This window comes from Streptomyces sp. NPDC037421, from assembly GCF_055602105.1.
On the sequence record NZ_JBVJWV010000023.1, the window covers coordinates 77,965 to 125,669 of the forward strand.

37 protein-coding genes and 1 other RNA gene are annotated in these 47,705 nt (G+C 73.0%); 13 read left to right on the top strand and 25 right to left on the bottom strand.

The genetic code is table 11. The annotated features are described in order from the left end of the window. Positions 1–180: 180 nt before the first annotated feature. From ACZ7IF_RS27625 to ACZ7IF_RS27640, 4 genes are all read right to left on the bottom strand, one after another. Positions 181–462, bottom strand: coding sequence for an HU family DNA-binding protein (locus tag ACZ7IF_RS27625; RefSeq protein ID WP_007264399.1), 282 nt, complete (start codon positions 460–462; stop codon positions 181–183). Between the two features lie 307 nt (positions 463–769). Further along, positions 770–2,203, bottom strand: coding sequence for an NAD-dependent malic enzyme (locus ACZ7IF_RS27630; RefSeq protein WP_470976487.1), 1,434 nt, complete (start codon positions 2,201–2,203; stop codon positions 770–772). A 566-nt stretch (positions 2,204–2,769) separates the two neighbouring features. Beyond that, positions 2,770–5,076, bottom strand: coding sequence for a HelD family protein (locus ACZ7IF_RS27635; protein WP_470976490.1), 2,307 nt, complete (start codon positions 5,074–5,076; stop codon positions 2,770–2,772). Positions 5,077–5,684: 608 nt separating this feature from the next. Beyond that, complete coding sequence (locus ACZ7IF_RS27640; RefSeq protein ID WP_470976493.1) at positions 5,685–7,028, bottom strand: hypothetical protein; 1,344 nt, start codon at positions 7,026–7,028, stop codon at positions 5,685–5,687. A 144-nt stretch (positions 7,029–7,172) separates the two neighbouring features. Here ACZ7IF_RS27640 and ACZ7IF_RS27645 point away from each other — a divergent pair, with 144 nt between their 5' ends. Next, positions 7,173–7,376, top strand: a complete 204-nt coding sequence (locus ACZ7IF_RS27645) for a hypothetical protein (protein WP_470976496.1) — start codon at positions 7,173–7,175, stop codon at positions 7,374–7,376. A gap of 1 nt (position 7,377) precedes the next feature. Here ACZ7IF_RS27645 and ACZ7IF_RS27650 read toward each other — a convergent pair whose 3' ends face one another. Beyond that, positions 7,378–7,908, bottom strand: coding sequence for a GNAT family N-acetyltransferase (locus ACZ7IF_RS27650; protein WP_470976499.1), 531 nt, complete (start codon positions 7,906–7,908; stop codon positions 7,378–7,380). A 226-nt stretch (positions 7,909–8,134) separates the two neighbouring features. On the opposite strand from ACZ7IF_RS27650, the gene ACZ7IF_RS27655 reads away from it, so the two are divergent. Next, entirely contained in the window at positions 8,135–8,485 is a 351-nt protein-coding gene (locus ACZ7IF_RS27655; protein WP_470976502.1) for a hypothetical protein, read from the top strand. Positions 8,486–8,994: 509 nt separating this feature from the next. On the opposite strand, the gene ACZ7IF_RS27660 is transcribed toward ACZ7IF_RS27655, so the two are convergent. From ACZ7IF_RS27660 to ACZ7IF_RS27680, 5 genes are all read right to left on the bottom strand, one after another. Next, positions 8,995–9,582, bottom strand: coding sequence for a CGNR zinc finger domain-containing protein (locus ACZ7IF_RS27660; RefSeq protein WP_470976505.1), 588 nt, complete (start codon positions 9,580–9,582; stop codon positions 8,995–8,997). 105 nt (positions 9,583–9,687) lie between these two features. Further along, entirely contained in the window at positions 9,688–10,236 is a 549-nt protein-coding gene (locus tag ACZ7IF_RS27665) for a GNAT family N-acetyltransferase (protein WP_470976508.1), read from the bottom strand. Positions 10,237–10,245: 9 nt separating this feature from the next. Next, positions 10,246–11,397 carry a uroporphyrinogen-III synthase gene (locus ACZ7IF_RS27670; protein ID WP_470976511.1) on the bottom strand — a complete coding sequence of 384 codons (1,152 nt, stop codon included), beginning with the start codon at positions 11,395–11,397 and terminating at the stop codon, positions 10,246–10,248. Between the two features lie 188 nt (positions 11,398–11,585). After that, on the bottom strand, positions 11,586–12,965 hold the full coding sequence (locus ACZ7IF_RS27675) for a nitrate/nitrite transporter (protein WP_470976513.1): 1,380 nt from the start codon (positions 12,963–12,965) through the stop codon (positions 11,586–11,588). A 104-nt stretch (positions 12,966–13,069) separates the two neighbouring features. Further along, the gene (locus ACZ7IF_RS27680) at positions 13,070–14,038 is read right to left on the bottom strand and encodes a LysR family transcriptional regulator (protein ID WP_470976516.1); all 969 of its coding nucleotides are present in this window, start codon (positions 14,036–14,038) and stop codon (positions 13,070–13,072) included. A gap of 84 nt (positions 14,039–14,122) precedes the next feature. On the opposite strand from ACZ7IF_RS27680, the gene ACZ7IF_RS27685 reads away from it, so the two are divergent. Next, positions 14,123–15,397 carry an MFS transporter gene (locus ACZ7IF_RS27685; protein ID WP_470976519.1) on the top strand — a complete coding sequence of 425 codons (1,275 nt, stop codon included), beginning with the start codon at positions 14,123–14,125 and terminating at the stop codon, positions 15,395–15,397. A gap of 93 nt (positions 15,398–15,490) precedes the next feature. Further along, the gene (locus ACZ7IF_RS27690) at positions 15,491–16,618 is read left to right on the top strand and encodes an SH3 domain-containing protein (protein WP_470976521.1); all 1,128 of its coding nucleotides are present in this window, start codon (positions 15,491–15,493) and stop codon (positions 16,616–16,618) included. A gap of 118 nt (positions 16,619–16,736) precedes the next feature. Here ACZ7IF_RS27690 and ACZ7IF_RS27695 read toward each other — a convergent pair whose 3' ends face one another. The 7 genes from ACZ7IF_RS27695 to ftsE all read right to left on the bottom strand — a co-directional run bounded on the left by ACZ7IF_RS27695 (position 16,737) and on the right by ftsE (position 21,402). Beyond that, positions 16,737–17,000 (bottom strand): hypothetical protein, encoded by a 264-nt coding sequence (locus tag ACZ7IF_RS27695; RefSeq protein WP_470976523.1) that lies wholly within the window; start codon positions 16,998–17,000, stop codon positions 16,737–16,739. After that, on the bottom strand, positions 16,997–17,344 hold the full coding sequence (locus tag ACZ7IF_RS27700) for a DUF6247 family protein (protein ID WP_470976525.1): 348 nt from the start codon (positions 17,342–17,344) through the stop codon (positions 16,997–16,999). The genes ACZ7IF_RS27695 and ACZ7IF_RS27700 overlap by 4 nt, the downstream gene beginning before the upstream one ends. Positions 17,345–17,454: 110 nt before the next feature. Beyond that, positions 17,455–17,843, bottom strand: a transfer-messenger RNA (tmRNA) gene (gene ssrA / locus ACZ7IF_RS27705). 100 nt (positions 17,844–17,943) lie between these two features. Further along, entirely contained in the window at positions 17,944–18,429 is a 486-nt protein-coding gene (gene smpB, locus ACZ7IF_RS27710) for an SsrA-binding protein SmpB (RefSeq protein WP_470976527.1), read from the bottom strand. Positions 18,430–18,447: 18 nt separating this feature from the next. Continuing rightward, a complete protein-coding gene (locus ACZ7IF_RS27715; protein ID WP_470976529.1) occupies positions 18,448–19,638 on the bottom strand; it encodes a S41 family peptidase in 1,191 nt (396 codons plus the stop codon). Positions 19,639–19,705: 67 nt separating this feature from the next. After that, positions 19,706–20,695, bottom strand: a complete 990-nt coding sequence (ftsX, locus tag ACZ7IF_RS27720) for a permease-like cell division protein FtsX (RefSeq protein WP_470976532.1) — start codon at positions 20,693–20,695, stop codon at positions 19,706–19,708. A gap of 17 nt (positions 20,696–20,712) precedes the next feature. Further along, positions 20,713–21,402, bottom strand: a complete 690-nt coding sequence (gene ftsE / locus ACZ7IF_RS27725; RefSeq protein WP_007264414.1) for a cell division ATP-binding protein FtsE — start codon at positions 21,400–21,402, stop codon at positions 20,713–20,715. Between the two features lie 229 nt (positions 21,403–21,631). Between ftsE and ACZ7IF_RS27730 the strand changes: the two genes are divergently transcribed. Further along, on the top strand, positions 21,632–21,820 hold the full coding sequence (locus tag ACZ7IF_RS27730) for a hypothetical protein (protein WP_007264415.1): 189 nt from the start codon (positions 21,632–21,634) through the stop codon (positions 21,818–21,820). Between the two features lie 119 nt (positions 21,821–21,939). On the opposite strand, the gene prfB is transcribed toward ACZ7IF_RS27730, so the two are convergent. Continuing rightward, entirely contained in the window at positions 21,940–23,049 is a 1,110-nt protein-coding gene (gene prfB / locus ACZ7IF_RS27735) for a peptide chain release factor 2 (RefSeq protein WP_470976535.1), read from the bottom strand. A 312-nt stretch (positions 23,050–23,361) separates the two neighbouring features. On the opposite strand from prfB, the gene ACZ7IF_RS27740 reads away from it, so the two are divergent. Next, positions 23,362–24,408, top strand: a complete 1,047-nt coding sequence (locus tag ACZ7IF_RS27740) for an isopenicillin N synthase family dioxygenase (RefSeq protein WP_470976538.1) — start codon at positions 23,362–23,364, stop codon at positions 24,406–24,408. Positions 24,409–24,450: 42 nt separating this feature from the next. Here ACZ7IF_RS27740 and ACZ7IF_RS27745 read toward each other — a convergent pair whose 3' ends face one another. Both ACZ7IF_RS27745 and ACZ7IF_RS27750 read right to left on the bottom strand, forming a co-directional pair. Then, positions 24,451–25,716: a serine/threonine-protein kinase gene (locus tag ACZ7IF_RS27745; protein ID WP_470976541.1), complete on the bottom strand. Its 1,266-nt coding sequence runs from the start codon at positions 25,714–25,716 to the stop codon at positions 24,451–24,453. 186 nt (positions 25,717–25,902) lie between these two features. Further along, complete coding sequence (locus ACZ7IF_RS27750) at positions 25,903–27,690, bottom strand: serine/threonine-protein kinase (RefSeq protein WP_470976544.1); 1,788 nt, start codon at positions 27,688–27,690, stop codon at positions 25,903–25,905. Between the two features lie 450 nt (positions 27,691–28,140). On the opposite strand from ACZ7IF_RS27750, the gene ACZ7IF_RS27755 reads away from it, so the two are divergent. The 5 genes from ACZ7IF_RS27755 to ACZ7IF_RS27775 all read left to right on the top strand — a co-directional run bounded on the left by ACZ7IF_RS27755 (position 28,141) and on the right by ACZ7IF_RS27775 (position 37,159). Continuing rightward, on the top strand, positions 28,141–31,098 hold the full coding sequence (locus ACZ7IF_RS27755) for an FtsK/SpoIIIE domain-containing protein (protein WP_470976548.1): 2,958 nt from the start codon (positions 28,141–28,143) through the stop codon (positions 31,096–31,098). A 104-nt stretch (positions 31,099–31,202) separates the two neighbouring features. Beyond that, a complete protein-coding gene (locus ACZ7IF_RS27760; RefSeq protein WP_470976551.1) occupies positions 31,203–32,585 on the top strand; it encodes an ABC transporter substrate-binding protein in 1,383 nt (460 codons plus the stop codon). 4 nt (positions 32,586–32,589) lie between these two features. Then, positions 32,590–33,909 carry a carbohydrate ABC transporter permease gene (locus ACZ7IF_RS27765; protein ID WP_470976553.1) on the top strand — a complete coding sequence of 440 codons (1,320 nt, stop codon included), beginning with the start codon at positions 32,590–32,592 and terminating at the stop codon, positions 33,907–33,909. Further along, entirely contained in the window at positions 33,906–34,769 is an 864-nt protein-coding gene (locus ACZ7IF_RS27770; RefSeq protein ID WP_470976556.1) for a carbohydrate ABC transporter permease, read from the top strand. Before ACZ7IF_RS27765 ends, ACZ7IF_RS27770 begins: the two co-directional genes overlap by 4 nt. A gap of 134 nt (positions 34,770–34,903) precedes the next feature. Beyond that, positions 34,904–37,159, top strand: coding sequence for a bifunctional glycosyltransferase/CDP-glycerol:glycerophosphate glycerophosphotransferase (locus ACZ7IF_RS27775; RefSeq protein WP_470976560.1), 2,256 nt, complete (start codon positions 34,904–34,906; stop codon positions 37,157–37,159). 39 nt (positions 37,160–37,198) lie between these two features. On the opposite strand, the gene ACZ7IF_RS27780 is transcribed toward ACZ7IF_RS27775, so the two are convergent. Continuing rightward, positions 37,199–37,825: a TetR/AcrR family transcriptional regulator gene (locus ACZ7IF_RS27780; protein ID WP_470976563.1), complete on the bottom strand. Its 627-nt coding sequence runs from the start codon at positions 37,823–37,825 to the stop codon at positions 37,199–37,201. Between the two features lie 160 nt (positions 37,826–37,985). Between ACZ7IF_RS27780 and ACZ7IF_RS27785 the strand changes: the two genes are divergently transcribed. Next, complete coding sequence (locus ACZ7IF_RS27785) at positions 37,986–38,885, top strand: ABC transporter permease (RefSeq protein WP_470976566.1); 900 nt, start codon at positions 37,986–37,988, stop codon at positions 38,883–38,885. Next, positions 38,878–39,663: an ABC transporter ATP-binding protein gene (locus ACZ7IF_RS27790; protein WP_470976569.1), complete on the top strand. Its 786-nt coding sequence runs from the start codon at positions 38,878–38,880 to the stop codon at positions 39,661–39,663. Before ACZ7IF_RS27785 ends, ACZ7IF_RS27790 begins: the two co-directional genes overlap by 8 nt. A gap of 122 nt (positions 39,664–39,785) precedes the next feature. Here ACZ7IF_RS27790 and ACZ7IF_RS27795 read toward each other — a convergent pair whose 3' ends face one another. The 4 genes from ACZ7IF_RS27795 to ACZ7IF_RS27810 form a co-directional block, all read right to left on the bottom strand. Continuing rightward, a complete protein-coding gene (locus ACZ7IF_RS27795; protein ID WP_470976572.1) occupies positions 39,786–44,786 on the bottom strand; it encodes an NAD-glutamate dehydrogenase in 5,001 nt (1,666 codons plus the stop codon). Between the two features lie 365 nt (positions 44,787–45,151). Further along, positions 45,152–45,820, bottom strand: a complete 669-nt coding sequence (locus ACZ7IF_RS27800) for an HAD family hydrolase (protein ID WP_470976575.1) — start codon at positions 45,818–45,820, stop codon at positions 45,152–45,154. Then, positions 45,817–46,317 (bottom strand): DUF6912 family protein, encoded by a 501-nt coding sequence (locus tag ACZ7IF_RS27805; protein ID WP_470976578.1) that lies wholly within the window; start codon positions 46,315–46,317, stop codon positions 45,817–45,819. The genes ACZ7IF_RS27800 and ACZ7IF_RS27805 overlap by 4 nt, the downstream gene beginning before the upstream one ends. A gap of 62 nt (positions 46,318–46,379) precedes the next feature. Continuing rightward, entirely contained in the window at positions 46,380–46,829 is a 450-nt protein-coding gene (locus ACZ7IF_RS27810; RefSeq protein WP_470976580.1) for an Rv3235 family protein, read from the bottom strand. Between the last annotated feature and the right edge of the window lie 876 nt (positions 46,830–47,705).

The following is a 47,705-nucleotide window of genomic DNA, read 5'->3' on the forward strand; positions in this document are numbered from 1 at the left end:
CCAGGCGTATGGTTTTTTCTCCCCTCCCCGCGTGTCCTCCGGCGTGCCCCCTGCCGCGCCCTGGCGGGGGGCGGGGGCCGGCGGGGCGTCCCCCCCCCCCCCCTCCCCCCCCCCCCCTCGGCCGTTCTACGTACCACTGCCGTCCCGAGGGCCTGTGCGGCCCTCGGCACAAGGGCGGTACTACTTGCCCTTGGCGGCTTCCTTGAGCTTGGAGCCCGCGGAGACCTTCACGCTGTAGCCGGCCGGGATCTGGATGGGGTCGCCGGTCTGCGGGTTGCGCGCGGTGCGAGCGGCACGGTGGGTGCGCTCGAAGGTCAGGAAGCCGGGGATGGTGACCTTCTCGTCGCCCTTGGCGACGATCTCGCCGACGGTCTCGGCGAGCGCGGCCAGAACGGCGTCGGCGTCCTTGCGGGTCACCTCGGCGCGCTCGGACAGAGCGGCCACCAGCTCACTGCGGTTCATGTTGTACTCCCGTGTTCAACTTGCCTTAGAGGCGTGAGATCGAAGCCGATGCTGCCAGGGCCCTAGGACAGTCCCCGGACCCGGGTCTGAACGTCAGACCCTCTCGCCCGGTTACGCATCCTGCCCCCACCAGCGGCGGGAAAGCCAATCCGGCACCCGCCAGGGTCACACGAAAAGCGCCACAGTCACGCCTCGGTGACGCTCCGTCCGCACCAGGGGCTCCGGTGGATGCGGACCGCGGGCCACGCGGGCATCCCCGCAACCCTATGGGCGCCCCGCCGGGCCCGCATCCCGCGACGCGCCGGGATCAGGCCGTGGGCCCCGTCACAGCGGGGGCCTGGGCGGCCTGTGCGGCCTTGCGGACGGCGCCCGCGACGGCTCCGGCGACCTTGTCGTTGAAGACGGACGGGATGATGTAGTTCGCGTTCAGCTCGTCCTGGCCGACGACGTCGGCGAGGGCGGCCGCGGCGGCCAGCATCATGTCGGTGTTCACGGTGCGCGACTGGGCGTCCAGCAGGCCGCGGAAGACGCCCGGGAAGACCAGCACGTTGTTGATCTGGTTCGGGAAGTCCGAGCGGCCGGTGGCCACGACGGCTGCGGTCTGGCGGGCGACGGCCGGGTCGACCTCCGGGTCCGGGTTCGCGAGCGCGAACACGATGGCGCCCTCGGCCATGGCCGCGACGTCCTCGCCCGAGAGCACGTTCGGGGCGGAGACGCCGATGAAGACGTCGGCGCCGACCACGGCCTCCTTGAGGGTGCCGGTGTAGCCCTCGGGGTTGGTGTTGTCGGCGATCCAGCGCAGCGGGGAGTCCGGTGCGGCGTCGACCAGGTCGGGGCGGCCGGCGTGCACGACGCCGTGGATGTCGGCGCTGACGGCGTTCTTGACGCCCGCGGCGAGGAGCAGCTTGAGGATGGCGGTGCCGGCCGCGCCGGCGCCCGACATGACCACCTTGACGTCCTCAACTGCCTTGCCCACCACGCGAAGTGCGTTGGTCAGGGCGGCGAGGACGACGATGGCGGTGCCGTGCTGGTCGTCGTGGAAGACGGGGATGTCGAGGGCCTCGCGCAGGCGGGCCTCGATCTCGAAGCAGCGCGGCGCGGAGATGTCCTCCAGGTTGATGCCGGCGAAGCCCGGGGCGATGGCCTTGACGATGGCGACGATCTCGTCGGCGTCCTGGGTGTCGAGGCAGATCGGCCAGGCGTCGATGCCGGCGAACCGCTTGAAGAGGGCCGCCTTGCCCTCCATGACGGGCAGCGCGGCCATCGGGCCGATGTTGCCGAGGCCCAGGACGGCGGAGCCGTCGGTCACGACTGCGACGGAGTTGCGCTTGATGGTGAGGCGGCGCGCGTCCTCGGGGTTCTCGGCGATGGCCATGCACACGCGGGCGACGCCCGGGGTGTAGATCATCGAGAGGTCGTCGCGGTTGCGGATGGGGTGCTTGGACGACATCTCGATCTTGCCGCCGAGGTGCATCAGGAAGGTTCGGTCGGAGACCTTGCCGAGGCTGACGCCCTCGATGCCGCGGAGCTTCTCGACGATCTCGTCGGCGTGCGCGGTGGAGGTGGCGGCGATGGTGACGTCGATACGGAGCTTCTCGTGCCCGGAGGCGGTGACGTCGAGGCCGGTGACCGACCCCCCGGAAGACTCCACGGCGGTGGTGAGCTGGGAGACCGCGGTTCCGCTCGCGGGCACTTCCAGGCGGACCGTCATCGAATACGAGACGCTGGGCGCCGTTGCCATGGCCGTGTTTCCTCTTCTGTCCCTGGTTTCGCTGTACACGGATCCTGCCCGACACCGTCCAGCGATGGGCAGGTGGGCAGGACCTGTTGTCCGATCGTCCCACCTACCAGCCGGTACAAGGTAACCAGCTACAAATTTCGGAAAGACTCTTCCACCATACGAGAGAATCTCGGTGCCTGGAATGGTGGGTTAATACAAAACAGGTCCGCGCCCCCCACTCGGTGGAGGGCGCGGACCTGTTGATCGGACTAAGACACCGACCCGCCATGCTCGCCTCGCGGCAAGTGGTCGCTCTAAGCGACGAAGGTTGGGCCCGGGGGCTTGGATCGAGCCGGTGTCGTACCCAGGCTAACAAAGGATCGCCGGAAGCGATCCCCCCTCCCGCGAGTTGGACACCCCGGATCACGCGCCTGGCCGCGGGGCGTCCGGGGACGGCCCGCGGGCGGCCGGGCGGGGGTCACGCAGGGTCAGGGACCGGCCGGGGCGACCGCGTGTCGCGAGCGGGACCGGCGAGGGTCCACCACGGCTCCGGCGGAGCTCCGGCGGACCTGCGGCGGGGGCCCTCGCTACGGGCGCAGGAGCTCCGGGACGCCGTCCGCGCCCGGCTTGTCGCCCTCCGCCGAGACCACCGTCAGCTGCTGCGTCGCGCGCGTCAGCGCCACGTACAGCACCCGCAGGCCCGCCGGGGACTCCTCCGCGATCTCCGCCGGGGAGACCACCACCGTCGCGTCGTACTCCAGGCCCTTGGCCTCCAGGCTGCCCAGCGCCACCGCCCGCTCGCCCAGGTCCGCCAGCCAGCCCGCCGCCTCGGCGCGCCGGTCCATGGCCACGACCACGCCCACCGTGCCGTCCACCTGCTCCAGCAGCCGCCGGGTCTCCTCCCGCACCGCCGCGCCCAGGTCCTCCCCGGCCGCCGTGAAGCGGGGCTCCAGGCCCGTCGAGCGCACCGCCGTCGGCGGCTCCATGCCCGGCATCGCCAGCTCCAGCACCCGGGCGGCCACCTCGGCGACCTCGGCCGGGTTGCGGTAGTTCACGGTCAGCGTGAACCGCCTGCGCGGCCGCCTCCCCAGCGCCTCGTCCCTGGCCGCCGCCGCCTCGTCCGGGTCCGTCCAGGAGGACTGCGCCGGGTCCCCGACCACCGTCCAGGTACCCGTACGGCCCCGCCGGCCCACCATCCGCCACTGCATCGGCGTCAGGTCCTGCGCCTCGTCCACGATCACGTGCGCGTACTCGGTCCGCTCGGCCGCGATCCGCTCGGCCCGCTCCCACTGGGTCTCCTCGCGGGTCGGCATCAGCTCCTCCAGCCCGCTGAGCTGGTCCAACGGGTCCAGCTCCCGCTTCCGCTTCGGCCGCGCGGGCGCGCCGAGGAGCTGGCCCAGCTCGTCCAGCAGGGCCACGTCGTGCACCGAGAGGGGGCCGGAGCCGTCCGCGCCGACCCGGCGCAGCGAACGCGCCAGCTGGCGCGTCTCGCGCGGGTTCAGGTCCCGCCGGGACCAGCGGCCCAGACGCCGCTCGTCGGCCATCGCCGCCAGCACCCGGCGCGGGGTCAGCTCCGGCCACCAGGCGTTCAGGAAGCCGAGGAAGTCGTCCTCGGTGGAGATGTCCTCGTCGAACGCGCTGCGCAGCTCGGCGGCCAGCTCCGGGTCACTGTGCCGGCCGGACGAGCCCGTCTTCGCGTACAGGGCGTCCAGGAGCAGCTTGCGGGCGCGCGGGCGCAGCAGGTTCACGGGCGCGGTGCCGCCGAGCACGTTCTGCCGGATCCGGTTCAGCTCCGGCGCCTCCAGCTCCACGCGCCGGCCGAAGGCCACCACGCGCAGCCGCTCGGGCGCGTCGCCGAGCTCCAGGGCGCCGCGGACGGCCTTCCGGAGCACCTTCAGCATCCGGGAGGAGCCCTTGATCCGGGCCACGGGCGGCTCGTCGTACGTACTCGCCTCGGCCCCGTCGACCAGCGAGCCGAGCGCCCGGATGGCGACCTGGCCCTCCTCGCCGAGCGAGGGCAGGACGCCCTCGGTGTAGGCGACGAGGAGAGGGGTCGGGGACACGATCAGGATGCCGCCCGAGTAGCGGCGGCGGTCCTGGTAGAGGAGGTACGCGGCACGGTGCAGGGCGACGGCCGTCTTCCCGGTGCCCGGCCCGCCGGCCACCTCCGCGACGGAGGCGGCGGGGGCGCGGATGACCAGGTCCTGCTCGGCCTGGATGGAGGAGACGATGTCCCGCATGGTGTGCGTACGGGCCCGCCCGAGAGCGGCCATCAGCGCGCCGTCGCCGATGGCGGGCAGCTCCCGGCCGTCGAGGGAGGCGGTGACCTCCGGGCGCATCAGGTCGTCCTCGACACCGAGCACCTTGCGGCCCTTGGAGCGGATCACCCGGCGGCGGATGACGCGGCCGGGGTCCTTGGGGGTCGAGCGGTAGAACGGCGCGGCCGCGGGGGCCCGCCAGTCGATGACGAGGGGCGAGTAGTCGGAGTCGAGCACGCCGATGCGGCCGATGTGCAGGGTCTCCGCGATGTCGGCGGTGAGGTCCGCGCGGATCGCGTCGTCGGCGGGCTCGATGGAGGTGTAGGCCCCGTCGGGGCCGCGCTCCCCGTCCTTGCCGAGGACGAGGTCGATCCGTCCGAAGAGGAAGTCCTCGAACTCGTTGTTGAGCCGGTTGAGGTGGATCCCGGCACGGAACACCTGCGCGTCCCGCTCGGCGAGCGCCCCGGGCGTGCCGACCTGGCCGCGCTGGGCGGCGTCGTTCATGAGGAACTCGGCCTCGTGGATCTTCTCCTCAAGGCGTCGGTACACCTGATCGAGATGCGTCTGCTCGACCGCGATCTCCCGATCGCGGACGGAATCCGCCGTGCTGTCGACAGCGGCATTCTGCGCGGCCACCAAGGCCCCCTTCTGACGTGCATGGGCGACCGTCAACCGTACGCGAATCCGCCCCGTCTCCGCACGCCGGTCTTGGGAGGCGGGCGGTTCGCGGGGGCGGGTGGGCGGGTGAGGGGGTGGGGGCGGGCAGGTGGGTGGGTGGGGAGGCGGATCCCCTTGGAGCGGATCAGGGAGGGTTTGGGGGTTTCCCGTCAGTCCCATCGTCCTTCCGTGTCGTGCCGGTCCCTCAAGGGCGCTCCCTTCGGTCGCGTCACTGCGTGATCGCCTTCGGCGACCCTTGACCGACCGGCCCGCCCCGGAAAGACAAAGGACTGCCGGAAAACCCCCAAAAGAACGGCACGGTCCAGAGGGGAAGGGACGGGCGTGTCAGGGACGAGGCGAGGGGCCGGGGGCCGGTTTGCCGGGTATTCGGGCCCTTGGAGGCCTGGTCCAGGGCCGGGGGCCCGGCTACCTGCGCCAAATGTTGACCAGAGGCCCTGCGGAGCACCCAGACGCAGCAGATCGCCACGCGCTCCTCTCGTCTCGGCGTCCGGCGGCCGTCCGGGCCTGGTGTTGGCGAGGTGTGTGGGTGCAGGCTCCCCGGCTCGGGTGGGGAGCCTGCGGCCCGGTCAGCCCTTGAGGGCGCCGACGAGCTGGGCCCGCTCGCCTAGCTCCCGTACGGCCCGGACGGTGCCGTGCGGGCGGAGCCTGAGGTTCATCACCTCGAAGTGTTCGTCGCCCCGGGCCGAGGACAGCGCCTCGTACTCGTCCAGGAAGCGCCCCCACGATTCGCACGCGGCTTCGACGTGGCCGATGGACAGCTGGCGCTGGGCGAGGACTCCGTACGCGTGCAGGCGGCCCTGGCGCTCGTTGGCGGGCTGGAGCCGGATCGATTCGCGCAGGGTCCGTACCGAGCCCGGTACGTCCTTCGTCTCGTTCAGGACGTGCGCGACGTGGAACAGGTAGGCGGTCCGGTCGTAGCCGCCGATCGACTCCCGCCGGTCGTCCGCCCGGGCGAGCGCCTCCTCGGCCTCCCGCAGCCGGACGAAGGCCTGGCGCTTGTCTCCGACCATGGCCGCGCCGTGCGCCTGCTGTCCGCGCAGGAACGCCACCAGGCGCGGACCGGCGGAGGGTGCCGCTTCCGCCGCCGAGTCGGCGAGTTCGAGGGCGCGCCTGCCGTAGCCGAGGTTGGACGCCTGGAGCGACATGCCGCGCAGGGTCCGGCAGTAGGTGACGTGCTCCTCCGCCTCCCCGGCGAGCTTCAGCGCGGACACGTAGTAGTCCTGGCCCAGCCGGTGCTGCCGTTCGTACATGGCCATCCACCCGGTCAGGTAGACCAGGTCGGAAGCAGCCGCGAGCAGGCTCCGCCGCACCGGCGCCGCCGCCTCGGCCTTCAGCCACGGCCCCACGGTGTTCACGAGGAACGCGGCCGCCATCGGGCGGGCATGGCCCGCGCCGAGCTCGTCGAGGATGTCGGCGATCCGGTCCGTCATCGCCTGCACGGCGGCCACCTGCGCCTGCCCGACCCGGGTCGTCGCCTTCCCGGGCCCTATCGGGTCCGGGCCGTCGGCCCGCGCGAGGGTCGGGAACAGCGGGATGCTGAGTGCTGCGGAGAAGACTCCGGCCGCGATCACGCGGCGTCGGGACGGATCCATGTCGGCCCTTCCGAGGTCTACGAGTTCCCGCACAGTGTCCGCCTCCGCCGCCCCGCCGGGGGGCGTGAGCCCCGCCTCGGCGTAGGTGACCGGCCGTGCCAGTTTCCGTTCGAACGCCTCGATGATCAGTGCCCTGACCTGCGGCCTCGGGTGGTGTCCCGCCACCCACTGCGACACGGCGGGCTGGCCGTACTTGAGCAGGAGCCCGGCCTCCGCGCCGATGCGGTTCACGATCGAGGCGAACTGGCTTCTTGACCATCCGGCCTGCTCAAGGAGCGTCGACAGACCGGTGTTGGGTGTGCGTGAGCGTCGCGCCATGAGCAACTCCCCACAGGTGCATGGCTTGCATGCTTCTCCGACCCTCCAACGGTACTCGCGCGGGGGGCCCGCGCGGTTACCTCGTCACACCAACCGGTGACCGCGCGGGAGTTGACCACCCGCCTGTGAAGCAAGGAGCGACCCGTGAGCCAGGAGTACGTCCCCCACCGGCTTCTCCGTCAGCACGTGCGCGATACCGCCTCCGGCGCCGAGGGCGTGCTGATGGCCGTCATCAACGAGAACGTCTCGGACACCGGCATCGAGCACTGGATGGAACTGGCCTACATCCGTGGTTCGTCCGGCCGCGAGTTCACCACCGCGATCGCCAACGTCGAGCCGGCGAAGTGAGTCAGACGAGTCGCCGGGCCAGGACCTGGCCCGGCCAGTCGCCGGACAGGAAGCTGTCGGTGAGAGTGAAGCCGTTGCGCTCGTAGAAGGCGACCAGCTCGCCCCCGCCGCCCGCCCAGCAGTCGACGCGCAGGAGCTCCAGGCCGGCCCGGCGCGTCTCGTCGGCGGCGTGCGCCAGCAGGGCCGCACCGATACGCAGACCCACGCGCCGCCGGTCGGAGACGAGCAGGCGGACGTACAGCTCGGGCTCCTCGGCCGGCTTGATCGGCATCTGGGGGCTGGGACCGGAGTCCAGCACCATGGCCCCGACGGGCGTCCCGCCCAGCTCCGCGATCCACGGGGTGTTCTCGGTCAGGTACCGCTCGACCCGCTCCACCCCGCCGGGCTTCTGCGAGTACGGGGTGGTGCCCCACTGCTCGGTGTTGCCACGGGAGTTCATCCACGCGACGGCGCCGTCGAGCATGTCGAGCACGGCCGGAGCGTCCGCGAGGACACCGGGCCGGATACGTATGCCAGCTGTCGTGTCGTTCACCCTTGAAGCCTAGCCAGCGCCTGTCCGGCCGATCTCGCGACCGTCTTCTGACGGCTGGAACGCGGGGAAGCGGGCCGGGCCTTCTGACCCGAACAGGTGGAGCCGGGGTGACGCGCCAGAGTGGGTGATCCAGCGGATCGATTCATCACCTGACACCTCTCCTATGGTCGGGCTCGCACCTCCCCTTCGTGCGCTTTCGATCACTTCCGGAAGGGATTTCCCCCTCATGAAGCTCCGCAGCACCCTCGGCGCCTGTCTCGGCGCCCTCACGCTTGTCCTGTCGATGTCCGGCTCGGCCCAGGCCGCCCAGGGCAACTTCCACTACAAGTACGTGGACGGGCACGGCCAGGAGCAGTACGCCACGCTGCACGACCCGCACAGTGGCAAGTGCATCAACCTCTACCCTGTCGGCGACGACGACGAGCTGCCCGCCTACGGCCCGCACAACCAGACCGATACCGCCGTGACCGTCTACCTCAACGCGAGCTGCGAAGGCTCTCAGTGGCGGCTGCGGGCCAATGGCGCGCCGGCCAAGGACACCCTGGAGGTCCGCTCCGTCCGCTTCGACGCCCCGTAGGGTAGCGATCCGACCCGCCCACCGGCTCCTGGGCCGCTCCGGTCGGCATTTGGTGCGGGTATCAGCCCCGGACGGTCGTCGGACGCTGAGACGAGAAGAGCGCGTAGCGGTCTGACGCGCCTGGGCGCTCCGCAGGGGGGGACCTGATCAACATTTGGTGCGGGTAGCCGCGCCCCGGCCCTGGGCCGGGCATCAAGCGGCCCGGATGCCGGGGATGCCGGCGCCCGGCCCCTCGCCTCATCGCTGAGAGACCCGCCCCTCCGACCATGGACCGTGACCGTTCTTTTGGGGGCTTCCCGGCAGTCTTTCGGCTTTCCGGGGCGGGACGGGATGTCACGGGTCGCCGAAGGCGATCACGCAGTGACGCGACCGAAGGGAGCGCCCTTGACGGGCCGGCCCGTCACGGAAGGACGATGGGACTGACGGGAAGCCCCCAAACCGGCCCTGAGACCGCCCAGCCGGCACCCCGCTCCCCCACCCCTCCCCCACCCCTCCCTCTGCACCTCCCCCTACGCCTCCACCCCCGCCACCTCCCGCACCCGCCGGCGGTGGCGGGCCACCCGCTCCCTGTTGCCGCACAGTTCGCTGGAGCACCACCGGCGGCGGTGGCCGCGGGAGGTGTCCAGGTAGAGGCGGGCGCAGCCGTCGCCCTCGCAGGACCGGATCAGGGCCAGGTCGCCGGGGTCGGTGAGGAGCTCGACCGCGTCCCGGGCCACCGTGGCCAGCATCCCGGCGCACTCCACCCCGCCGCAGAGTTCCCGGACGAGGTGGCCCTCCTGGTCCCGTACCGCGCACACGCCCGGGGGCGGTCCCGCGGCGGCCGCGTTCAGCCGGGCCAGGGCGTCCTCCTCCGGGCCGGTGCCGGCCAGTTCGGCCCGTACGAGGGTGCCCACGTCGTCGCGCAGCGCGCGGAAGGCCTCCACCCAGTCGGGCCCGAGCCGTCCGAGCGGGGTCCGGTCGGGGACCAGGCCGGCGCCGACGAGCCACAGCCGCAGCTCGTCGCCGTCGCGGATCCCCTCCCGGCATCCGGAACCGGCCCCTTCAACGCCATCCGTCGCCAGCAGGTCCAGACAGACCCGCCCGGAGTCGAACCACATGCCCGTCACCGCCTCGTCGCCGCCTCGTCGCCGTGGGACTGGGACGCCCCCAGAGTGCCGTCGGCGGCCGTGAAGCGGAAGCCCCCGCGCGGGGCGGGGCCGCGGCTACGCGGCGGGCGCCTCGTCGTGCAGCACGCGCTGGAAGAGGCGGTGGTCGCGCCAGGCTCCGTTGATGTGGAGGTACTGGGGCGCGAGTCCGATCTCGGTGAAGCCGTTCTTGGCCAGGACCCGCATGGAGGCGTGGTTGTCGACGAGCGTCTGCGCCTCCACCCGGTGGAGGCCGAAGTCCTCGCGGGCGGCCCGGATGACCTCCGCCAGCCCGGCGGTGGCCAGCCCCCTGCCGTGCCAGGCCCGGTCGATCCAGTAGCCGACGCCGCCGCTGCACAGGGGCCCGAGCGCGATGCCGCCGAGGTTCATCGCCCCGAGCACGGCGTCGCCGGCCGCCTCGACGAACACGTACGGGACGAGCCGGCCCCCGTCGCGGTCTTCGAGCATCCCCTCGATGCGCTCCCGCTGCCCGGCCTCGGTGTAGAACCTCTCGGTCCGCAGGGGCTCGTACGGCGCCATGGCGGCCCGGTTGCGCGTCAGTACGTCGGCCAGCCCGGCGGCGTGCTCGACCGCAAGGCCCTTCATCTCCACCCCGTTGATGATCATGCAAGCACGCTAACGGACGTCCGCCCCCGCGCTCCAGCCCTCGCCCTCCCCCGCGTCCAGCGACAGCCGGTACCCCCGCTTGACCACCGTCTGGATCAGCCGCGGCGCCCCCAGGGCCGCCCGCAGCCGGGCCATCGCCGTCTCGACGGCGTGTTCGTCGGTGCCCGCCCCCGGCAGCGCCTTCAGCAGCGCCGCCCGGGACACCACCCAGCCGGGCCGCCGGGCGAGCGCGGCCAGCAGGGCCATCCCGGCGGGCGGGACCGGGCGCAGCCCGTCGTCGACGAGCACCGCGTGCCCCCGGATCTCCAGCCGGTGTCCGGCGACGGGCAGCACCCGTGCCCGGCCGGGGAGTTCGCGGCACAGCACCTGCACCAGCGGCCCGAGCCGGAACCGCTCCGGCTGTACCGTCTGCACCCCTTCGGCCTGGAGCGGCAGCGCGGTGACGGGCCCCACGCACGCCGCGGCCACGGGCCCGCGCAGCGCCTCCAGCACCGCCTCGCGCAGCCCCCGCTCGGCGGCCCGGGACAGCAGGGAGGCGGCGGCCGGCGCCGAGGTGAAGCTGACGGCGTCCACCGCCCCGACGGCGACCGCGTCCAGCAGCCGGTCCAGCGGTGCGAGGTCCTCGGGCGGCATCCACCGGTAGACCGGTACGGGCACCACCTCGGCCCCTCCGTCGCGCAGGGCCTCCACGAACCCGGGGAGCGGCTCCCCGTGCAGCTGGAGCGCGATGCGCCGCCCGGCGACGCCGCCGGCCAGCAGCCGGTCCAGTACCTCGGCCAGCGATTCCGACTGCGGGGACCAGGCTTCCACCAGCCCGGCGGCCCGTACGGCGCCCTTGACCTTGGGGCCGCGCGCCAGCAGTTCGGTGGTGCGCAGCCGCTCCAGCAGCTGTTCGCCGATGCCCCAGCCGTCGGCGGCTTCGATCCAGCCGCGGAATCCGATGGCGGTGGTGGCGACGACGGCGTCGGGCGGGTTGTCGACGAGTTCCTTGGTGGCGGCCATCAGCTCGCTGTCGTCGGCGAGCGGCACGATCCGCAGGGCGGGGGCGTGGATGACGGCGGCTCCGCGCCTGCGCAGCAGGGCGATGAGTTCGTCCGCCCGCCGGGCGGCGGTGACTCCGACGGTGAATCCGGCCAGGGGGCCGTGGGTAGCGTCGTCCATCGTGGTGACCTGCCTTGCCCTGAGGGTTTCCTGCGGCGGGGACCCGCCGGTGCGTCCGGGGCGCTCCGACGGGTTCGGGGACGCGCCGTCGCGTCGGGGATGTTCCGAGCCTGCCAAGGCGTCGTGTCAGGCTCGGTTCCACCGTATTTCGGGCCAGTTAACCGGGCCGCAACCGGCCCGGTCACTCTTCACACCGAGGTGAGCTGCGCTTTCCTCTCGCCCTGCCCGTCGGCGACCGGGGTCTGTGCGGCGGCCGGCCGGCGAAGGTATACCGCCCAGGTGACCGCGCAGCACACCGCGTAGAAGCCGAGGAAGGTGGTGAAGGCGGCCGTTCCGGAGCCGGATTCCAGGAAGGCCGAGCGGAACACCAGGTTGATGGCGAGGCCGCCGAGTGCGCCGACGGCTCCGATGACTCCCATGGAGGCGCCGGACAGCCGCCTTCCGTGGGCGGCGGCCGCTTCGCCGTCGAGGCCGCGGGCGAGGGCCTTCGCGGCGAAGATGCCGGGGATCATCTTGTAGGTGGAGCCGTTGCCGAGCCCGCTGAGCGCGAAGAGCGCCACGAATCCGACGAGGAACACCGGCAGGGACGCCCGTACGGAGGCCAGCAGGACCACCCCGGTCGCGGCGGCCATCGCCACGAAGGTGGCGAGGGTGATCCGGGCCCCGCCGAAGCGGTCGGCGAGCGCCCCGCCGACGGGCCGGACGAGCGATCCGAGGAGCGGGCCGATGAAGGTCAGGGAGGCGGCCTGGAGCGGGGTCCGCCCGAACTGGGTCTGGAGGACGAGCCCGAAGGCGAAGCTGTAGCCGATGAAGGAGCCGAAGGTGCCGATGTAGAGGAAGGCCATGATCCAGGTGTGGGCGTCCCGGGCGGCCTCCCGGACGGCGCCGCCGTCGTTGCTCACCGGTGCCAGGTTGTCCATGCGGACGAGGGCCAGCGCGGCGGCGATCACGATCAGCGGGAGGTAGATCCCGAGCAGCAGCCTGGGGTGTCCGGCTCCGGCGGTGCCGATGACCAGCAGTGCGATGAGCTGGACCACGGGGACGCCGATGTTGCCGCCGCCCGCGTTGAGACCGAGCGCCCAGCCCTTCTTGCGCAGCGGGAAGAAGGCGTTGATGTTCGTCATGGAGGAGGCGAAGTTGCCGCCGCCGACGCCGGTGAGCGCGGCCACGGCCACGAAGGTGCCGTAGGAGGTTCCGGGTTCCATGACGACGAGGGCGGCGATCGTCGGTGCGAGCAGCAGCAGGGCGCTGACGACGGTCCAGTTGCGGCCGCCGAAGCGGGCGACGGCGAAGGTGTAGGGGATCCGGACGAGGGCTCCGACGAAGGTGGCGGTGCCGATGAGGAAGAACTTGCCGGCCGGGTCGATGCCGTACTGGGGGCCCATGAAGAGCACCATCACGGACCACAGCGACCAGATCGAGAAGCCGATGTGCTCGGAGAGCACGGAGTAGAGGAGGTTGCGGCGGGCGATCCGCTCCCCGCCCTCCCGCCAGAAGGTCTCGTCCTCGGGGTCCCACCGCTCGATCCAGCGGCCTCCCCTGCGCGGTGCGGTCGTACTACCGGTCATCACACGCCTCCACCATCCACAGCTGTCGTGTCCGTGATGAGGAGGCTAGGAACGGCGCGTTTCGGCCCCGGTCCCCGCCGGATGACCGGTGGGAAACCTTGCACTCACCCGCCGCCCGGGCCGGGTGTGAGCGCTGCCGGGAGCCAGCTGTCCGGGGGGACTTCCAGCCAGCCGCCGGCGTTCTGGAGTTCGGTGGCGGCACGGTGGAGGGCGTCGAGGCCGGGGTGGTCGAAGCCCTTGCGCCACACCATCGACAGCGGGGACAGCGGTGCGGGGTCCACGAGGGGGCGTTTGACGCTGCCGGGCATGTCGAGGAAGCCGACGGCCACCAGGACGGGGTTGCGGGTCTTGGCCATGACCCGGACGAACTCCTCCTTGCCCATCGCCACGGGGGCGGGCGGGGCGACGGCGATGCCCCGCCCGGCGAAGAGCTCGCGGGCCAGCCCGGTCCACTCCAGCGTCCTCGGGTTCCCGGCTCCGGCGTACACGGACTCCCCGGCGAGCGCGGCCAGCGGTACGCGGTCCAGGGCGGCCAGCGGGTGGTCCTCGGGGAGCAGTACGGCGAGGGGTTCGTAGCGTACGGGGCGGTGGCCGAGCCGGGCGCGCAGGGCGGGCGCCAGCCCGGCGGCGTACCCGAAGGAGACGTCGAGGCGGCCGGCGGCGATCTCGGTGGCGGCGTGGGTGAGGCCGCTCTCGAAGCGGGCCATCAGTTCGCATCCGGGGGCGAGTTCGCGGGCCCGTTCCAGGACGCGGCGGCCGGTGCTGGGGCCGTCGGTGTTCATGTCGACGAGCAGGGCGCGGGGCGGTCCGGCGAAGGCGGCGGCGAGTTCTTCGTGGGCGCGGAGCACGCCGCGGGCATGGGGCAGCAGCCGTTCGCCGTCGGCGGTCAGCTCGACGGCGCGGGTGGTGCGCAGGAACAGCGGGGTGCCGAGGGCCTGTTCGAGGCGGCGGACGTCGCGGCTGAGGGCCTGCTGGGCGACGTAGAGGCGGGCGGCGGCGCGGGAGAAGTGCAGTTCCTCGGCGACCGCGAGGAAGCCGCGCAGCAGGCGGGGGTCGACGTCACGGGCGGTCATCCCCGGAGATTAACAACGGAAGGGCGTGAATGGCCCCGGAACAGGTGTTGGACCGCCGCCGGGGGCGGGCCGCAGGCTCGTGCCATGCCGCAGGAAACCCCTCTCATGGCCGTGACCGGCACCACCCTCGTCCTGGCCGCGCCGTCCCCCGCGCCCGCCCCTCCGCCGCCGCCGGTGCGCGCCCGGGGCCCGTACGCCCGTCTCTTCACCCGCCCGGGCACGCGCGGGTTCACCGCCGGGAACCTGCTGGCCCGGCTGCCGATGGGCATGTTCGGGGTCAGCGCCGTGATGATGATCGCCGGGCAGCGCGGCTCGTACGCCCTGGCCGGCGCGGTCACCGCCACCGGGCTGGCCGCCACCGCCCTCGTCGCGCCCTGGACGGCCCGGCTGATCGACCGCCACGGGCAGGCCCGGGTCGCCGTACCGGCCACCGTGATCGCCGTCCTCGGCTCGCTCTCCCTGGTCCTGTGCGTCCGTACGCAGGCCCCCGCGTGGACCCTCTTCGCCTCGTACGCGGCCACCGCGACGACCCCCAACATCGGCGGCATGTCCCGGGCCCGCTGGACCCGCCTGCTGCCCCCGTCCGAGCACCACACCGCGATGTCCTTCGAGCAGGCCGCGGACGAGCTGTGCTTCATGCTCGGCCCGGTCCTCGCGGCCTTCCTGTGCACCGCCGCCTTCCCGGAGGCGGGCACCCTCGCCGGGGCGGCGATGCTGCTCACGGGCATGCTGGTCTTCACCGCGCACCGGGCCACCGAGCCGCCGGCCACCGGGGTGCCGCCCGCCGCCCTGGGCCCGTCGCCGCTGCGCGCCCTGCTCCCGCTGCTGGGCCTGCTCCTCGCCACCGGTGCGGTGTTCGGCTCGATGGAGGTGGCCTCCATCGCCCACCTCGCCGCCCTGGGCCTCGGTGGCACCTCGGGCCCGGTACTGGCGCTCCAGGCGGCGGGCTCCTGCGCCGCCGGGCTGTTCTACGGCACCCGCCGTCCGCGGAGCCTGCGGACCTGCCTGCTCGCGCTGGCCGCGGCGATGGCCCTGCCCTGGGCGGCCGCCGCCACCGGCTCCCTCGCGCTGCTGGCCCTGGCGCTGCTGCTGGCCGGGATGGCCACGGCGCCGGTGATGGTGGGCGCGATGGCCCTGGTGCAGCGGGCCACTCCGCCCGGCCGCCTCAACGAGGGCATGAGCCTCGCCGTCACCGCGATCATGGCCGGCATCGCCGCCGGCTCCGCCACCGCGGGCCAGGCCGTCGACCGCCTGGGCTCCACCGCGGCCTACGCCCTTCCGGCCGCCGCCGCCCTGCTCGCGCTGACCCTCTCGGCCGCAACATCCCGATTTATCCGTCTTGTTCCGGCGAGCGAGTGACGCGCCCGCGTGGTACGCACCACTCCTCCGCGCGATCCCGCATAACTGGGGGTGCTTTCCCCCAGCGCCCTTGCTTTCGCGGAGGAACTCCCCTTGCCTGCTTCACGCTCCGTCTCCTCGGCCCTCGTCGTCGCGGCCGTCACCGCGTCCTGCCTGGTGCCGGCCGTACCGGCCCTGGCCGATGCCTCCCAGATCCGGTTCTTCCAGCCGTACGTCCCCTCCATCGCCCCCGGCCAGACGGGCCGCGTCGTCATCGCGGCCGTGAACGGCCAGGACCCGGCGCGCAGCAGCAGCTTCCGGATCACCGCGCCGGAGCGGACGACCTTCCCGGAGGCCCGCTTCTACTGGAACGGCCAACGGGCGGCCGGCTCGTGCACCCGCTCGGCGGACGCGCGCCTGCTGACCTGCGACGCGGGCACCCGCGCGGGCTTCGCCTTCCCGGCGAACACGCAGACGCGGCTGGCGGTGACCGTCCGGGTGGACCCGAAGGCACCGCAGGGCACGACGCTGGACGGCGGCGAATGGGCCGACGGCATCGACCTCCCGGCCCTGTTCGCCGTGGCCACCCCGGTGACGGGCCCGAAGGGCGACGACGGCCGCCCGGGCCACGACGGTCACGACGGCAGGCCCGGCCACCACGGCAAGCCGGGCCGCCCGGGCCCGCAGGGCGAGAAGGGCGAGCCCGGCAAGGACGGCGCGCCCGGCCCACAGGGCCCCGAAGGCAAGGCCGGAAAGGACGGCGAGCGCGGCGCCCGCGGCCCCGAGGGCAAGAAGGGCAAGGACGGCAAGAACGGCGCCGACGGCAAGGAAGGCCGTCAGGGCATCCAAGGCATCCAGGGCCCCGCCGGCCCGAAGGGCGACTCCGGGAAGAACGGCGAGCCCGGCGCCCGCGGCCCCGAAGGCAAGAAGGGCAAGGACGGCAAGAACGGCGCCGACGGCAAGGGCGGAAAGGGCGACAAGGGCGACCACCACGGCAAGGGCGAAGGCCCGAAGGCCCGCATCGTCGCCTCCGGCCACGGCCACGGCCTCGGCATCCGCTCCGGCCCCGGCACGGGCTACCGGAAGACCGGCAAGATCCCGGCCAACACCGTCGTGAAGCTCCAGTGCAAGGTCAACGGCCAGACCGTGGGCGACAATCCGATCTGGTACAAGCTCGCCGACGGCCGCGGCTGGATCGCCGCCCGCTACGCCCTGAACCTCAACAAGGTCCCGTACTGCTGAGGCCCCGGCCCCGCACCCCGGCATGACGAAGGCCCCGCAGCCGACCGGCTGCGGGGCCTTCGCCCACATGGGATGAGTGGAGATGGCGGGAATCGAACCCGCTCCCGCCACGGGTCCTCTACCCGGACCAGATGATGTTGCAGACGTACACGCACTCGTGTCGAGGAACCACCAGGAACTGCACCACACCGCGACCGCCCAGGACGTCGAAGGAGCGCAGGCCTCCCTCCCGGCCGCTCGGGTGCCCGGCGCGGGCTGCGTCACGCCCGAGCGCCGCGAGTTCGGTTGCCAGCCGCTCCACCTCCGCGACCACTCCCGGGGGCAGGCCGTCGGTGTGATAGGCCGGATCGTCGGTGTTGTACTCCCAACGCCAACCGCTCACAGACCCGCCTCGGCCTTCGCCTCCCGGAGGATCTGCTGGATCTCCGCGAGCGCTTCCACGGGGTCCTCGATCCCGGCATCGACGAGGGCCTCAAGGGCTTGGAACCGGGCAGCCCGTTCGGGGTAGCGCGCGATGGCCACGTTGATCGCCCATACCTGGATGAAGGAACGCAGAGGAGCCAGGCTCTGCGTCTGCTGGGCGTTCGTGGCGGCCTCCGCGAGGTGCTCGTCAAAGGCGTGGAGCCTGGAAGGGGCGATCCGGGCGAGCGCATGCCGCATCGCGGCAATGGTGGGTTCCGGCATCGGGATCAACGGGCCTTTGCCCAGAGGCATCGGTGCAGTCATCGGTACTCCTCCTCAGCTGTGGCCTACCGTACTGGCCACGGGACGGGAAGGGGCGCCCATGACGAAGGCCCCGCAGCCGACCGGCTGCGGGGCCTTCGCCCACATGGGATGAGTGGAGATGGCGGGAATCGAACCCGCGTCCAACGGTGCAGAAGCAGGGCTTCTCCGAGCGCAGTCCGCTGCGATTTTCTCGGCCCCGGAGATCACACGGACAAGTCTCCGACGGGCTCAGTCACTGTTTGGTTTCCCTCCAACCCCCGTGACCGGGGCTAGAGGTTTAGATCCCTAGTTGACGCCAGGATCCGGACCGGGACCACTTCCGGGCTGACGCTCCTCACAGAGGCTTCAGCTCACTGTTATTAGGCAGCGAGGGTGAAGCGGGAGTTATCGCTCTTGGAGTTGGCGATTATTTTTTGCGACATGTGGTTAGCGAGATCATTGCCGCTTCCTCGGCTCGCTTCCCCTGCATCGACAGCCGCTGTCGAAACCGATCATCCCCATGTTCACTATTGAATTAGGTACCGCTTCAAGCTGCGCCGCCCCCGAGGGGGTGGTGCTGACGCCATGGTACGCGAAGTGGACCACCGCGTGCCAGGAGATTAAACCGTGCCCCGCTGCTTGCGCCGGACCGCCGAGATCGCCCGCTGCGTCTCGCGCGTGTCCTGCTTCTCGCGCAGGGTCTGGCGCTTGTCGTACTCCTTCTTGCCCTTCGCCAGCGCGATCTCGACCTTCGCGCGCCCGTCCTTGAAGTACAGGGACAGCGGGACGACCGTGTGGCCCGACTCCTCCGACTTGCGCTCCAGCTTGTCGATCTCCTCGCGGTGCATGAGGAGCTTGCGCTTGCGGCGGGCGCTGTGGTTGGTCCAGGTGCCCTGGCTGTACTCCGGCACGTGCACGTTGTACATCCAGACCTCGCGGCCCTCCACCGACACGAAGCCGTCCACCAGCGAGGCCCGGCCCTGGCGCAGGGACTTGACCTCGGTGCCGGTCAGGACGATCCCGCACTCGTAGGTGTCGACGATCGTGTAGTCGTGCCGGGCCTTCTTGTTCTGGGCGATCAGCTTGCGCCCTTTTTCCTTAGCCATAGTGCGGTCATTTTCGCACTACGACCCCACCCCGAGGCCACCCAATACCGTGCGCGCCCGCTCCTCCGCCCCGTCACCGGCCGCCAGGTCCGGGGTGATGCCCCCGCCGTCGAGGCTGCGGCCCGCCGGGGTGCGGTACGTGCCCACCGTCAGCTCCGCAACCGCGCCGCCCGGGAGCTCGGTCGGCATCTGCACCGAGCCCTTGCCGAAGGTGCGGGTGCCCACCGTCACCGCCCGGCCGCGGTCCTGGAGGGCGCCGGTGACCAGCTCGGCCGCGCTCATGGTGCCGCCGTCGACCAGCGCCACCAGGGGGCGGGCGGTGTCCCCGCCCGGGTCGGCGTACAGGGCGCGCTCGGAGCCCCGTACGTCGTACGTCGCCACGAGCCCGCCGTCCAGGAAGGCGGAGGCCGCGGCCACCGCCTCGGTGACCAGCCCGCCCGGGTTGCCGCGCAGGTCCAGCATCACCCCGCCGCCGGGCGGGGCCTCGCGGACGGCCGTCCTGACGAGCTCCCCCGAGCCCCGGGTGAAGGAGGCCACCTTGATCACGGTGATGCCGCCCGCGAGGCGGCGTACGGTCACCGGTTCGGTACGCAGCTGCGCGCGCCGGACGGTCACGGTGCGGTCGGCGCCGTCCCGGCTGAGTCCGAGCACCACCGGAGTGCCGGCTTCCCCGCGCAGCAGCGCCACCACGTCGGCCACCGCCAGCCCGGTCACGCTCTGGGCGTCCACGCTCAGCAGCCGGTCCCCGGCGCGCAGGCCGGCCCGGTCGGCGGGGCTGTCCGGCTGGACCCGGTCGACCTCGATCCGGCCGTCGCGGCGGCGTCCGGCCCAGAGACCCACCCCGGTCCAGCGGCCGTCGAGTTCCTCGGCGAAGGCGGCGTACTCGCCCCGGTCGTAGACCGTGCCCCAGCGGTCGCCGCTGCGGCTGACGACCTCCTGGGCGGCCTTCTTGCCCGACTTGCCCTCGGCGACGGCCTCGGCGGCGGCCCGGGCGACGGCCTCCCGGTCGGCGGTGCCGGGGCCGGGGGCAGGGGGCGGGTCCGGTTCGCCGGTGCCCGCCAGGAAGGCCGTACTCGTCTCGTCCGTCTCGTGCGGGGACCAGCACCCCGTGCCCGCGGCGGTGCCCACGCAGACGAGGAAGACCAGCGTCAGAACGGCCCCGCGACGCAGGCCGCGGGGCCGGAGACAGAGGGCGGGCAGACCCGGCATGCCGCCGAGTCTAGGACAAGCCCCGCCACGGCAAGCCCGGTTGACCACAGAGCGCAGGAGGCGCTCGTCATACCTTCAGGTACTTGCGCAGCGCGACGAACGCTGCCAGCGAGGGCATCAGCAGACCGATGACCAGCACCAGCGGCAGCTTGGTGAGGACCGCGTCCCAGCCGATGAAGTTGATCAGCTGGAGCTTGTCGCGGAGCGCGATGCCGTGGTCGATCACGAAGTACTGGCCGGTGCCGAGCATCCCGCAGGCGAAGACGGCGCCGATGAGGCCGGCGACGGCCGCCTCCATGATGAACGGCACCTGGATGTAGAAGCCGGAGGCTCCCACCAGCCGCATGATGCCGGTCTCCCGCCGACGGCTGAACGCCGAGACGCGCACCGTGTTGACGATCAGCAGCAGGGCCACGATCAGCATGACCAGCATGATGCCGAGGGCCGCCCAGTTGAGGGTGCCGAGCAGGGCGAAGAGGTTGTCGAGCTCGGTGGACTGGTCGGCGACCGACTGGACGCCGTCGCGCCCGGCGAAGGCGGAGGTGATGACCTCGTACTTCTCCGGGTTCTTCAGCTTGACCCGGAAGGAGTCGGGCATCTGGTCGGGGGTGACGACGGAGGCCAGGGCCGTGTGGCCGAAGCGCTCCTTGTAGTGCTTGTAGGCCTCGTCCGAGGACTCGTACATGACGGTCTGGACGAGGTCCATCTTCTTCAGCTCGGACTCGATGCCCTGCTTCTGCTCGGGGGTGACCGCCCCCTTGGAGCAGGGCCGGCCGCTGGCCGCGGAGGCGCCGGCGGAGGATGCCGGTGCCCCGGCGGCCGCGCCCGGGGCGGCGGCGCCGGCCGCGTCCAGGGCGTCGTTCTTCGTACAGAGGTAAACGGTGACGTTGACCTTGTCGTACCAGTACCCCTTCATGGCGCTGACCTGGTCGCGCATGAGCAGGGAGCCGCCGAACAGGGCCAGGGAGAGGGCCACGGAGATGATGACCGCGAAGGTCATGGTGAGATTGCGGCGGAGGCCGACGCCGATCTCCGACATGACGAACTGGGCGCGCATGACGTCTCAGGGGCCTTTCAGTGCTGGTAGCCGTAGACGCCGCGCGACTGGTCGCGCACGAGCCGGCCCTGTTCGAGTTCGATGACGCGCTTGCGCATCTGGTCCACGATCTGCTGGTCGTGCGTCGCCATGATGACGGTGGTGCCGGTCCGGTTGATCCGGTCCAGGAGCTTCATGATGCCGACGGAGGTCTGCGGGTCGAGGTTGCCCGTCGGCTCGTCGGCGATCAGCAGGGCGGGGCGGTTGACGAAGGCGCGGGCGATGGCGACGCGCTGCTGCTCACCGCCGGACAGCTCGCCCGGCATCCGCCCCTCCTTGCCGCCCAGGCCCACCAGTTCCAGGACCTGCGGGACCGCCTTGCGGATCTCGCCGCGCGGTTTGCCGATGACCTCCTGGGCGAAGGCGACGTTCTCGGCGACCGTCTTGTTGGGCAGGAGGCGGAAGTCCTGGAAGACGGTCCCCAGCTGGCGCCGCATGTGCGGGACCTTCCAGTTGGAGAGCTTCGCGAGGTCCTTGCCGAGGACGTGCACCTGGCCGTGGGTCGCCCGTTCCTCGCGCAGGACGAGCCGCAGGAAGGTGGACTTGCCGGAGCCGGAGGAGCCGACCAGGAAGACGAACTCGCCCTTGGCGATGTCGAGGGAGACATCTCTGAGTGCGGGCCGGTTCTGCTTCGGGTAGGACTTGGAGACGTTGTCGAATCGGATCACGGGAGCACCACGGTCGCCGGGAGTAGGTGACCGTGACCATACGCGACCGGACGCCGGGTGGGGACCCGGCAATCAGTAGTTGCCCGGAATATCCCCGGGTGTGGGAGGAGCCGGACCGTGATTGCCCGGACGGGCCGCGCCGAATGTCGGCGGAGCTGGCACAGTGGTAGGGGGAACGGACCGCGTCCCCGTGCCGTTGACCATGACGAGGGGACGAGAGGAGGAGCGCATGACATATGACCGGCTCGTGTGCGCGAACTGCGCCGCACCCGTCAGCCAGGGCCGCTGCCCGGTGTGCCGGGCGAACCGGGAGCGCCTCCAGCAGGAGGGCCCCTTCGCCGGGCTGAATCCGGCGACGCTCATCGCGCTTCTGGTGGTGCTGGTGGCCGCGCTGGCGCTGGTGGCACGGACCGCGTAGGCCGCGTCGCGTCCCGATCAGCAGGCATCACCGTGTGATCGCGTGGATCACACGTAATGGGGAAGGGCCCGGACACCACCTGGTGTCCGGGCCCTTCCTCGTGCTCACGTGCTCACGCGTTACGCGGTCTGCTCCTGCTGCTTGCGCCAGCGGATGCCGGCCTCCAGGAAGCCGTCGATCTCGCCGTCGAGGACCGCCTGCGGGTTGCCGACCTCGAACTCCGTCCGCAGGTCCTTGACCATCTGGTACGGGTGCAGGACGTAGGACCGCATCTGGTTGCCCCAGGAGCTGCCGCCGTCCTTGAGGGCGTCCATCCTGGCCTGCTCCTCCTGGCGGCGCCGCTCCAGCAGCTTGGCCTGGAGCACGTTCATCGCGCTGGCCTTGTTCTGGATCTGCGAGCGCTCGTTCTGGCAGGAGACGACGATGCCGGTCGGGAGGTGCGTGATGCGCACGGCCGAGTCGGTCGTGTTGACGCCCTGGCCGCCGGGGCCGGAGGCGCGGTACACGTCGACGCGCAGCTCGGACTCGTCGATCTCGACGTGGTCGCTGGTCTCGACGACCGGCAGCACCTCGACGCCCGCGAAGGAGGTCTGGCGGCGGCCCTGGTTGTCGAAGGGCGAGATGCGCACGAGGCGGTGGGTGCCCTGCTCGACGGAGAGGGTGCCGTAGGCGTAGGGGGCCTTGACGACGAAGGTGGTCGACTTGATGCCGGCCTCTTCCGCGTACGAGGTCTCGTAGATCTCCGTCGGGTAGCCGTGGCGCTCCGCCCAGCGCAGGTACATGCGCTGGAGGCGCTCGGCGAAGTCGGAGGCGTCGACGCCTCCGGCCTCGGCGCGGATGTTGACCAGGGCCTCGCGCTCGGCGTACTCGCCGGAGAGCAGGGTCCGGACTTCCATCTCGTCCAGCGCCTTGCGCACGGACGCCAGCTCGGCCTCCGCCTCGGCGAGGGTGTCCGCGTCGTCCATCTCCTGGGCGAGCTCGAACAGCACCGCGAGGTCGTCGATGCGGCCGCGCAGGGTCTCGGTCTTGCGGACCTCGGCCTGGAGGTGCGAAAGCTTGCTCGTGATCTTCTGGGCGGCGTCCGGGTCGTCCCACAGGGACGGCGCGGCGGCCTGCTCCTCGAGCACGGCGATATCTGCCCTCAGCTTGTCGAGGTCCAGGACGGCCTCGATCGACCCCATGGTCGAGGAGAGGGACTTCAGCTCTTCGGAAACATCGACGACTGCCACGGGTCAAGCCTAGCCGGTCCCCGGACGGCACTGTCCGGCCAGGCCGGATCGGAACGTACGGAGGAGCGTCGATACGGGCGTACGCTCCTCGTATGACCGTTCTACTCGTGAAGCGCCGCCATGTGGACCACATGCGTGTGACCACGACGAGCTGTCTGCCGCCGGACCCAGCACAAGCCTGATCAACCCCGATCCGACTTCGGTCCTGCACGCGGCCACGCCGCCCCGGCGCCATCCCTGCCGGCGGCACGCTCCCGCTCGCCCCGCCATCTCCGGGGCCCAGGACCCCGTGACATCCGAAACGGAGCCGTCATGCCGTCCGCGCACCCCTCTTCTCCCTCCTCCGCCGTCTCCTCCGCCGCGTCCGCGCCCGCCCTCGCCGTCATCGACCTCTCGCGGGCCGACGACCCCGCCGAGCGCGCCGACTTCCTGAAGCAGCTGCACGCCGCGGCCCGGGACACCGGCTTCCTGTACCTGACCGGACACGGCATAACCGAGGCGGAAACCGCCCGCATCCTGGAGCTGACCAGGGCTTTCTTCGCGCTCCCGGAGGCCGACCGGCTGGCCGTGAGCAATCTGAACTCCCCGCACTTCCGCGGCTACACCCGTATCGGCCACGAGCTGACCGGCGGAGCCTCCGACTGGCGGGACCAGCTGGACGTGGGCGCGGAGCGGCCGGCGCCGGTACTGGGGCCGGAGGACCCCGCGTACCTGTGGCTGGAGGGTCCCAACCAGTGGCCGGCGGCACTGCCGGAGCTGAAGGAGGCGGTCCTGGGCTGGCAGGAGCGCCTGGCAGGGGTGGCGCACCGGCTGCTCAAGGAGCTGCTGGCCTCGATCGGCGCTCCCCCGGACTTCTTCGACGCGGCCTTCGCGGACCGTCCCCACCTGCACACGAAGCTGATCCGCTACCCCGGGTCCGCCCCGTCGGGCGCCGACCAGGGGGTCGGCGCGCACAAGGACTACGGCTTCCTGACGCTGCTGCTCCAGGACTCGGTGGGCGGGCTCCAGGTCGTCCGGGACGGCGGCTACGTCGACATCGAGCCACGGCCGGGGGCGTTCGTGGTGAACCTGGGCGAGCTGCTGGAGATCGCCACCGAGGGCTACCTGCGCGCCACCGACCACCGGGTGGTCAGCCCGCCGGGGGCGCTGGAGCGGTTCTCGGTGCCCTTCTTCTACAACCCGAGGCTGGACGCGGTGGTGGAGACCGTCCCCGGGGACTACCTGCGCTCGGCGCCGGGCGTGGCGCACGACGAGTCGAACCCGCTGCACGCCGAGTACGGCCGCAACGAGCTCAAGGGCTGGGTCCGCGCCCACCCGGAGGTCGCCCGCCGCTGGCACCCGGACCTCACCGCGGTGTAGGCCGTCTCTTCCGGAAGGGAAGAGACGGGCCCCGGGGCCGGTCTACCTGGGCTGGGTCGGGGCCGACTGCCGGCCCTTGCCGTCGCGCGGCGGGGGCGCCGGGTCGTCGCCGGAGACGGCGATCCAGCTGCCCAGGCCCACCGCCGCCACCAGGGCCAGCGCCGACGCGGAGAGCACGAGACGCCGCTTGCGGACGGCCTCGGCCCGGTGCCGGGCGGAGCCGGGCCGGTGCCCGCCGGCCGGGCGGGGGACGCGGGCGGTGCCCAGTGCCCCGCCCGCCAGCTCGTCCGGGCCCGGGACGCGCATGGAGGTGTGGGTGTCCCGGTTGGAGTCCGTGGCGGAGCCGGGCACCAGTGGGACCACGCCCCGCCTGCGGACCGGGTCGGCGGCGGTGTCGGGCTCCCGCTCGGGCTCGGGCTCCGGGTCGGCGTCGTCCGGCTCGTCCACGTCGAGCGGCGGCATCCCGGCCAGCAGCGGCAGCAGGTCCCGCAGCCGGGCCGACAGCTCGGAGGCGCGCAGCCGCGAGGCGGGGGCCTTGGCCAGGCACTGGACCATCAGCTGCCACAGCTCGTCGGGGATGCCCGGCAGCGGGACCACGGTCTCGGTGACGTGCCGACGCAGCACCGCGCCCGGGTGGCCGCCGCCGAAGGGGGTGAAGCCGGCCAGCAGCTCGTACAGCACCGTGGCCAGGGCGTATATGTCGACGGCCGCCCTCGGCGGCAGGCCCTCCACTATCTCCGGGGCCAGGTAGTCGGGGGTTCCGATGATCCGGGTCGTGGGGGCGGTGCTGCGGCCGCCGGCGGCCCGGCGCGGGGAGTCGATGAGCTTGGCGACGCCGAAGTCGGTGAGCAGCGCGGGGTGCGCGCCGCCGGGGCCGAGCGGTCCCTGCATGTCGAGCAGGACGTTCTCCGGCTTGACGTCGCGGTGGACGACGCCGGCCGCGTGGGCGGCGGCGAGCGCGTCGGCGACGTCCGCGACGATGGCCACGGCCGCCTCGGGGGCGAGCCTGCGCTCGCGGTCGAGGCGCGTGCGCAGGTCCGTACCGCGTACGAGGTCCATGACGAGGGCGAGGTCGTTCCCGTCGACGACGAGGTCGCGTACGGAGACGACGTGCGGGTGCTCCAGTCCCAGGAGCGCGCTGCGTTCCTGGACGAAGCGTCCGACCAGTTCCTGGTCGGAGGCGAGGTCCTCGCGCAGGAGTTTGACGGCGACGGGGCCGTCCGGCCCTTCGCCGAGCCACACCGTGCCCGCGCTGCCGCGCCCCAGGATCTGGTGGGCGGTGTACCGGCTGCCGATCTTCCGTGCCACGACTGCTCCCTCAGCGGCTGGCGTAACGGACCAAAGCTACGCGGCCGAATGGGGGTTGAGGCCGCCGGATCGCGGCGACCTTCACTTCTGCGGGCGAAATCACGTCCTGGATGTCGACAAATCCACAAGGTCGGCGCTACGGGAGGCTCCGGAGGGCCCTCGGGAGGGCCCTCCGGCGGCGGACGTTCAGGAGCCGCTGCCGCTGCTTCCGGCCGTGTCCCCGATGGACCCGATGAAGTCGACGACGTCGGTGCCCCAGCTCCAGACCTGGTCCCACCAGCCCTTGCCGGTGCCGATCCACTCCTGGAGCGGGGTGAGCTCCCAGACCAGCCAGCCGCCCACGAAGAGCAGCAGGATCAGCACCAGGCAGCCCTTGAGGCAGCCCAGGCCCGGGATCCGGACCGGGTTGGCGCTGCGGCGGCGCGGCTCGCGCGGCGGCCGGGGCTCGCGCGGGGCCTGCTGCTGCGGCTGGCGCTGCTGCCGCGCGGGAGGCGGCTGCGGCTGCTGCTGCTGGGGAGGCGGCTGGGGCTGGCGGTACTGCGGCTGCTGCTGGGGCGGCTGCGGCTGCTGGTACTGCTGGGGCTGGTAGTGCTGCGGCGACTGCTGCGCGTACTGCTGCGGCGGAGGCTGCGGCTGGTACTGCTGCTGCGGCGGCGGGGCCTGGCGGTACTGCTGCCGGGGCGGCTGCTGCGGGGGCGGCGGCATCTGCGGGGCCGGGCGCTGGGGGCGGCGGCGCAGCGGGTCCTCGGCGGGGTCGACGTAGTGCATCTGCGTCTGCTCGTTGCGGTCGCGCGCGGCCCGCATCTGCGACTGCCACGGGTGCGGCGCGTCGGGCTGCTGCACCGGGGGCATGACGGAGGTCGGGTCGGGCGCGCCGCCCGGGGCGCCGGTGGTGGCCGGCAGCACGGTGGTGGCGTCGGCCCCGCCGACCGGCGGGAGCACGCTCGTCATGGCGTTCGGGTCGTACGCGTCCGCGGGCGCGGCGGCGGGGGCGCGGCCGGGCAGCACCTGGGTCGGGTCGGCGTTCTGGGGGTTGCCGGGGGCGGCCGGGACCGGGGCGGGCGAGGGGTCGGGCGCGAGCAGGGCGGCGACGCCGAGGGCGGCCTCGACCTCGTCGGGCGAGGAGTGCACGCGGATGCCGGCGGCGACCACGCGCAGGCCGCGGGCCAGGCTCTCGGCGCTGGGGCGCTCGTCGGGCTCCTTGCGCAGGCAGTGCTCGATGACGATCCACAGCGCCTCGGGCACGGCGGGGGGCCGCTGCGGCTCCTCGCTGAGGTGGCGGTGGAGGACTTCGAGCGCGGTGCCGCCGGCGAACGGCGGGCGGCCGGTGACCAGCTCGTAGAGGAGGATGCCGGCGCCGTAGATGTCGACGGCGGAGGTCTGCGGGCGGCCCTCGGCGGACTCGGGGGCCACGTAGGCGGGGGTGCCGACGAACTCGTGGGTGCGGGTCAGGCCCGGGGAGTCGGCCAGGCGCGCGATGCCGAAGTCGGTGAGCATCGGCTTCATCTGGCCGTTGCTCTCGTCGAGCAGCACGTTGGCGGGCTTCAGGTCGCGGTGGACCACGCCGTCGGCGTGGCTGGCGGCGAGCGCGTCCGCGATCTGGGCGGTCAGCAGGCTCGCGGCGACCGGGCTGAAGGGGCCGTTCTGCCGGATGTACTTGTGCAGGTCCGGGCCGTCGACGAGGTCCATGACCAGGGCGAGCAGATCGCCCTCGACGACGAGGTCGCGGGTGCGCACGATGTTGGGGTGCGTCAGGCGCAGCAGGACCGAGCGCTCGCGCAGGAAGCGCATGACGATGTCCGCGTCCTGGGCCAGCTCCTCCTTGAGGACCTTGATGGCCACGGTCTCGCCGGGCTGGCCGGCGACGGCGGCCTCCGCGCCTGCGGTCTCCCGCTGGCGGGCGCGCCAGACGGTGCCCGTGGCGCCGCGTCCGAGCGGCTCCTCGAGCAGGTACTTGCTGCCGACTGGCCGCACGTCTCGCGCTCCCTGCTGTCGTCTTTCCGGCTGATTCCGCCGAGTGGGTTTCCGGCCCAACTCTAGGGGGTGTCCCGGTGGAAGACGCGGGTCGGCGGAGGTTGGTTGCCGCACATTTGCGCGAAGGGTGAGTTTTGCGGGGTATGCCGGGGGCTCATTTCCCCGGTTTTCCCCCGACGGGGTGGCCGCATTCGTACCGGTGGGTGAACCGCGCCACGGGAATCCAAGATCATTTATTGGCGGGTGCCGGGCGTGTTGCGGGCGACAGGTGCGAGGATGCACCCGTACGGAACGGCCGGGACGGGAGCCCTGCCTTCCGGCAGACCTGAACGGACGAGGCGTCCGTGCCGGGCGGGGGGTCGATCGGGCGGGGCAGCTGCCGCCGTTCCCCTGCCGGGCGCACGCACGCACCGCGCACTGCGCTCCGCGCAGAAGGGACCGCTGACGGCGATGCAGATCCGGCTGACCGTCCTCGGGTCGCGCAGCGGCCACCAGGCCGCCACCGCGCCCGCCGGCTGTGACGTGCTCGTCACCGCGCCCGCCGGGACCGCGCTGGCCGCGGTGGCCTCCGGACTCGCGGCGGCCGCGGGCGGCCCCGACACCGGCGGCACCACCGTGCTGTACGCCGGTTCGCGCCGCCTCGACCCGCAGCGCGCCGTACTCGGCGAACCGCCGCTGGTGGACGGCGCGGTGCTGCACCTGCACGTCCCCGGACCGGACACCGCCGCCGTCCCGGCCGCGGACGGCCCGGGCACCCCGCAGCTGCACGTGGTGGCCGGACCCGACGCGGGCGGGGTCCACCTGCTGCACGCCGGGTCCGTGCGGATCGGGCGCTCGGCGGACGCCGACGTGCCGCTCGACGACCCGGACGTTTCGCGGCTGCACTGCGCGGTGACCGTGCTGGCGGACGGCCGGGTCACGGTCGCCGACCTCGGTTCGACGAACGGCACCACACTCGACGGCGCCGACGTCGGAGCCGCCTCGGTCCCGCTGGCGCCGGGCGCGCTGCTGCGGATCGGCGAGTCCACGCTCCGGCTCGCCCCGGCGGGCGGCGAACGGCCGCTGGCGGTGGTCCCGGACCTGGAGGGCCACCTCGGTCTGCCGGGCACCTCCGGCGGCGGCCCGGGAACCGACGGCGCCCCCGGTGCCCCCGGCGGTACGGACCCGCAGGCCCCGGCCGCCGGCCCGCAGGAGTCCGTCCCCCACGGGGGCCCCGCCCCCGACCCCGCCCCGGGGCTCCGCCCCGCGCCCGCCGCCGGACCCGGTGCGTACGCGGATCCCGCCGCGGCCCCGCGGCGGCGCGGCGGGATCGGCGCCTGGGCCCGCAAGTGGGTGCGGGGCGACGACGACGCCCCCGGGCAGCCTGCCGGACCCGAGGCGCCCGCGGCGGCCGCTCCGGACGAGGACGACCCCGCGACGCTGCTGCTGGCGGCGCTCGGGCCCACCGGGCGGCTGTGGTCGCGCGGGGCAGGGCACCCCCGGTTCCTGGAGGCGGGGCTCGGCGCGGGCAGCCGGGTCGCGTTCCCCGAATGCGGCTCGCTCGGCGTCGCCGGACCCCGGGCACGGCTGACGGGCGTGGCCCGCTCGGTGGTCGCCCAGCTCGCGGGACTGCACTCGCCGACCCGGCTGGAGATCGTCCTGCTGGCCGCCGACCGCGCCCGGCCCGTGGCGGAGCGCCGCCGCGACTGGGGCTGGCTCGGCTGGCTGCCCCACGTCCGGCCGGCGCACGGCCAGGACTGCCGGCTGCTGCTCGCGTACGACCGCGACCAGGCGGCCGCCCGCACCGCCGAACTGACCCGGCGGCTGGAGGACGGCCCGCTCGGCACCGGCTGGGCGGCCGCCGACCCTGCGGCGCTGCGGCAGGCCGCCGCCGCGTACGAGGGCCCGCGCACGCTCGTGGTCCTGGACGGCGACCCGGGCAGCGCGGCACTGCGCGACCTCACCGGACGGCTCGCCTCGCACGGCACCGCGGCCGGCGTCCACCTCCTCGTGCTCGCGGAGACCCCGGCCGCCACCGCCGCCTCCCCGGTCGCGGCGACGTACGAGTCGGCCTGCGCCGCCACCCCGGCGTTCCGCGACTGCGGCCGGATCGCCCTGCTCAGCGGCGATGTGGCCACGGCCGTACGCAGCTTCGCGGCCGGCGGCGGCCGTCCGGTCGCCGCCGGCCCCACAGCCGTGGCCGACGGCGTCTCGGCGGCCTGGGCGGAGCGGTTCGCCCGGGCCCTGGCCCCGCTGCGCGCGGACGGCACCCAGCCCGGCGGCGGCGCGTCCCGCCCGGCCGCGGCCACCCTCCCGGCGGCGTCCCGGCTGCTCGACGAGCTGGGGCTGGCCCGTGCCACCCCGGCCTCCCTGATGGCCCGCTGGGCGGAGGCCATCGACCAGGGCCAGGGCGTCGGCGGCCTCGCGGAGGTCGTCCTCGGCTCCGGCCGGCGCGGGCCGGTCGGAGCCGAACTGGTCCACGACGGCCCGCACCTGCTCGTGGAGGGTCCCGCCGGGAGCGGCCGGACGGAGCTGCTGCGCTCCATCGCCGCCTCCCTGGCCGCCGCGGCCCGCCCCGACCGCCTCGGCCTGCTCCTCCTCGACGGCGCCGGCGGCGAGCGCGGCGACGGCCTCCTGCCGTGCACGGAGCTCCCGCACGTGTCGGCCCACCTCGTGGCCTCCGACCCGCTGCGCATGCGCGAGTTCGCGCAGGCCCTCGCCGCCGAGCTCAAGCGCCGCCACGAGCTGCTGGACGGCGTCCCCTTCACCGACTGGCACGCCCGCCGCGAGCTCTCCGACCGGATGGTCTCGCCCCGCCGGCCGGCCCCCGGCGAGCTGAACGGGGACCTCGACTCCCCGCGCACCGGCACCCTGCGGCTGCGCGCGGCCGCCACCCGCACGGAGCCGGCGGCCGGGCCGACCCCGCTGCCCCGGCTGGTGGTGCTGGTGGACGACTTCGACGCGCTGGTGGCCCCGGCGCTGGGCAGCCCGGGCCGGCCGGCCGCCGGGTCGGTGGTGCGGATCCTGGAGGGGGTGGCCCGGGAGGGCACCCGGCTGGGCGTGCACCTGGTGGTGGCCAGCTCCCGCCCGGAGCGGACCGCCGAGACCGAGCCGGCCCGGCTGGCGACGCTGCGGGTCGAGCTGGACGCGCCGGACCAGCCGGGACCGGGGCGGGGGCGGCTGCTGTACGCCGACGGCCGTGCGGTGCCCTTCCAGGCGGGCCGGGTCACCGGCCGGATCCCGCGCACCGGGACCCTGAGGCCGACCGTGGTCCCGGTGGAGTGGGAGCGGATGGGCGACCCGCCGGCCCGGCGGCCGGTGCGCGAGCTGGGCAACGGCCCGACCGACCTCGCGCTGCTGGCCAGCGCCCTCGACCGGGCCTCCCACCTGGTCTCGGCGATACCGGTGCCGTTCCCGCAGGCCCCCTGACCCGCCCCGGCTCCCCGCCGCGCGCTATTGCGGGGGTGCGCGGGTCGGCGTAGACCTTGTGGCACGCGGCACACCACGAGCACGACGGCATCGGGGGCGAGACCATGCGGGCACAGCACGGAACCGGCCACACGAAACGCACGGCGGGCAGAGTCTGGGCGGCGCTGGCCGCGGCGGGCGCGCTCGCGCTCACCGCCTGCGGCGGCGGGGGCGGTGACGGCGGCACGGGCGGGTCCACGCCGTCCGGGCAGCAGAACGCGCAGACCGTCGAATTACCGAAGCTGCCCGGCGAGAAGCTGGAGGTCGCGGCGGTCTGGACGGGTCCCGAGCAGGCGAACTTCACGAAGGTGCTGAAGGAGTTCGAGAAGCGCACGGGCGCGAGCGTCACCTTCGTCCCGGCGCAGGACCCCATCGTCACCTTCCTCGGCACCAAGATCGCGGGCGGTCAGCCGCCGGACGTGGCGCTGCTCCCCCAGGTCGGGGCTCTGACCGCGGCGGTGCAGAACAAGTGGGCGCAGCCGGTGGGCCCGGAGGCCCGGGCGCAGCTGGAGAAGAACTACTCGCCGGGCTGGCGGAAGCTGGGCGCGGTGGACGGCACCCAGTACGGCGTCTACTACAAGGCGGCCAACAAGTCGCTGGTCTGGTACAACGCGAAGGCCTTCGAGGCGGCGGGCGTGAAGCCCCCGGCGACCTGGAAGGACTTCCTCACGGTCGCCGACACGCTCTCCGCGTCCGGCACCGCGCCGGTGTCGGTGGCGGGCGCGGACGGCTGGACCCTCACGGACTGGTTCGAGAACGTCTACCTCTCGCAGGCGGGTCCGGAGAAGTACGACCGGCTGGCCCGGCACGAGATCAAGTGGACGGACGACAGCGTCAAGCAGGCGCTGACCACCCTGGGGCAGCTGTTCGCCCGCAAGGACTTCCTGGCGGGCGGCCCGAGCGGGGCGCTGGCGACGGAGTTCCCGAAGTCGGTGACGCAGACCTTCACGGGCGGGGACCGGCCGGCGGCGGCGATGGTCTTCGAGGGCGACTTCGTGGCCGTGAACATCGCGCAGACCAAGGCGAAGGTGGGCGAGGACGCCCTGGTCTTCCCCTTCCCGGCGGTGGGCGCGAAGCCGCCGGTGGTGTCGGGCGGCGACGTGGCGGTGGCGCTGAAGCCGGGCAAGGGCGCGCAGGCGCTGCTGACCTTCCTGGCGTCGGCCGACGCGGCGGCGATCCAGGCCCGTGAGGGCGGGTTCGTCTCGCCGAACAAGGCGGTGGACTTCGCCGCGTACCCGAACGACATCCAGCGGGGCATCGCGAAGGCGCTGATCGCGGCGGGCGACGACTTCCGCTTCGACATGTCGGACCAGGCTCCGGCGGCCTTCGGCGGGACGCCGGGCGCCGGTGAGTGGAAGGCGCTCCAGGACTTCCTGGCGAACCCGTCGGACCTGGCGGGGACCCAGGAGAGGCTGGAGGCGGAAGCGGCCAAGGCGTACGGGCAGTAAGGCGGTGGCGGCCAAAAGACCGGCCCGGGCCCGCAGGCGGGGTGAGGGACGCCCGCGGCTGGTCGCGGCGGCGTTCCTGCTGCCCGCCCTGGTGCTGCTGGGCGCGCTCGTGGTGCAGCCCATCGGCTACTCCCTCTACCGCAGCCTCTTCGACCGCTCCGGCGACACCTTCGTCGGGGCGGGCAACTACCGGCAGATCCTGGACGACCCGGTGATCCGTACGGCCCTGCGGAACACGGCGGTGTGGGTGGTGTTCGCCCCGGCCACGGCGACGGCGCTGGGGCTGGTCTTCGCGGTGCTGACGGAGCGGGTGCGCTGGGGGACGGCGTTCAAGCTGCTCGTGTTCATGCCGATGGCGATCTCGATGCTGGCGGCGGGCATCATCTTCCGGCTCGTGTACGACCACGACCCGCAGCGGGGCGTCGCCAACGCGGTGTGGGTCGGGGTGCACGACACCTTCGCGGAGTCCTCGGCGTTCCCGGGGGCCCGCCCCGGCCGGGACTCCCCGCTGGAGCCCGCAGCCGGCGGCGCCCTGGTGACGCGGGGCACGGTCCGGGCGGGCGTGCCGGTGCTGCTGCCGCTGGTCGGGGTGGCGCCGGAGGCCCTGCCCGCGGGGACCCGTACGGCGGGCAGCGCCGGGGCGGTGGCGGGGAAGGTGACGGGCACCGTCTGGCAGGACTTCACCCGGGGCGGCGGCGGGCTGCCGAACGTGGTCGACGCGGCGGAGTCGGGCCTGTCCGGGATGCGGGTGGAGGCGGTCAAGGACGGCCGGGTGGTGGCCTCGGCGACGGCCGGCCCGGACGGCACGTTCACCCTGCCCGCGGAGGCGGACGGGGCGCGGCTGCGGCTGCCGGAGTCGAACTTCCGGGCGGCGTACGCGGGGGTGGAGTGGCTCGGCCCGGTGCTGGTGACCCCGGCGGTGATCGGGGCGTACGTGTGGATGTGGGCCGGGTTCGCGATGGTGCTGATCGGGGCGGGGCTGGCGGCGGTGCCGCGCGAGCTGCTGGAGGCGGCGCGGGTGGACGGGGCCGGGGAGTGGCAGGTGTTCCGCCGGATCACGGTGCCGCTGCTGGCGCCGGTGCTGGTGGTGGTCCTGGTGACGCTGGTCATCAACGTGATGAAGGTCTTCGACCTGGTCTTCGTGATCGCGCCGGGCGCGGTGCAGGACGACGCGAACGTGCTCGCGCTCCAGCTGTACCGGACGTCCTTCGGGACGGACGCCGATCCGGGGCTCGGCAGCGCCATCGCGGTGCTGCTGCTGGTGCTGGTGGTGCCGGTGATGCTGCTCAACATCCGCCGGATGCGGAAGGAGGCCTCCCGATGAGCGCTCGGACGAACGCCCCGACGAGCGTCCTGCGGCGGCTGGCGGGGAGCGTGCTGCTGCGCGTCTTCCTCGTCCTGGCGGCACTGTTCTGGCTGCTGCCCACCCTCGGCCTGCTGGTCTCCTCCTTCCTGTCCCCGGCCGACCTGGACCGGGGCGGCTGGTGGCGCGCGCTGACCGAGCCCTCGCGGCTGACCGCGTCCAACTACGCGCACCTGCTGGCGAACGACACCATCACCGGCTCGCTGCTGAACACGGTGGCGATCGCCGTCCCGGCGACGCTGCTGGTCCTCACCCTCGGCGCGTTCGCCGGATACGCCTTCGCCTGGCTGGAGTTCCCGGGCCGGGACTGGCTGTTCCTGGTCGTGGTGGGGCTGCTGGTGGTCCCCGTGCAGGTGGCGCTGATCCCGGTGTCGGAACTCTTCGGCTCCATCGGCCTGTTCGAGACCACGGCCGGGGTGGTGCTGTTCCACACCGCGTTCGGGCTGCCCTTCGCGGTGTTCCTGCTGCGGAACTTCTTCGCGGAGATCCCGCGCGAGCTGCTGGAGGCGGCGCGGCTCGACGGGGCCGGCGAACTGCTGCTGTTCGCGCGGGTGGTGCTGCCGCTGGGCGGTCCGGCGATCGCCTCGCTCGGCATCTTCCAGTTCCTGTGGGTGTGGAACGACATGCTGGTGGCGCTGGTCTTCGCCGACTCGGCGAACCCGCCGGTCACGGTGGCGCTCCAGCAGCAGGTGCGGCAGTTCGGGAACAACATCGACGTGCTGGCGCCCGGCGCGTTCCTGTCGATGGCGGTGCCGCTGCTGGTCTTCTTCGCCTTCCAGCGGCAGTTCGTGACGGGGGTGATGGCCGGCGCCGTGAAGTAACCCACGGCCACCGGGACGGCCGGGTCCGACATGGGATGTTGACGCTGCGTAACCCGAATGCCACACGCAGCGTAACCCGATCGCCGCGCGCGCGGTTCCTGGGCAATATGCCCGCGCCGACCCCTGGATGTGCCGTGCCCCGGTTCAGCGTCATCGTGCCCGCGTACAAGGTTCAGGCGTACCTCCAGGAGAGCCTGGACTCGGTCCTGTCCCAGTCCTACCCGGATCTGGAACTGATCGCGGTCGACGACGCCTCCCCGGACGCCTGCGGTTCGATCATCGACGAGTACGCGGCCCGCGACCCCCGGGTCACCGCGGTGCACCTGGCGCACAACCTGGGCCTGGGCCCGGCCCGCAACGCGGGTCTGGCCCGGGCCACCGGCGACTACCTGCTCTTCCTCGACGGCGACGACACCCTCGCCCCCGGCGCCCTCCAGGCGATCACCGACCGCCTCAAGGCCACCGGCTCCCCCGACGTCCTGGTCTACGACTACGCGCGCACCTTCTGGACCGGCGAGACCGTCCGCAACCGGCTCGCGCACCGGCTGTCCGAGGAGGGCCCGGCCAGCTTCCGGCTCGCCGACCGCCCGGCCCTGCTCGGCATGCTGATGGTGGTGTGGAACAAGGCGTACCGCCGCGAGTACGCGGAGCGCGAGGGCCTGGAGTTCCCGCCCGGCTTCTACGAGGGCACCCCCTGGACGTACCCGGCGCTGCTGGCCGCCGAGTCCGTGGCCGTCCTCGACCGGGTCTGCGTCCACTACCGCCAGCGGCGCACCGGCTCGATCCTGACCACCACCAGCCGGCGCCACCTCGACATCTTCGACCAGTACGAGCGGGTCTTCGGCCACCTCGCCGCCCGCCCCGAGCTGGACCGCTGGCGCCCCGCGGTGCACCGGCGGATGGCCGAGCACTTCTGCGCCGTGTACGCGGACCCGCGCCGCATCCCGCGCGCCGCCCGCGCCGAGTTCTTCACACGGGCCTCGGCCCTGCTGCGCCGCCACCGCGTCCCGGGCGGCCCCGGCTCGCTGCCGCTGTCGCTGTCCCGCACCGACCGGCTCCGGCACACCCTGATGCGCCTGGGCGTCCGGCGCGCCTACGGGCTGGCCTCGGCCGTCCGCGCGGGAGCCCTGGCCACGGCCCGCGCCGGGTCGGCGCTGTGGCGGGGGCTGCGCGAGAGCGCCCTGCGCCTGCACTACCGCGTCCAGCGGCTGCTGCCGCTGCGGCCCGAGCTGGCGGTGTTCTCCGCGTACTGGCACGGCGGCTACGCCTGCAACCCGGCGGCGATCGAGGCGAAGCTGCGCGAGCTGGCCCCGCGCATGCGCACGGCGTGGATCTGCGACCCCCGGCACGCCCCCACCCTGCCGCCCGAGACCACCCTGCTGCGGCCGGGCTCGGCCGCGTACTGGAGCGCCCTGGCCCGGGCCGGATACCTGACCACGAACGTCAACTTCGACCGCGCCCTCGTCAAGCGGCCCGGCCAGATCCTGCTCCAGACGCAGCACGGCACCCCGCTCAAGCGGGTGGGCCTCGACCTCCAGGACCGTCCGGCGGCCACCCCGACCACGGACTTCGAGGGGCTGCTGCGGGGCGCGGACCAGTGGGACTACCTGCTCTCCTCCAACCGCCACTCCACCCTGGTGTGGGAGAAGGCCGTGCCCGCCTCCTACACCACCCTGGAGTACGGCTACCCGCGCAACGACCCCTTCCACCGGGCCGGCCAGGCGGAAGTGCTGGCCCTGCGCGAGCGCCTGGGCATCGCCCCCGGCACCACCGCGATCCTGTACGCCCCGACCCACCGCGACTACCGGCGCAGCCGGCCCGAGCACCTGGACTTCGAGCGGGTCCTGCGGGACCTGGGCCCGCGCTTCACGATCCTCACCCGCACCCACCTGACGTACGCGGGCAGCGAGTCCGCCCGGGACCCGCACCCGAGGCTGCTGGACGTCTCCGCCCACCCGTCGGTGGAGGAGCTGTGCCTCGCCTCGGACGCGCTGGTCACGGACTACTCGTCCCTGATGTTCGACTACGCGGCGCTGGACCGGCCGATCGTGATCCACGCGGACGACTGGGAGGCGTACGAGGCCGCCCGCGGCACCTACTTCGACCTGCGCTCCTGTCCCCCGGGCGCGATCGCCCGCACCGAGGACGAGCTGGTGGACATCTTCGCCACCGGTCACTGGCAGGGCTCCCGCTCGGCGCAGCTGCGCGCCGCGTTCCGCTCGCGGTTCTGCTCGTACGACGACGGCCACGCGGCCGAGCGCGTGGTGCGCCGCGTCTTCCTGGGCCAGTCCGCCCCGCTCCCGGCGATCACCCCCCTGGAAGACCGCCGCCCCACCCCACCGGCCTCGGCCCCGGCCCTGACCCCCCTCACAGCGGGCCTCTGGCCGTAACCCCGCCCGGGGGACACCTCCCGGCGGTAGCGGGAGGGGTCAGCCGGCCCGCAGCCCCGCCACCACCGACCGCGCGAGCCCGTCCAGATGGCCCGCCGGCACGGCATCCCGTACCACCACCTGCCGCCAGTACAGCGGCCCGATCGCCAGATCGAGCGCCCGCTCCGGGGACGCGGTCTCCGGCAGCTCGCCGCGGGCGACGGCCTCGGAGACGATGCCCTCGGCGAGCCGGCGCTGCCCCTCCAGCAGCGCCCCCCGCACCGCGTCGGCGATCTCCGGGTTCCGGGCGGCCTCCACCAGCAGGTCGGGGATCACCGCCGAGGCCACCGGGTGCCGCAGCACGTGTGACATGACCTCCAGCAGGGCGCGTACGTCCCCGTAGAGGGACCCGGTGGCGGGCACCGGGATGCCGTCGGCGGCGACCGCGCCGATCAGGTCCAGCACCAGGTGCAGCTTCGACTTCCAGCGCCGGTACACGGCGGTCTTGCCGACCCCGGCGCGCCGCGCGATGCCCTCGATCGACATCCGGGCGAAGCCCACCGCCGCCAGCTCCTCCACCACGGCCGCGCGGATCGCCTCGGTCACGTCCTCGCGCAGGACGGCGGCACCGGCGGGGGCGCGGCGGGCGGCGGGAGCGGGAGGAGCGGCGGCGGGGTCGTTGGTCATGCACAGAGCATAGCGGCGACGACGTCACCCACCCGTCGCGACGATACGGTTGCGTTCCGACGTGTCACGCCCTACTGTCGCCGTAACGACGATACGGACCCGTCCTGTCGTCACGCGACGCCCGGCCCCTGTCGGGGCGCCCCCCGTCGAAAGCGATCCCGTGACCACCGTGACCACCGCGGACCCCGCGCCGCCCTCCCCCGCGGAGCTGGCGGCAGCCCACGGCCTGACCGTCAGCGGCGCCCGCCCCTCCCTCCCCCGCTACGTCGCACAGCTCTGGAACCGGCGCCACTTCGTGACGGCGTACGCGACCGCACGGATGCACGCCACGTACAGCACGGCCAAGCTCGGCCAGGTCTGGCACCTGATGACCCCGCTGCTCAACGCGGCCGTCTACTACTTCGTCTTCGGCATCGTCATGAACGCCAGCCACGACGTCCCCGACTACGTGCCCTTCCTGATCACCGGCGTCTTCGTCTGGGACTTCATCGGCAGCTCCGTCAACGCCGGCACCCGCGCCGTCCACAGCAACCTCGGCCTGGTCCGCGCCCTGCACTTCCCCCGCGCCAGCCTGCCCATCTCCTCCGTGGTCCAGCTCTTCCAGCAGCTGCTCGTCACCATGGCGGCCCTGGTCGTCCTGCTGCTGGCCTTCGGCCAGACCCCCTCTCCCTCCTGGCTGATCGCGGTTCCGGCGCTCTTCCTGATGGCCGTCTTCTGCGCCGGCTGCGCGATGGTCATGGCCCGCATCGGCAGCAAGAACCCGGACGTCAGCCAGCTGATGCCGTTCGTGCTCCGCACCTGGATGTACTCGTCCGGCGTGATGTGGTCCATCGACACCATGCTCAGGACGGACCACCTGCCGCAGTGGGTCTCGCTGATGCTCAAGACCAACCCGGCGGCCGTCTACATCGACCTGATGCGCTTCGCCCTGATCGACAGCTTCAAGGCGGGCTCGCTCCCGCACCACGTGTGGCCGATCGCCATCGGCTGGGCGCTGCTCGCCGGCGTCGGCGGCTTCGTCTACTTCTGGAAGGCAGAGGAGGAGTACGGCCGTGGCTGACACCGGCACCCGTGTCCCGACCGTCATCGCGGACGAGGTCCACGTCGTCTACAAGGTGCACGGCGGCGGCCGCAGGGGCGGCGCCACCGCCGCGCTCAGCCGGATCGTCTCGCGCAAGCCCGCGCCCGGCGTCCGCGAGGTCCACGCCGTCAAGGGCGTCAGCTTCACCGCGCACAAGGGCGAGGCGATCGGCCTGATCGGCTCCAACGGCTCGGGCAAGTCCACCCTCCTCAAGGCCATCGCCGGCCTCCAGCCGGTGGCCCGGGGCGCCGTCTACTCGCACGGCCAGCCGTCCCTCCTCGGAGTGAACGCCGCCCTGATGAACGACCTCACCGGCGAGCGCAACGTGGTCCTCGGCGGGCTCGCGATGGGCATGACCAGGCAGCAGGTCCGCGAGCGCTACCAGGACATCGTCGACTTCTCCGGCATCAACGAGAAGGGCGACTTCATCTCCCTGCCCATGCGCACGTACTCCTCCGGCATGGGCGCCCGGCTGCGGTTCTCCATCGCCGCCGCCAAGGACCACGACGTCCTGATGATCGACGAGGCGCTCGCCACCGGCGACGCCGCCTTCCAGCGCCGCAGCCAGGCCCGCATCGAGGAACTCCGCGCCCGCGCCGGCACCGTCTTCCTCGTCAGCCACAGCATCGGCACGGTCCGCGAGACCTGCGACCGGGCGATCTGGCTGGAGTCGGGCGTGCTGCGCATGGACGGCCCCTCGAAGGAGGTCTGCGACGCCTACGAGGCCTTCACGAACCCCGGCCCCGCCGGCGTCTGAGGCGCGGGGGCCGGCGGCGGAGCCCCCGCAACGGCGCCGCACCAGGAGGCACGAACGGGCCGGGCCCGGAACCCCAAGGGGTCCCGGGCCCGGCCCGTGTCCGTCACCGGTCGCGTCAGCGACTACGCGTGGGCGCGCAGCAGCGAACGCATCGTCCGCATCGCCACCGACAGGTTCGCCAGGTCGAAGTCGTCCGAGCCCCGGATCTCGTCCAGGGTCGTCCGCGCCCGGCCGATGATCGCCGCGTTCTTCTCCTCCCACGCCTTGAAGCGCTCCTCGGGAGTGGAAGAGCCGTTGCCCACCGCCAGCACGTCGGCCGTCAGCGCCGCGTGCGCCGCGAACAGGTCCTCGCGGATCGACGCGCGGGCCATCGACTGCCAGCGGTCGGACCGCGGCAGCTCGATGATGCGGTCCATCAGCTGGGTGATGTCCAGGCGGTCGGCCAGGTCGTAGTACACCTCGGCGACGGACAGCGGGTCCACGCCCGTCCGGTCCGCGGTGGCGACGATGTCCAGCGTCGGGAACGCGGACGAGAAGCCGGCCACCTTCGCCGCGAGCTCCTCCGGCACGCCCTCGCCGGTCAGCTCGTCCATGATCGACTGGTACCACTCCAGGTCCGCGCCGCGCACCAGCTTCGGCAGCTCCGACCAGACCTCCGCCACCCGGGCCCCGAAGAGCTCGATGGTCTCGGTGATCTGGAGCGGCTGCGGCCGGTTGTTCAGCAGCCAGCGGGTACCGCGCTCCACCAGGCGCCGCGAGTGCAGCCGCACCCGGGTCAGGACATCGGCGGCGACCTGGTTGTCGAGCGCCTCGACCGCGTCCCACACCTCGGCCAGGCCGAAGATCTCGCGGGCCGCGAGCTGCGCCCGGACGATCTCCTCCATCGAGGCGCCGGTCTCCTCCCGCAGACGGTGCAGGAAGGTCGAACCACCCGTGTTGACGGTGTCGTTGACCAGCAGGGTGGTGATGATCTCCCGGCGCAGCGCGTGCCCGTCGATCTGCTCCGGGAACTTCGCCCGCAGGGCAGCCGGGAAGTAGGCGTGCAGCAGGCGGCGCAGGTACGGGTCGTCCGGCAGCTCGGTGTGGACGAGCTCGTCCGCCACCGTGATCTTGGTGTAGGCGAAGAGCACCGCCAGCTCCGGCTGGGTCAGGCCCTTGCCGGTGTTGAGCAGCTCGCGGATCTGCCGGTCGTTGGGCAGGAACTCCAGCTGGCGGTCCAGCAGCCCGTCCCGGCCCAGGCGACGCATGAAGCGCTGCTGGGCGTGGAGCAGGCTCGGGGCCTGGGCGGAACCGTTGGCCAGGGCCGTGTTCTGCGCGTAGTTGTTGCGCAGCACCAGCGAGCCGACCTCGTCGGTCATCTCGGCGAGCAGCTTGTTGCGCTGCTTGACGGTCATGTCGCCGTCCGCGACCACCGCGTTCAGCAGGATCTTGATGTTCACCTCGTGGTCGGAGGTGTCCACGCCCGCGCTGTTGTCGATGGCGTCGGTGTTGACCTTGCCGCCCTCGCCGCCGGCGCCGGTGCGGGCGAACTCGATGCGGCCCAGCTGGGTCAGGCCCAGGTTGCCGCCCTCGCCGACGACCTTGGCGCGGACGTCGGAGCCGTTGACGCGGATCGCGTCGTTGGCCTTGTCGCCGACGTCGGCGTGCGTCTCGGCGGTCGCCTTGACGTACGTGCCGATGCCGCCGTTCCACAGCAGGTCCACGGGGGACTGCAGGATGGCCTGCATCAGCTCGGCCGGGGTCATCTTGGTGACGCCCGCCTCGATGCCGAGGGCGGCGCGCATCTGCGCGTTGACCGGGATGGCCTTGGCGCTGCGCGGGTGGATCCCGCCGCCCGCCGACAGCAGGGCGGTGTCGTAGTCCGCCCACGAGGACCGCGGCAGCTCGAACAGGCGCCGGCGCTCCGCGTACGAGGTCGCCGCGTCCGGGGTCGGGTCGATGAAGATGTGCCGGTGGTCGAAGGCGGCGACCAGGCGGATGTGCTCGGAGAGCAGCATGCCGTTGCCGAAGACGTCGCCGGACATGTCGCCGACGCCGACGACCGTGAAGTCCTGGCTCTGGGTGTCGTGGCCCAGCTCGCGGAAGTGCCGCTTGACGGACTCCCAGGCACCGCGGGCGGTGATGCCCATGCCCTTGTGGTCGTAGCCGGCCGAGCCGCCGGACGCGAAGGCGTCGCCCAGCCAGAAGCCGTAGGACTCCGCGACGCCGTTGGCGATGTCGGAGAAGGTCGCGGTGCCCTTGTCGGCGGCGACGACCAGGTAGGTGTCGTCCTCGTCGTGGCGGACCACGCCCTTCGGCGGCACGACCTCGCCGCCGACCATGTTGTCGGTGATGTCGAGCAGCGCCGAGATGAAGATCTTGTACGAGGCGATGCCCTCGGCGAGCCACGCGTCGCGGTCCACCGACGGGTCCGGCAGGTTCTTCGCGACGAAGCCGCCCTTGGCGCCGACCGGCACGATCACCGTGTTCTTGACCATCTGCGCCTTGACCAGGCCGAGCACCTCCGTACGGAAGTCCTCGCGCCGGTCGGACCAGCGCAGACCGCCCCGGGCGACCTTGCCGAAGCGCAGGTGGACGCCCTCGACGCGCGGGGAGTACACCCAGATCTCGAACGCGGGGCGCGGGGCCGGCAGGTCCGGGATGGCCTGCGGGTCGAACTTCATCGACACGTACGAGTGCTGCTCGCCCGCCTCGTCGAGCTGACCCCTGCTGCCGCTTCCCTCGCCGGCGCTCTGGAAGAAGTTCGTCCGCAGGGTCGCCTTGATCAGCGTCAGGAAGGAGCGCAGGATGCGGTCCTCGTCGAGCGAGGCGACCTGGTCCAGGGCCCCGTCCAGCTCCTCCATCATGGCGTCGATCAGCTCGGTGCCGGCGGCCTGGCGGCCCGGCGACATCCGCGCCTCGAAGAGCGAGACCAGCAGCCGCGTGGTGTGGACGTTGTTGCGGAGGGTGTCCTCCATGTAGTCCTGGCTGAACGTGGAGCCCGCCTGGCGCATGTACTTGGCGTACGCGCGCAGCACGACGGCCTGGCGCCAGGTGAGGCCGGCGCCCAGGACGAGGGTGTTGAAGTTGTCGTTCTCGGCCTCGCCGGTCCACACGGCCGCGAAGGCCTCCTGGAACCGCTCGCGCGCGTCGTCGCCGAGGTACGCGTCCCCGTTGCCCGTGGACAGCGGCATCCGCAGACCGAAGTCGTAGATCCAGGCGCTGACCCGGTCGCTGCGGCGCAGCTCGTACGGCCGCTCGTCGGTGACCTCGACGCCCAGGCGCTGGAGGACCGGCAGGACCGCGGAGAGGGAGACCTGCTCACCCGTGCGGTAGATCTTGAAGCGGCGCTCGCCGGGGCCCGCGCCGACGGGCTCGTACAGCGACAGCGCGAAGGGGCGCTCGCTGGCGGAGAGCTTCTCCAGGTGGCACAGGTCGGCCACGGCCGCGCGCGGCGAGTGGTCGGCCTTGTAGCCCTCGGGGAAGGAGGTGCCGTACTTGCGGCTCAGCTCGGCGGCGCGCTCCTCGCCCAGCTCGGCCGTCAGCGCCTCGCCGAAGCCGTCGGCCCAGGAGCGGGCCGCCTCGACCAGGCGGGCCTCGACGCGCTCGACGTCGGCGTCGGTCAGCAGGGGCAGCTCGGTGCCCTGCGGGACGCGGACGACGAAGTGGATGCGGGAGAGGATCGACTCGGTGTTCCAGGCGGTGAAGTCGACGCTGGTGCCGCCGAGCTCCTCCTTCAGGATGTCCATCAGGCGCAGCCGGACACCGGTGGTGAAGCGGTCGCGCGGCAGGTAGACGAGTGCCGAGTAGTAGCGGCCGTACTCGTCCTGGCGCAGGTACAGCCGCAGCCGGCGGCGCTCCTGGAGGTACAGCACGGAGGTGGCGATCTCGCGGAGCTTGTCCACCGGGGTCTGGAACAGCTCGTCGCGCGGGTAGGTCTCCAGGATCTGGAGCAGGTCGCGGCCGTCGTGGCTGGACGGCGAGAAGCCGGCGCCCTCCAGGACCTCGGACACCTTGCGGCGGATCACCGGGACGCGGCGCACCGACTCGGTGTACGCGGCGGAGGAGAACAGGCCGAGGAAGCGGCGCTCGCCGACGACGTTGCCGTCGGCGTCGAACTTCTTCACGCCCACGTAGTCGAGGTACGAGGGGCGGTGCACGGTGGCGCGGCTGTTGGCCTTCGTCAGCACCAGCAGGCGGTGCTCGCGGGCCTTGGCGCGGGCGTCGGCGGGCAGCCGGTTGAAGGACGGCGAGACGGGGTGCGCGTCCTCCTGGCCGTGGTGGACCGGGTCGGAACGCAGGATGCCGAGGCCGGTGCCGGGCACGGCGGACAGGGCGTCGCCGTCGACGAGGTTGTACTCGCGGTAGCCGAGGAAGGTGAAGTGGTCGTCGGCCAGCCAGCGCAGCAGCTCACGGGCCTCTTCGAGCTCGTACTCGCGCAGGTCGGGCGCGGTGGGCTCGGCCGGCAGGTCGTCGGCGATGCGCAGCGCGGCGTCGCGCATCTTCTCCCAGTCCTCGACGGCCTCGCGGACGTCGGACAGGACGCGCAGCAGGTCCATGGTGATCTGCTTGAGGTCGGCCTTGTCGGTCTCGCGGTCGATCTCGACGTGGATCCAGGACTCGACGAGGGAGTCGTGGGGGCGCGCGGTCTTGGGACCGTGGGCGTCGCAGTCGGGGCCCAGGATCTCGATCAGCTTGCCGGTGACGTCACGGCGCACGACGACCTGCGGGTGGATCACGACGTGGATGCCGCGGCCCTGGCGGGACAGCTCGTTCGTCACGGAGTCCACGAGGAACGGCATGTCGTCCGTCACGACCTCGACGACCGAGTGGCTGGAGGTCCAGCCGTTCTCCTCGACCGTGGGGGTGTGGACCCGGACGTTCGCGGTGCCCTGCGGCCGGGTCTCGGCGAGCCGGTAGTGGGAGAGCGCCGCGCCGAACACGTCGACCGGATCCCGGTCGGCGAGGTCCTCGGGGGCGGTGTGCAGGTAGTAGCGCTGGAGGTAGGAGAGCGTCGTGCCCTGATCGGGGCGCTCGCCGTGCTCGGACCCAGTCGGAAGTAGCCCCCCGGCCGGGCTGTTCTCAGCTACCCGTGCCGCCCGCGCGAGCAGCTCGGCCTTTGCTTCGTCCAGCTTGGTCTGCATGTCCTCTGGCTCCTGTCGCGCGCCATTGCGTGACGTAGGTGGTGAAGGAAGGAATGACAAAGCGCCGCGATGAGGCGGGATGTCCGTCCGGATCGGTTTTCGACGCCGCGGCGTCGGGAGAGCCGCCGGGGAAGGGTTCGACCGTGATCGACAGGTCCCGGCGGCGGGGATCAGCGAAGGCCCGGCCGCTAAGACGCGCCGGGCGCGGGTCGGGGGCGTCAGTGCCCCCGATGACTATCGCGCTGATCACGGGTCAAGGCTATCTCGCCCCACCCCCCGGTCGTCATTCACTGCATCTGTACAAAACCGGGGGTAAAACCTGGACAGTCTGGCCAGAGGCATGGCCGGAACGGTCCGTTACCGGCCTATCCGGCCAGCTCACGAGCCATGGCGACGGCCTCGGCCAGGCTGTCCACGACCGGGACCCCCGCGGACTCCAGGCTGGCGCGGCTGTGCGACCCGCCCGTGTACAGAACGGCGCGCGCCCCTACGTGCCGCGCGGCCGTCGCATCGTCCACGGCGTCCCCCACCAGGACCGTACGAAGGGCGGTCACACCGGCTGCCTCCAGTGCGGCCATATGGCGTACGAGGTGCCCCGCCTTGGAGGTGTGCGAGGGCCCGGTACGCCCGTCGACGCGCAGGAAGTGCCCGTCGATGCCGTGCGCCCGGACCAGGGGCACGAGCTTCTCGTGGGGTGCGAGGGACAGCAGCGACTGCGTGAGCCCTTCCGCCTCCCACCCCCGCAGCAGCTCCCGCGCCCCCTCGGCGAGCCCGGCGTTCTCGGCGGCGGCCCAGTAGTGGCGGTGGAAGGCCTCGTCCATGACGACCCATTCGGCGTCCGTGGGCAGGCGGCCCATCAGCCGCTCGTAGAACCTCGGCACCGGTACGACGTACAGCTCGCGGTACCGCTCCAGCGTGATCGGGTCGAAGCCCAGCTCGGCGAAGGAAGCGTTCGTCGCGGTTATGACGGCGTCGATGTCGTGCAGCAGGGTGCCGTTCCAGTCCCACACGATGTGGGCTCCACCGGTCTTCATCCCAGCAGCCCCGGGATCTCCTGGACGCCGAACCACAGCAGCTCGTGGTCCTCGGCGCCGTCCACGGTGAACTGCGCGTCGTCGTCCCCCGCGTCGGCGGCCGCGAGGGCCCCGGCGGCGGCCGCGACGTCGGCCTCGGCGTCATCGGCGTCGGCGTGCACGGCGGCGGCCACCTTCAGCCGTACGGGCGCGGGGAGGGTGACCTGCCCGAGGGTGGCCTCGTCGAGCCCGGGCACGGCGGTGGCGGCCTTGTCGTCGACGTCGACCGCGACCACGACCCGCCTGCGCGGGGCGCCGGCGTCGGCGGCCAGCAGCCGCAGCGAGGCGAGGGCGGCCCGGCTGAGGGCGGCGTACTCCAGCTCCTCGATGTCGTCCGAGACGTACCACTCGCGCAGCCCGGGCGTGACGGCGTACGCACGGAGCGGGGCGGGCCCCAACTCCCCCGCCTTGTGCGCCTCGGCGAGCCCGGGGAGGGTCAGGGGGACGTACACGCGCATGGCCGGCTGCTTTCGGTAGTCGGAAACGCCCTCAGGATACGACTCGGTCCCGGGGACGGGGCCTACGGCCTCGGGCCCCGGACCTCCACCGCCGCACACCGCCAGCGCCGGTCGGGGCCCTGCTCCAGGCGGAACGCCATCGCCGAGACCCGGTCCCCCGTCGCGATGCGGGCGAAGGCCTCGATCACCCCGGGGCCGGGGTGGAAACGGCCGCAGTGGCGCAGCACCGGGCGCAGCCGGTCGCGCAGCGGCCCCGCGGGGGCGAGGGTGACCAGCTGCTCGTACGCCTCGCCCACCGTGAGGCCGAGCAGCGAGTGGACGGGGCGCTGGCCGCTCAGCACCGCCAGCAGGCGCTCCGCGAACCAGTCGTGGGGGGCCAGCCGGCGCACCTGCCGCGGCACCCCCGCCGGACGCCGCTGGTCCCGCCGGCCGACGGGCCGCGTCCGGCCCGCCCCGCCGGGCCTGCTGCGGCTGCCCTCGCCGCCGATCGTGCCGCGCGTGGTGGTGTCCATGGCGATTCCCCCGATCAGACCGAGCCCGGCGGTACCAGGCGGTAACTTGATGCGGGTTTTCTACGACCGCCGAACACGCTCCGCAACCGTCGCCGGACCGCCGCGGACACCCCGCCGAAGTTCACCTATCCGTGTGGCGACCCCGCACCCCCAAGCCCCCGCGCACCCCCGGAACACCCCCCAGGTGGACGCCGGAACCCCCGCCGCGAAGAGCTCGATGGAGTACCCCCAAGTCACCCTCCCGGCCCCACGAACGCCCAGGAGCGGCCGGGGCGTGACGGTCACTCTCCGCAGGCGCGGCGGGTACGTCGGCTCTCGGTTCGGGCCCGCCATCTCCCCCGCGTCCCCCGGGCCCGGGCGGTGGTTGCCCACCCGCCTCCCCGTCTGCGGGCCGGTGGGTGGGGGGCGGGGGGGGTGGGGGGCGGTACCCCCTCGGGCGGCCTCACAGCCGGCTTGGGGGCTTCCCGTCAGTCCCAAGCGCGTAGCGATCCGACGCGCCTGTCGGCTGCCCCCAGCGCTCTGACCAACATGTGGTGCGGGTATCAGCCCAAGGCGGGCGTCGGACGCCGAGAAATGCGGAGCGCGTAGCGATCTGCTGCGCCCGGAGGCTCCGCAGGTCGCTCTGATCAACCTCTCGTGCGGGTAGTCGAGCCCCGGCTCGGAATTTCGACTGCCGAGGGCTCGGATGCCCGGCTGGCCAAGGCCCGGCCCCTCGCCTCGTCGCTGAGGGAGCCGCCTTTTCTCCTGCCCCGTGACCGTTCTTTTGGGGGCTTCCCGGCAGTCTTTCGGCTTTCCGGGGCGGGACGGTCGGTCAAGGGTCGCCGAAGGCGATCACGAAGTGACGCGACGAAGGAGCGCCCTTGAGGGACCGGCCCG

Bases quoted from the DNA above. Each gene is read 5' to 3' on its own strand.
- ACZ7IF_RS27670 (WP_470976511.1), bottom strand. From the start codon at position 11,397: ATGGACGACGCTACCCACGGCCCCCTGGCCGGATTCACCGTCGGAGTC.
- ACZ7IF_RS27740 (WP_470976538.1), top strand. From the start codon at position 23,362: ATGCCGTCCGCGCACCCCTCTTCTCCCTCCTCCGCCGTCTCCTCCGCC.
- ACZ7IF_RS27795 (WP_470976572.1), bottom strand. From the start codon at position 44,786: ATGCAGACCAAGCTGGACGAAGCAAAGGCCGAGCTGCTCGCGCGGGCG.
- ACZ7IF_RS27625 (WP_007264399.1), bottom strand. From the start codon at position 462: ATGAACCGCAGTGAGCTGGTGGCCGCTCTGTCCGAGCGCGCCGAGGTG.
- ACZ7IF_RS27665 (WP_470976508.1), bottom strand. From the start codon at position 10,236: ATGATCATCAACGGGGTGGAGATGAAGGGCCTTGCGGTCGAGCACGCC.
- ACZ7IF_RS27680 (WP_470976516.1), bottom strand. From the start codon at position 14,038: ATGACCGCCCGTGACGTCGACCCCCGCCTGCTGCGCGGCTTCCTCGCG.
- ACZ7IF_RS27660 (WP_470976505.1), bottom strand. From the start codon at position 9,582: ATGTGGTTCGACTCCGGGCGGGTCTGTCTGGACCTGCTGGCGACGGAT.
- ACZ7IF_RS27675 (WP_470976513.1), bottom strand. From the start codon at position 12,965: ATGACCGGTAGTACGACCGCACCGCGCAGGGGAGGCCGCTGGATCGAG.
- ACZ7IF_RS27730 (WP_007264415.1), top strand. From the start codon at position 21,632: ATGACATATGACCGGCTCGTGTGCGCGAACTGCGCCGCACCCGTCAGC.
- ACZ7IF_RS27755 (WP_470976548.1), top strand. From the start codon at position 28,141: ATGCAGATCCGGCTGACCGTCCTCGGGTCGCGCAGCGGCCACCAGGCC.
- ACZ7IF_RS27640 (WP_470976493.1), bottom strand. From the start codon at position 7,028: ATGGCGCGACGCTCACGCACACCCAACACCGGTCTGTCGACGCTCCTT.
- ACZ7IF_RS27770 (WP_470976556.1), top strand. From the start codon at position 33,906: ATGAGCGCTCGGACGAACGCCCCGACGAGCGTCCTGCGGCGGCTGGCG.
- ACZ7IF_RS27715 (WP_470976529.1), bottom strand. From the start codon at position 19,638: ATGCCGGGTCTGCCCGCCCTCTGTCTCCGGCCCCGCGGCCTGCGTCGC.
- ACZ7IF_RS27655 (WP_470976502.1), top strand. From the start codon at position 8,135: ATGAAGCTCCGCAGCACCCTCGGCGCCTGTCTCGGCGCCCTCACGCTT.
- ACZ7IF_RS27810 (WP_470976580.1), bottom strand. From the start codon at position 46,829: ATGGACACCACCACGCGCGGCACGATCGGCGGCGAGGGCAGCCGCAGC.
- ftsX (WP_470976532.1), bottom strand. From the start codon at position 20,695: ATGCGCGCCCAGTTCGTCATGTCGGAGATCGGCGTCGGCCTCCGCCGC.
- ACZ7IF_RS27800 (WP_470976575.1), bottom strand. From the start codon at position 45,820: ATGAAGACCGGTGGAGCCCACATCGTGTGGGACTGGAACGGCACCCTG.
- ACZ7IF_RS27760 (WP_470976551.1), top strand. From the start codon at position 31,203: ATGCGGGCACAGCACGGAACCGGCCACACGAAACGCACGGCGGGCAGA.
- ACZ7IF_RS27630 (WP_470976487.1), bottom strand. From the start codon at position 2,203: ATGGCAACGGCGCCCAGCGTCTCGTATTCGATGACGGTCCGCCTGGAA.
- ACZ7IF_RS27780 (WP_470976563.1), bottom strand. From the start codon at position 37,825: ATGACCAACGACCCCGCCGCCGCTCCTCCCGCTCCCGCCGCCCGCCGC.
- ACZ7IF_RS27700 (WP_470976525.1), bottom strand. From the start codon at position 17,344: ATGACTGCACCGATGCCTCTGGGCAAAGGCCCGTTGATCCCGATGCCG.
- ACZ7IF_RS27805 (WP_470976578.1), bottom strand. From the start codon at position 46,317: ATGCGCGTGTACGTCCCCCTGACCCTCCCCGGGCTCGCCGAGGCGCAC.
- ACZ7IF_RS27685 (WP_470976519.1), top strand. From the start codon at position 14,123: ATGCCGCAGGAAACCCCTCTCATGGCCGTGACCGGCACCACCCTCGTC.
- smpB (WP_470976527.1), bottom strand. From the start codon at position 18,429: ATGGCTAAGGAAAAAGGGCGCAAGCTGATCGCCCAGAACAAGAAGGCC.